Annotated in this window: 56 protein-coding genes and 1 tRNA gene (1 of these 57 running past the window's edge); 17 read left to right on the top strand and 40 right to left on the bottom strand. The window is 67.1% G+C overall.

Going from position 1 to position 57671, the window contains the following annotated elements; translation table 11 throughout:
- Positions 1 to 811, top strand: the 3' portion of a protein-coding gene (locus QZZ29_RS09280; RefSeq protein ID WP_291382766.1) for an oxidoreductase. The gene continues 17 nt to the left of window position 1, outside the view; the window shows 811 of its 828 coding nt (coding positions 18-828); its start codon lies beyond the left edge, outside the window; the stop codon is at positions 809 to 811.
- 17 nt (positions 812 to 828) lie between these two features.
- Here QZZ29_RS09280 and QZZ29_RS09275 read toward each other — a convergent pair whose 3' ends face one another.
- The gene (locus QZZ29_RS09275; RefSeq protein WP_291382765.1) at positions 829 to 1788 is read right to left on the bottom strand and encodes an electron transfer flavoprotein subunit alpha/FixB family protein; all 960 of its coding nucleotides are present in this window, start codon (positions 1786 to 1788) and stop codon (positions 829 to 831) included.
- A complete protein-coding gene (locus QZZ29_RS09270; protein WP_291382764.1) occupies positions 1785 to 2579 on the bottom strand; it encodes an electron transfer flavoprotein subunit beta/FixA family protein in 795 nt (264 codons plus the stop codon). The genes QZZ29_RS09275 and QZZ29_RS09270 overlap by 4 nt, the downstream gene beginning before the upstream one ends.
- Before the next feature lie 64 nt (positions 2580 to 2643).
- Here QZZ29_RS09270 and glgX point away from each other — a divergent pair, with 64 nt between their 5' ends.
- The 5 genes from glgX to glgB all read left to right on the top strand — a co-directional run bounded on the left by glgX (position 2644) and on the right by glgB (position 11436).
- Entirely contained in the window at positions 2644 to 4803 is a 2160-nt protein-coding gene (gene glgX / locus QZZ29_RS09265) for a glycogen debranching protein GlgX (RefSeq protein WP_291382763.1), read from the top strand.
- A gap of 192 nt (positions 4804 to 4995) precedes the next feature.
- Positions 4996 to 6153 carry a galactokinase gene (gene galK, locus QZZ29_RS09260; protein WP_291382762.1) on the top strand — a complete coding sequence of 386 codons (1158 nt, stop codon included), beginning with the start codon at positions 4996 to 4998 and terminating at the stop codon, positions 6151 to 6153.
- A 30-nt stretch (positions 6154 to 6183) separates the two neighbouring features.
- Positions 6184 to 7161: a UDP-glucose 4-epimerase GalE gene (gene galE / locus QZZ29_RS09255; protein WP_291382761.1), complete on the top strand. Its 978-nt coding sequence runs from the start codon at positions 6184 to 6186 to the stop codon at positions 7159 to 7161.
- Positions 7162 to 7251: 90 nt separating this feature from the next.
- The gene (locus tag QZZ29_RS09250) at positions 7252 to 9249 is read left to right on the top strand and encodes an alpha-1,4-glucan--maltose-1-phosphate maltosyltransferase (RefSeq protein WP_291382760.1); all 1998 of its coding nucleotides are present in this window, start codon (positions 7252 to 7254) and stop codon (positions 9247 to 9249) included.
- 18 nt (positions 9250 to 9267) lie between these two features.
- The gene (gene glgB / locus QZZ29_RS09245) at positions 9268 to 11436 is read left to right on the top strand and encodes a 1,4-alpha-glucan branching protein GlgB (RefSeq protein WP_291382759.1); all 2169 of its coding nucleotides are present in this window, start codon (positions 9268 to 9270) and stop codon (positions 11434 to 11436) included.
- 9 nt (positions 11437 to 11445) lie between these two features.
- Here the strand turns inward: glgB and QZZ29_RS09240 are convergent, their stop codons facing one another.
- Genes QZZ29_RS09240 through QZZ29_RS09230 form a run of 3 tightly spaced genes read right to left on the bottom strand, consistent with a single transcriptional unit; the run spans position 11446 to position 14178 of the window.
- Complete coding sequence (locus QZZ29_RS09240; protein WP_291382758.1) at positions 11446 to 12357, bottom strand: tetratricopeptide repeat protein; 912 nt, start codon at positions 12355 to 12357, stop codon at positions 11446 to 11448.
- Between the two features lie 22 nt (positions 12358 to 12379).
- Complete coding sequence (locus tag QZZ29_RS09235; protein ID WP_291382757.1) at positions 12380 to 13348, bottom strand: hypothetical protein; 969 nt, start codon at positions 13346 to 13348, stop codon at positions 12380 to 12382.
- On the bottom strand, positions 13345 to 14178 hold the full coding sequence (locus QZZ29_RS09230) for a hypothetical protein (protein WP_291382756.1): 834 nt from the start codon (positions 14176 to 14178) through the stop codon (positions 13345 to 13347). Before QZZ29_RS09230 ends, QZZ29_RS09235 begins: the two co-directional genes overlap by 4 nt.
- Before the next feature lie 128 nt (positions 14179 to 14306).
- Here QZZ29_RS09230 and QZZ29_RS09225 point away from each other — a divergent pair, with 128 nt between their 5' ends.
- Positions 14307 to 16442, top strand: a complete 2136-nt coding sequence (locus QZZ29_RS09225; protein ID WP_291382755.1) for a hypothetical protein — start codon at positions 14307 to 14309, stop codon at positions 16440 to 16442.
- Between the two features lies 1 nt (position 16443).
- A complete protein-coding gene (locus QZZ29_RS09220) occupies positions 16444 to 16854 on the top strand; it encodes a hypothetical protein (RefSeq protein ID WP_291382754.1) in 411 nt (136 codons plus the stop codon).
- Positions 16855 to 16882: 28 nt separating this feature from the next.
- On the opposite strand, the gene QZZ29_RS09215 is transcribed toward QZZ29_RS09220, so the two are convergent.
- From QZZ29_RS09215 to rpmE, 20 genes are all read right to left on the bottom strand, one after another.
- Entirely contained in the window at positions 16883 to 17635 is a 753-nt protein-coding gene (locus QZZ29_RS09215) for an alpha/beta hydrolase (RefSeq protein WP_291382753.1), read from the bottom strand.
- Positions 17632 to 18357 carry an alpha/beta hydrolase gene (locus QZZ29_RS09210; RefSeq protein WP_291382826.1) on the bottom strand — a complete coding sequence of 242 codons (726 nt, stop codon included), beginning with the start codon at positions 18355 to 18357 and terminating at the stop codon, positions 17632 to 17634. Before QZZ29_RS09210 ends, QZZ29_RS09215 begins: the two co-directional genes overlap by 4 nt.
- Positions 18358 to 18376: 19 nt before the next feature.
- A complete protein-coding gene (locus tag QZZ29_RS09205; RefSeq protein WP_291382752.1) occupies positions 18377 to 18688 on the bottom strand; it encodes a hypothetical protein in 312 nt (103 codons plus the stop codon).
- Between the two features lie 9 nt (positions 18689 to 18697).
- Positions 18698 to 20227, bottom strand: a complete 1530-nt coding sequence (locus tag QZZ29_RS09200; protein ID WP_291382751.1) for a GH1 family beta-glucosidase — start codon at positions 20225 to 20227, stop codon at positions 18698 to 18700.
- A 205-nt stretch (positions 20228 to 20432) separates the two neighbouring features.
- Positions 20433 to 21860: an MFS transporter gene (locus QZZ29_RS09195; protein ID WP_291382750.1), complete on the bottom strand. Its 1428-nt coding sequence runs from the start codon at positions 21858 to 21860 to the stop codon at positions 20433 to 20435.
- Positions 21861 to 21870: 10 nt separating this feature from the next.
- The gene (nucS, locus tag QZZ29_RS09190; RefSeq protein ID WP_291382749.1) at positions 21871 to 22575 is read right to left on the bottom strand and encodes an endonuclease NucS; all 705 of its coding nucleotides are present in this window, start codon (positions 22573 to 22575) and stop codon (positions 21871 to 21873) included.
- An 11-nt stretch (positions 22576 to 22586) separates the two neighbouring features.
- On the bottom strand, positions 22587 to 22844 hold the full coding sequence (locus QZZ29_RS09185; protein WP_291382748.1) for a F0F1 ATP synthase subunit epsilon: 258 nt from the start codon (positions 22842 to 22844) through the stop codon (positions 22587 to 22589).
- A gap of 2 nt (positions 22845 to 22846) precedes the next feature.
- Complete coding sequence (atpD, locus tag QZZ29_RS09180) at positions 22847 to 24376, bottom strand: F0F1 ATP synthase subunit beta (RefSeq protein ID WP_291382747.1); 1530 nt, start codon at positions 24374 to 24376, stop codon at positions 22847 to 22849.
- A 17-nt stretch (positions 24377 to 24393) separates the two neighbouring features.
- Positions 24394 to 25287 (bottom strand): F0F1 ATP synthase subunit gamma, encoded by an 894-nt coding sequence (locus QZZ29_RS09175; RefSeq protein WP_291382746.1) that lies wholly within the window; start codon positions 25285 to 25287, stop codon positions 24394 to 24396.
- 3 nt (positions 25288 to 25290) lie between these two features.
- Positions 25291 to 26943, bottom strand: a complete 1653-nt coding sequence (gene atpA / locus QZZ29_RS09170) for a F0F1 ATP synthase subunit alpha (protein ID WP_291382745.1) — start codon at positions 26941 to 26943, stop codon at positions 25291 to 25293.
- Positions 26944 to 26995: 52 nt separating this feature from the next.
- A complete protein-coding gene (locus QZZ29_RS09165; protein ID WP_291382744.1) occupies positions 26996 to 27808 on the bottom strand; it encodes a F0F1 ATP synthase subunit delta in 813 nt (270 codons plus the stop codon).
- A 2-nt stretch (positions 27809 to 27810) separates the two neighbouring features.
- Positions 27811 to 28362, bottom strand: coding sequence for a F0F1 ATP synthase subunit B (locus tag QZZ29_RS09160; RefSeq protein WP_291382743.1), 552 nt, complete (start codon positions 28360 to 28362; stop codon positions 27811 to 27813).
- Positions 28362 to 28592: an ATP synthase F0 subunit C gene (locus tag QZZ29_RS09155; protein ID WP_291382742.1), complete on the bottom strand. Its 231-nt coding sequence runs from the start codon at positions 28590 to 28592 to the stop codon at positions 28362 to 28364. Before QZZ29_RS09155 ends, QZZ29_RS09160 begins: the two co-directional genes overlap by 1 nt.
- Before the next feature lie 40 nt (positions 28593 to 28632).
- Positions 28633 to 29499 (bottom strand): F0F1 ATP synthase subunit A, encoded by an 867-nt coding sequence (atpB, locus tag QZZ29_RS09150; RefSeq protein WP_291382741.1) that lies wholly within the window; start codon positions 29497 to 29499, stop codon positions 28633 to 28635.
- A 75-nt stretch (positions 29500 to 29574) separates the two neighbouring features.
- Positions 29575 to 30012: a hypothetical protein gene (locus tag QZZ29_RS09145; protein WP_291382740.1), complete on the bottom strand. Its 438-nt coding sequence runs from the start codon at positions 30010 to 30012 to the stop codon at positions 29575 to 29577.
- The gene (locus QZZ29_RS09140; protein WP_291382739.1) at positions 30002 to 31204 is read right to left on the bottom strand and encodes an MraY family glycosyltransferase; all 1203 of its coding nucleotides are present in this window, start codon (positions 31202 to 31204) and stop codon (positions 30002 to 30004) included. The genes QZZ29_RS09145 and QZZ29_RS09140 overlap by 11 nt, the downstream gene beginning before the upstream one ends.
- The gene (locus tag QZZ29_RS09135) at positions 31201 to 31857 is read right to left on the bottom strand and encodes an L-threonylcarbamoyladenylate synthase (protein WP_291382738.1); all 657 of its coding nucleotides are present in this window, start codon (positions 31855 to 31857) and stop codon (positions 31201 to 31203) included. The genes QZZ29_RS09140 and QZZ29_RS09135 overlap by 4 nt, the downstream gene beginning before the upstream one ends.
- A 39-nt stretch (positions 31858 to 31896) precedes the next feature.
- Positions 31897 to 32763, bottom strand: a complete 867-nt coding sequence (gene prmC, locus QZZ29_RS09130) for a peptide chain release factor N(5)-glutamine methyltransferase (protein WP_291382737.1) — start codon at positions 32761 to 32763, stop codon at positions 31897 to 31899.
- Entirely contained in the window at positions 32763 to 33848 is a 1086-nt protein-coding gene (prfA, locus tag QZZ29_RS09125; RefSeq protein ID WP_291382736.1) for a peptide chain release factor 1, read from the bottom strand. The genes prmC and prfA overlap by 1 nt, the downstream gene beginning before the upstream one ends.
- Before the next feature lie 21 nt (positions 33849 to 33869).
- Positions 33870 to 34079 (bottom strand): 50S ribosomal protein L31, encoded by a 210-nt coding sequence (gene rpmE, locus QZZ29_RS09120; protein WP_291382735.1) that lies wholly within the window; start codon positions 34077 to 34079, stop codon positions 33870 to 33872.
- Positions 34080 to 34379: 300 nt separating this feature from the next.
- Between rpmE and QZZ29_RS09115 the strand changes: the two genes are divergently transcribed.
- Positions 34380 to 35312, top strand: coding sequence for a DUF559 domain-containing protein (locus tag QZZ29_RS09115; protein WP_291382734.1), 933 nt, complete (start codon positions 34380 to 34382; stop codon positions 35310 to 35312).
- A 177-nt stretch (positions 35313 to 35489) separates the two neighbouring features.
- Here QZZ29_RS09115 and rho read toward each other — a convergent pair whose 3' ends face one another.
- Positions 35490 to 37334, bottom strand: a complete 1845-nt coding sequence (gene rho / locus QZZ29_RS09110) for a transcription termination factor Rho (RefSeq protein WP_291382733.1) — start codon at positions 37332 to 37334, stop codon at positions 35490 to 35492.
- A gap of 343 nt (positions 37335 to 37677) precedes the next feature.
- Here rho and QZZ29_RS09105 point away from each other — a divergent pair, with 343 nt between their 5' ends.
- Positions 37678 to 38019, top strand: coding sequence for a YggT family protein (locus QZZ29_RS09105; RefSeq protein ID WP_291382732.1), 342 nt, complete (start codon positions 37678 to 37680; stop codon positions 38017 to 38019).
- 84 nt (positions 38020 to 38103) lie between these two features.
- Here QZZ29_RS09105 and QZZ29_RS09100 read toward each other — a convergent pair whose 3' ends face one another.
- From QZZ29_RS09100 to QZZ29_RS09090, 3 genes are read right to left on the bottom strand one after another with little or no spacing between them, the layout of a single operon-like run.
- The gene (locus tag QZZ29_RS09100) at positions 38104 to 40065 is read right to left on the bottom strand and encodes an ABC transporter ATP-binding protein (RefSeq protein ID WP_291382731.1); all 1962 of its coding nucleotides are present in this window, start codon (positions 40063 to 40065) and stop codon (positions 38104 to 38106) included.
- Entirely contained in the window at positions 40062 to 41795 is a 1734-nt protein-coding gene (locus tag QZZ29_RS09095; RefSeq protein ID WP_291382730.1) for an ABC transporter ATP-binding protein, read from the bottom strand. Before QZZ29_RS09095 ends, QZZ29_RS09100 begins: the two co-directional genes overlap by 4 nt.
- A 4-nt stretch (positions 41796 to 41799) precedes the next feature.
- A complete protein-coding gene (locus QZZ29_RS09090) occupies positions 41800 to 42387 on the bottom strand; it encodes a TetR/AcrR family transcriptional regulator (protein ID WP_291382729.1) in 588 nt (195 codons plus the stop codon).
- Between the two features lie 138 nt (positions 42388 to 42525).
- Here QZZ29_RS09090 and QZZ29_RS09085 point away from each other — a divergent pair, with 138 nt between their 5' ends.
- Positions 42526 to 43245 carry a TRIC cation channel family protein gene (locus QZZ29_RS09085; RefSeq protein WP_291382728.1) on the top strand — a complete coding sequence of 240 codons (720 nt, stop codon included), beginning with the start codon at positions 42526 to 42528 and terminating at the stop codon, positions 43243 to 43245.
- A gap of 27 nt (positions 43246 to 43272) precedes the next feature.
- Here the strand turns inward: QZZ29_RS09085 and thrB are convergent, their stop codons facing one another.
- The 4 genes from thrB to QZZ29_RS09065 form a co-directional block, all read right to left on the bottom strand.
- The gene (gene thrB, locus QZZ29_RS09080; RefSeq protein ID WP_291382727.1) at positions 43273 to 44199 is read right to left on the bottom strand and encodes a homoserine kinase; all 927 of its coding nucleotides are present in this window, start codon (positions 44197 to 44199) and stop codon (positions 43273 to 43275) included.
- A 5-nt stretch (positions 44200 to 44204) separates the two neighbouring features.
- Positions 44205 to 45263, bottom strand: coding sequence for a threonine synthase (thrC, locus tag QZZ29_RS09075; RefSeq protein WP_291382726.1), 1059 nt, complete (start codon positions 45261 to 45263; stop codon positions 44205 to 44207).
- 2 nt (positions 45264 to 45265) lie between these two features.
- Positions 45266 to 46561, bottom strand: coding sequence for a homoserine dehydrogenase (locus tag QZZ29_RS09070; protein ID WP_291382725.1), 1296 nt, complete (start codon positions 46559 to 46561; stop codon positions 45266 to 45268).
- Between the two features lie 67 nt (positions 46562 to 46628).
- On the bottom strand, positions 46629 to 47393 hold the full coding sequence (locus tag QZZ29_RS09065) for an MBL fold metallo-hydrolase (protein ID WP_291382724.1): 765 nt from the start codon (positions 47391 to 47393) through the stop codon (positions 46629 to 46631).
- Positions 47394 to 47445: 52 nt separating this feature from the next.
- On the opposite strand from QZZ29_RS09065, the gene QZZ29_RS09060 reads away from it, so the two are divergent.
- On the top strand, positions 47446 to 47994 hold the full coding sequence (locus tag QZZ29_RS09060; protein WP_291382723.1) for a hypothetical protein: 549 nt from the start codon (positions 47446 to 47448) through the stop codon (positions 47992 to 47994).
- Between the two features lie 30 nt (positions 47995 to 48024).
- Here the strand turns inward: QZZ29_RS09060 and QZZ29_RS09055 are convergent, their stop codons facing one another.
- From QZZ29_RS09055 to QZZ29_RS09040, 4 genes are all read right to left on the bottom strand, one after another.
- Positions 48025 to 48234, bottom strand: a complete 210-nt coding sequence (locus QZZ29_RS09055; RefSeq protein ID WP_291382722.1) for a hypothetical protein — start codon at positions 48232 to 48234, stop codon at positions 48025 to 48027.
- Between the two features lie 132 nt (positions 48235 to 48366).
- Complete coding sequence (lysA, locus tag QZZ29_RS09050; protein WP_291382721.1) at positions 48367 to 49698, bottom strand: diaminopimelate decarboxylase; 1332 nt, start codon at positions 49696 to 49698, stop codon at positions 48367 to 48369.
- Between the two features lie 2 nt (positions 49699 to 49700).
- Positions 49701 to 51374, bottom strand: a complete 1674-nt coding sequence (argS, locus tag QZZ29_RS09045; RefSeq protein WP_291382720.1) for an arginine--tRNA ligase — start codon at positions 51372 to 51374, stop codon at positions 49701 to 49703.
- 81 nt (positions 51375 to 51455) lie between these two features.
- The gene (locus QZZ29_RS09040; protein ID WP_291382719.1) at positions 51456 to 51659 is read right to left on the bottom strand and encodes a hypothetical protein; all 204 of its coding nucleotides are present in this window, start codon (positions 51657 to 51659) and stop codon (positions 51456 to 51458) included.
- Positions 51660 to 51835: 176 nt separating this feature from the next.
- Here QZZ29_RS09040 and QZZ29_RS09035 point away from each other — a divergent pair.
- The 5 genes from QZZ29_RS09035 to QZZ29_RS09015 all read left to right on the top strand — a co-directional run bounded on the left by QZZ29_RS09035 (position 51836) and on the right by QZZ29_RS09015 (position 54026).
- Positions 51836 to 51908: transfer RNA gene (locus QZZ29_RS09035), tRNA-Arg, on the top strand.
- Positions 51909 to 51960: 52 nt separating this feature from the next.
- The gene (locus QZZ29_RS09030) at positions 51961 to 52551 is read left to right on the top strand and encodes a thymidine kinase (protein WP_291382718.1); all 591 of its coding nucleotides are present in this window, start codon (positions 51961 to 51963) and stop codon (positions 52549 to 52551) included.
- Positions 52552 to 52591: 40 nt separating this feature from the next.
- Positions 52592 to 53425, top strand: coding sequence for a patatin-like phospholipase family protein (locus tag QZZ29_RS09025; RefSeq protein ID WP_291382717.1), 834 nt, complete (start codon positions 52592 to 52594; stop codon positions 53423 to 53425).
- Positions 53426 to 53561: 136 nt separating this feature from the next.
- Positions 53562 to 53798, top strand: a complete 237-nt coding sequence (locus tag QZZ29_RS09020; protein ID WP_291382716.1) for a hypothetical protein — start codon at positions 53562 to 53564, stop codon at positions 53796 to 53798.
- Between the two features lie 87 nt (positions 53799 to 53885).
- On the top strand, positions 53886 to 54026 hold the full coding sequence (locus QZZ29_RS09015; protein ID WP_291382715.1) for a DUF2807 domain-containing protein: 141 nt from the start codon (positions 53886 to 53888) through the stop codon (positions 54024 to 54026).
- Between the two features lie 9 nt (positions 54027 to 54035).
- Here QZZ29_RS09015 and QZZ29_RS09010 read toward each other — a convergent pair whose 3' ends face one another.
- The 3 genes from QZZ29_RS09010 to QZZ29_RS09000 form a co-directional block, all read right to left on the bottom strand.
- On the bottom strand, positions 54036 to 55130 hold the full coding sequence (locus QZZ29_RS09010) for a M15 family metallopeptidase (protein ID WP_291382714.1): 1095 nt from the start codon (positions 55128 to 55130) through the stop codon (positions 54036 to 54038).
- Positions 55131 to 55309: 179 nt separating this feature from the next.
- Positions 55310 to 56347 carry a hemolysin family protein gene (locus QZZ29_RS09005; RefSeq protein WP_291382713.1) on the bottom strand — a complete coding sequence of 346 codons (1038 nt, stop codon included), beginning with the start codon at positions 56345 to 56347 and terminating at the stop codon, positions 55310 to 55312.
- Positions 56344 to 57671: hemolysin family protein (locus QZZ29_RS09000; RefSeq protein ID WP_366479349.1), on the bottom strand; the 1328-nt coding region annotated here is incomplete at its 5' end. The genes QZZ29_RS09005 and QZZ29_RS09000, both read right to left, overlap by 4 nt.

The following is a 57671-nucleotide window of genomic DNA, read 5'->3' as shown; positions in this document are numbered from 1 at the left end:
CACTGGCTGCTCCACCGGCATCGGCCGGGCGGCGGCAGCGGCCGTTGCATACGCCGGCCACACCGTCGTCGCGACGGCGCGCCGTCCCGAGACGCTCGACGACCTGGTCGCAGTTCATCCCGACACCGTGATCGCGCTGCCTCTTGACGTCACGGACAACGCCTCCGTCGGGCAAGCCGTCGACGCGGCGCTGGAACGTGTGGGCCACATTGACGTGCTGGTCAACAACGCGGGCATCGGCTACTTCTCGACCATCGAGGAGTCAGACCCCGACGACGTGCGCACCATGATGGAGGCCAACTTCTGGGGTGCGGCTCGCGTCACGACCGCGCTCCTGCCCCACCTGCGCGAGCGCCGCGCGGGTCACATCTTCACGGTGTCGTCGATCGCGGGCGTGCGGGGATCCACGGGCCTCGGCTACTACTGCGCCACCAAATTCGCGGTGTCCGGCTTCATGGAGGCCCTCGCCGCCGAGGTGGGCCACCTGGGGATCAAGGTCACGCTGATCGAGCCCGGACCCGTGCGCTCACTGTGGATACCCTCGGGCCAGAAGAAGGAGGACGTCCTTCCCGACTACGCACCGGTGATGGAACCCTTCTGGGATCGCATCCACGGGCTCCCCGGCAAACAGCCCGGCTCTCCCGAGGCCCTCGCGGAGGCGATGCTGAGGCTTGCCGAGGCCCCCGAGCCTCCCCTCCACTTCATCGCTGGCGAGCATGCGCTCGCGGGCGCGCGCACCAAGATCGAGAGCCTGACCGAGGACCTCGACGCCTGGGAAGGTCTGACGCGGTCCGTTGATCGACCGGCATAGCGCGCCGACGCAGGAGACTAGCCCTGACGGCGCGCCTTGAGCGCCTCGATCGCTTGAGGCAACACGTCTCCCAGGTCCCCCACCACACCGAAGTCGGCAATCTCGAAGATGGGCGCATCGGGGTCGATGTTCACCGCGACGATCGTTCCCGAGGCCTGCATCCCGCCGCGGTGGTGCACCGCACCGGAAATTCCGCACGCGACATAGAGCACGGGTGTGACGGTCACGCCGGTCTGGCCGACCATGTGCTCATGGCTGATCCAGCCCTCGTCGATGGCGTCACGCGAGGCGCCCACGGCGCCGCCCAGCACGTCGGCCAATTCGCGCACGAGCGTGTAGTCGCCGCGCGTGCCGCGCCCTCCGGCGACCACGACAGCGGCCTCCGACAACGGGACACCAGCATCGCGCTCCACGGGCGTGACGGACACGACCGTCTCACGCACCTCGGGAAGCATCCCCATCACGGAAATGACCTCGCCTGCTGCGGGCCGGTCCGCTGGTGCCGCCTGCGTGGTGTTGGGCCGCAACGTGACGATGGCACGGTCCGCGTTCACGCGGGTGCGCACGTTCCAGGTGGCTGCGAACACGGTCTGCGTGGTCTCGACACGGCCATCAACGAGCGCGGCGCCTGCTGCATCGACCACCACCCCGGCTCCGGTTGCGATCGCAAGCCGCGTCGCGACCTCCTTGGTGAAGAACGTGGACACCATGAGCACGATCGCGGAATCCGCCGTCGCGGCGGCAAGTACTGCGGCCGCCGTGCCCGAGTGACGCGCACGGTCGCCAATCGCGACGACGCGCACCTCCTCGGCTCCATATTCACGCAGGGCGGTCACCGCGCCGGCCGGGGGCTCCTCCCCCATCCACACGGCAATCGGCCGCCCGATCGATCGCGCGAGCGTCAGCGCCTCGAGCGTCGGCTGGGCAATCTCATTGCCGCGGTGTTCCACAAGCACCGTCACCATGGTGTCGGTCACGCGAGCCCCCTCTCGATCAGGAACCGCGCAAGTTGCACGCCGCCGTCTCCGGTGTCGTTGATCTTCACTCGGTTCTCGCGAGGCGGTTGGGTCGAAGCGTCAAGCACCGTGGTGCGCGACGCCATCGCGCCCACCTGCGCGGGGTCCACGCCGATGTCGGTGAGCGACCACGTGGCCACCGGCTTGGTGCGGGCGGCCATGATGAGCTTGAAATTGGGATAGCGCGGCGTGTTCGCCTCGTCGGTGACCGACACCAGCGCCGGCAGCGGCGCCGTCACGGTCTCGTGGGCGTCGGGCATGTGGCGCTCGATGGTCGCGACGCCATTCGCCACGGCGAGCGACGACGCGAGGGTCAGCTGAGCGACGTCGAGTTCGGCCGCGAGCGCGGTGGGCAGCATGGACGTGAGCGCATCCAGTGCAGCCATGCCCGTGATCACCAGGTCGACCGGGCCGTCCTTCTCGATCTCGCGCACCGCCGCGGCGAGCACCCGGGCGGTGCCGAACACGTCGGAGCCCGCGATCGACTCGTCGCAGACGTGGACCGCGTGGTCGACGCCCAATTGCAACGCCTTGCGCACGGCGGCCACGGCGTCCGGCCCGCCGACGGTGACGGCGTAGACCTCAGCCTCCCCCTCCGGGAGGGCTTCCTTGAGTTGGAGGGCCGCCTCGACCGCGTTCTCATCCAGCTCATTCATGGTGCCGTCGTCCGCGGTGCGGGTGACGGTGCCATCGGTGAACGAGCGGTGGGATTGCAGGTCGGGCACGAACTTCACGGTGACCACAATGCGCATCCGCCAAGACTAACGGTCCTCGGCCCGCAACCCTCCCGTCATCGTGATACTGCACAATGTCTCCATGGCCCTTGTACCTGCGGCGAACGTGTCGCCTGTTCCGCCCTCGCCCGATCGATTCAGGCTGGGAGTCCACCCGGTCGACGGGGGTGTGACGGTCGCGGTGTTCGCCGCGCACGCGTCGGCGGTGGAATTTTGTCTCTTCAAGGACGACGCAGAGACGCGAGTCACGCTCAACGGCCCGGTGCACGGCGTGTGGCACGGATTCGTGGCAGGGATCGAGGTCGGCCAACGATATGGGTTCCGGGCGTCCGGGCCGTGGGCACCCCGGCGCGGTCACCGCTACAACCCCGCCAAGCTGTTGATCGACCCCTACGGCCGTGGTCTCGATGGGCACCTGGCGCCGATGACCGCGCCGGGGGCCAGCGCCCTTCGATCCAATCGCGACGGGACCGACACCGCCCCCTTCACTCCGCGGTCGGTGGTTGTCGCGGACCCTGGGACGGGCTTTGAGCACCCCAAGCCGCGCACGCCATGGCGAGACACCGTGCTGTATGAAGCGCACGTGAAGGGCTTCACCAAGCTGATGCCCGGCATCCCCGAGGAGCTGCGCGGAACGTATGCGGGCCTGGCACACCCGGCGAGCGTCGAACACCTCACGGCGCTTGGCGTCACCGCAGTGGAACTTCTTCCGGTGCAGGCCTTCGCGTCGGAGCCCCACCTCGAAGGACTGGGGCTCAGCAACTACTGGGGCTACTCGACGATGAACTTCTTCTCGCCACACGCGCCGTACGCCACCCAAGCGGCGCGCGCCGCCGGACCCGAGGCCGTCCGGGACGAGTTCCGCGGCATGGTGGACCTGCTCCACGCCGCGGGCATCGAGGTCATTCTGGACGTGGTCTACAACCACACGATGGAGGGCGGCTGGGGCGACCGCGTCGTGAGTTGGCGGGGGCTGGAGAACTTTGTCTACTACCGCCACAGTGCCATGAACCCCCAGCACTACGACGACGTGACGGGCACGGGCAACTCGCTCGACTTCTCGCAGCCCGCCGTGATCAAGATGACGCTCGACTCGTTGCGGTACTGGACCGACGTCATGGGCGTGGACGGCTTCCGCTTTGACCTGGCCGCCACCCTCGGTCGCAACATGAGCGGGTTCTCCACCGATCATCCGTTCCTGGTGGCCCTCACCACGGACCCCTTGCTCGGCTCCACCAAACTCATCGCGGAACCGTGGGACGTGGGCCTGGGCGGCTGGCAGGTGGGCAACTTCCCCATGCCGATGACGGAATGGAACGACCGTTTCCGTGACTATGTGCGCTCGTACTGGCTCACTTTCGGTGCAGGCAAGGAGGGTGGACGGGACCACGCCACGGCGCCGGAACTCGCGACGCGGCTCGCCGGATCGGCCGACCTGTTTGGCCACACCGAGCCCTACGGGATGCGCGGGCCGATGGCGTCGATCAACTTCATCACCGCACACGACGGCTTCACCGCGTACGACCTCACGGCGTACAACGACAAGCACAACGAGGCCAATGGGGAACACAACCGCGACGGCACGGACAACAACCGGTCCTACAACCACGGCGCCGAGGGCCCCACGGACGACGTGGAGGTGTTGGCCGCCAGGCGTCGCTCCCTGCGCAACCTCTTGGGCACGCTGCTGCTGTCTGCGGGAACGCCGATGCTGCTGGGCGGCGACGAGATGGGTCGCACGCAGCACGGGAGCAACAACGCGTACTGCCAAGACAACGAGATCTCGTGGCTCGACTGGGAACGTCAGCCGTGGCAGTTCGACCTGCAGGCCACGGTCGCCCACCTCATCGGGTTGCGCAAGCGGCACCTGGTGTTGCGCCCGGAACGCTTCTACGACGGCGTCGACATTGATCCCCGCGACCAAGACCTGCGGGCAGACTCGGCGTGGTTCACCGTCTCGGGTGAGCACGAGGACGAGGACTGGTGGGATGACCCTGCCACGCGCGTCGTCCAATTCATGCGGTCGCTGTCACAGCCCGATGAAGCCGATGCTTTGATCGTGGTGAACGGTTCCCGCGAGGGTGCCTCCGTCACCATCCCCGACGACGACGGCACCCTGTGGAACCTGGCATGGGACTCCGCCTGGGAGAGCCCGGCAGAGCACACGGAGGACCTCGTCGCCCCCGGCTCGGTCGCCGAAATGCCAGCCCTGACGATGCGCCTGTACATCAGCGCGGTCTAGAGACCCCCGGGCGGGGTGGTCGCCGATGATCGGTGCACGGCGTGCGCGCTGGACCCCTGGTGTATTCTAGAAAGTGAACGCTAACATTGATGGATCATTTCATGGCCAAAGGGGGTCAGTCGCGATGAGCGAGCACGGCACCATCACCACCACGTTGGCGGCGCCAATTTCGGGCGTCAGCGGACGCCGATCATGACGATCCCTGCTGGCCTCGCCGACCGATTTGCGTCCCTCTACGGAGTGCCGCCCGTCGGCGTATGGTCCGCGCCTGGCCGTGCCAACCTCATCGGCGAGCACACGGACTACAACAACGGATACGTCCTTCCGTTCGCCATCGACGACAGGACGTGGTGCGCCGCCGGACCCAACAACGTGGGCCTGCTGCGCGTCGCCAGCACGGCTCAGACCTCCCGCCACAGCGTCGCGATCGCCGACCTAGAGCACGCCGTCTTTGAGGGCTGGTCGGGCTATGCACTGGGCGTGGCGTGGGCCCTGCACACGATGGGTCACGACCTCTCGAGCGCCCCGGGCATCGACCTCCTGATCGACTCCACCGTCCCTCTCGGTGCGGGCCTGTCCTCGTCGGCGGCTCTCGAATCGGCCGTGGCCATGGCTCTCAACGATCTATGGGAACTCCGCCTGACCCCCATGGAGCTTGCCAAGGTGGGGCAACGGGCAGAGAACGGGGCGATCGGCGCTCCCACCGGCGTCATGGATCAGGTCGCTTCGCTCTTCGGCCGGGAGGACCATGCGGTGCTGCTCGACTGCGCGTCGCTGCGCACCACCGCCGTGCCGCTTCGCCTCGGAGCCAGCGGGCTGTCGCTGCTCGTGCTCGACTCCAAGGTCAAACACGCTCACGCCGACGGCGGCTACGCGTCGAGGCGGCAGGCATGCGAACGCGGAGCGCGCGAGCTGGGTGTGCCATTCCTGCGCGATCTGACGGTGGCGCAACTTGATCAGGCGCAATCCCTCCTTGACGATGAGACGTTCCGCCGCGTGCGCCACGTGGTCACCGAGAACGCGCGAGTCCTCACCACCGTGGAAGCCCTCGCAACCTCGGGTCCCGGCGCCATCGGGGACCTGCTGCTCGCCTCTCATGCGTCCATGCGCGACGACTTCGAGATCTCCGTTCCCGAAATTGACACTGCCGTGGAGACGGCCATGGCTGCCGGGGCCGTGGGCGCACGCCTGACCGGAGGCGGCTTCGGCGGCTCGGCGGTCGCGCTCGTGCCCACCGACCGCGTTCGGCGTCTCAGCGACGCCGTGCGCACCGCGTGCAGTGAGCGCGGATTCGCGGTACCGGAGATACGGACGGTGAACCCCTCGCAAGGAGCTCGCCGTGACAAGTAGCCTGGGTCGCATGACCCCAGGAGCCGCATCGTGACCGCCTGGCTTGTCACGGGAGGCGCGGGCTACATCGGCGCCCACGTCGTGTCCGCCCTGCTCGAAGCCGGATTTGAGGCCGTCGCCTACGACAACCTATCCACCGGCAAACGAAGGTTCGTGCCAGGCGGGGCGAGACTCGTCGAGGCAGACATCCTTGACACCGATGCGGTGACCGCCGCGTTGAGGACTCACGGCTGCGTGGGCGTGATTCACTGCGCCGGATACAAGTACGCGGGTGAATCGGTGAAGTACCCCACCCACACGTACCTCCAGAACGTCTCCGGGACGGCCACCCTCCTCGAGGCCATGGCGGCGGCGGGCACCCGCAACCTGGTGTTCTCCTCGTCGGCGGGGGTGTACGGAACGCCGGACACCGAGGTCGTCACGGAGGACACCGAGTGCCGCCCGGAGAGCCCGTACGGCGAAAGCAAGTTGGTGGCCGAGTGGCTCATCCGTGACCAAGTGACCGCGACCGCTTCCTCCGACGCTCCGCTTGCCGCGACGAGCCTGCGCTACTTCAACGTCGTGGGCTCCGGGCCCTCGCAGGTCTACGACGTCTCGCCCCACAACCTCTTCCCCAAGGTCTTTGCCACGCTCATGCGCGGCGAGCCCGCGCGGATCAACGGCGACGACTACGCCACGCCCGACGGCACCTGCGTGCGCGACTACGTGCACGTGGTGGACCTCGCCAACGCCCACGTGGAGGCGGCTCGCGCGTTGGACGAGGGCCGCCCGTTGGAGCCGGTCTACAACCTCGGTTCAGGAGCGGGCACCTCGGTCCGCGAGATCGTGGACGCGATGCGCGACGTGACCGGAATCGCCACCGAACCCCTGGTCGGCCCGCGCCGTCCGGGGGACCCGGCGCGCATCGTCGCGGCCGGCGACCTCGCCGCGCGTGACCTCGCGTGGGAAACGCGCTTCACGATTCACAGCATGGTGAGGACCGCCTGGGAAGCAATGCCCCGCGGTTAGCGACCGATGTGGAGCCCTGTGAGCGCGACTCGCGGCGCCGTCAAGAGTCCCCGTCTTGGATGGGGGCGCCGAGGCGAGTAGGTTCGTGACATGGAGCGAAGCCCAGAGTTGTCTGTCGGCCGGATCCCCATCGTGGACGTCGAGCCGTCCCTCGAACAGGGGCGATGGCCCGCCCGAGCCGTCGTCGGCGAGGCCGTGCCGATCACGGCCACCATCTTCCGTGAGGGTCACGACTCCGAGGGCGCAACCGTGGTCGTCACAGATCCAGAAGGTAAGCGGCACACCCTGCCGATGCCCCAACAGAACTGGGGACTGTCGCTGTACGAAGCGATATTCCTCCCCACCAAGGAGGGCATGCATTCGTTCCGCGTCGAGGCGTGGTCAGACCCCGTCGGCACGTGGATCCATGCCGCCGAGGTGAAGATCCACGCTGGCGTCGACGTGCACCTCATGCTTGACGAGGGCGTTGATGTCCTTACTCGTGCGCGGGACACCGTGCGCAGGGGCGCGGCCGCGCGGGAGTCGCTCACCGAAGCAATCGCCGCCCTGAAGAACGGGGCGTTGGCCCCCGAGAAGCGACTCGCCGAGGCCCTGTCGGACCAGGTCCGACACACTCTCGCCAAGGCTCCACTGCGGGAGTGGGTGACGGCATCGGCGGAGTATCCCCTCCTCATTCAGCGCGAAAAGGCCCTGGTCTCTGCCTGGTACGAGATCTTCCCCAGGTCCGAGGGCGCCAAGCTCAACAAGAAGACGGGCGAGTGGACGTCGGGAACCTTCGCCACCGCGGCCAAGCGACTGCCCGCGATCGCGGACATGGGATTTGACGTCGTCTACCTCACGCCCATCCACCCCATCGGCTCCACCCATCGCAAGGGCCGCAACAACTCGCTCGAGGCCGCGCCCGGCGATCCTGGAAGCCCCTACGCGATCGGCTCGGAGGAGGGCGGTCACGACGCGACTCACCCCGACCTGGGCACGATGCGCTCGTTCAAGAACTTCGTGAAGCGCGCCAGGGAACTCCACCTTGAGGTCGCCCTCGACATCGCCCTCAACGCCTCGCCCAATCACCCGTGGCTGAAGGAACACCCCGAGTGGTTCACGACGCGGCTCGACGGGACGATCGCGTACGCGGAAAACCCTCCCAAGAAGTACCAGGACATCTACCCGTTCAACTTCGAGAACGACCCTGAGGGCGCCTACCGGGCCTGGCGCAACATCTTCCAACTGTGGATCGATGCCGGCGTGACGCTGTTCCGAATCGACAACCCGCACACCAAGCCGCTGACGTTCTGGGAGCGGCTGCTGGCAGACATCGCCGACGCCCATCCGGACGTCATCTTCCTGGCGGAGGCGTTCACGCGCCCGGCCATGATGCACACGCTCGCCAAGATCGGCTTCCACCAGAGCTACACCTACTTCACCTGGCGCCAGACCCCAGAAGAGATGGGCGAGTACCTCAAGGAGCTGGCGGGCGAATCGTCCTTCTACATGCGCCCCAACTTCTGGCCAACCACCCACGACATCCTGACACCCGACATGCAGCGCGGCGGCGCGCCGTACTGGAAGATGCGTGCGGCGCTTGCCGCGACGGGTTCCCCCTCCTACGGGATCTATGCCGGGTACGAGTTCGTGGAGTCGGTCCCCCGGCCCGGCGTCGAGGAGCAGATCGACAACGAGAAGTACGAGTACAAGCCGCGTGATTGGTCGAAGGCCGACGAGTTTGGCATCGTGTCACTGCTGAGAACCCTCAACGAGTTGAGGTCGGACCATGTCTCCCTGCGCAGACTGCGCGGCCTGACGGTTCACCGCACCACCAACCCGAACGTCCTGTGTTTCACCCGCCACGTGCCCGCGAACGAGTCCCCCAAGGGACGTGAAGATACGGTCATCGTGGTGGCCTCTTTCGACCCCCACTCAGTCAACGACGCGATCGTCACCCTCGACATGAGTTCCATCGGCAAGCAAGACGACGATCCCATTCCTGTCGTGGACGCAGTGACCGGAGCCAAGTACACCTGGGGGCGCGAGTTCTTTGTGCGACTCGACCCATCGCAGACGCTGGTGCATGTGGCTACGGTGCGTCTATGACCACACTGGAGGAAACCTGTGGCACGTGACATTGACCCAACGGCGTTGGCAGATATTCTCGCCGGAACCCACCATGAGCCGCACGCGGTTCTCGGTCCACACATCCACGACGGCGGGGTCGTGGTCCGAGTGCTGCGCCCCTTTGCCAGGGAGATCTCGATCGAAACACTCGACGGAACCCTCCCCGCGAGGCACGTCGTGGACGCGCTGTGGCAGGCCGATCTACCGGGCGACGAGATACCGGATTACCGCGTGCACGTCACGTACGACGGCCCGGAGATCGTCTCCGACGACCCCTACCGGTTTCTCCCCACGCTCGGCGAGCTGGACCTTCACCTCATCAGGGAAGGACGCCACGAGCGGCTGTGGGATGCGCTCGGCTCCCATGTGAGGACATACCCGTCCGTACTGGGCGAGGTACACGGCACCTCCTTCAGCGTGTGGGCACCCAATGCCCGGGCGGTTCGCGTCGTCGGCGAGTTCAACCACTGGCAGGGAGTGGGCCACTCCATGCGTTCTCTCGGCTTCTCGGGCGTGTGGGAACTCTTCATCCCAGGGGTGGGAGACGGCACCCACTACAAGTTCGAGATTCTCGGCAAGGACGGCCACTGGAAGCAGCAGGCCGACCCCATGGCTCGGCGCACCGAGGTTCCTCCTCACACCGCGTCAATCGTCACGGCGAGCGACTTCGCGTGGAACGACGAGGCCTGGTTGGACAATCGCGCCAAGCACTCCGCTCATGACTCGCCGATGTCGGTGTACGAGGTCCACCTCGGCTCGTGGAAGCAGGGCCTCAGCTACCGCGACCTCGCCAACGATCTGATTCCATACGTGCGTGGTCTGGGCTTCACCCACCTCGAGTTGATGCCCGTCATGGAGCACCCCTTCGGCGGCTCGTGGGGCTACCAGGTGACGTCGTATTACGCTCCCACGTCCCGCTTTGGCAACCCGGACGACTTGCGCTACTTCATCGACCGCGCCCACCAGGAGGGCCTCGGCGTTCTGTTGGACTGGGTGCCTGGCCACTTCCCCAAGGACGCGTGGGCGCTCGGCCGGTTCGATGGCACTCCCCTGTATGAGCACCCCGACCCGCTGCGCGGCGAGCAACCGGACTGGGGCACCTTCATCTTCGACTTTGGCCGGGCAGAGGTGCGCAACTTCCTCGTCGCCAACGCGCTGTACTGGCTCCAGGAATTCCATGCCGACGGGTTGCGCGTGGACGCCGTCGCCTCCATGCTGTACCTCGACTACTCGCGCGAATCCGGCCAGTGGCGGCCCAACGTGCACGGCGGCAGGGAGAACCTCGACGCCATCGCGTTCCTGCAGGAGGCCAACGCGACGGCCTACAAGACTGTGCCCGGAATCGTGATGGTGGCGGAGGAGTCGACCGCGTGGCCCGGCGTCACCGCCCCCACGTCTGGAGGCGGTCTTGGCTTCGGGCTCAAGTGGAACATGGGCTGGATGAACGACACCCTCCGCTACCTGTCTGAGGAGCCGATCCATCGCTCGTATCACCACCACACCGTGACGTTCTCGCTGATCTACTCCTTCTCCGAGCACTTCATGTTGCCGCTGAGCCATGACGAGGTGGTCCACGGCAAGGGCTCCCTGTACTCCCGCATGCCGGGTGATCACTGGCAGAAGATTGCGGGGTTGCGCTCCCTGCTTGCCTATCAGTGGTCGCACCCTGGCAAGAAGCTCCTGTTCATGGGCGACGAATTTGGCCAGGCCGCCGAGTGGTCCGAGGGCCGCTCGCTCGACTGGTGGCACACCGAAGACCCCCTCCACGATGGCCTCCGGCGGCTCGTCGGCGATCTCAACGCCCTGTACCGCGCGCAGCCGGCGCTGTGGCAACAGGATGACGATGCCTCGGCGTTCCGGTGGATCGATGCCGACGATGCGGCGCACAACGCGATCTCGTTCGTGCGCTATGCCAAGGACGGGCCACCCGTGGTTGTCGCGGTGAACTTTGCGGGCGTGCCGCACGAGAACTACACGCTCGCGTTCCCGCACGCCGGAACGTGGAAAGAGGTCCTCAACACCGATGCGGAAACCTACGGCGGATCAGGAGTGGGCAACCTCGGCCAGGTCGAAGCGGCCCAGCAACCTCACCACGGCTACGAAGCCTCCACGACCGTGCGGCTCCCCCCGCTCGGCGCGGTGTTCTTCACGCCTGCGGCCACGTAGGCACATCCGCTAGTACAGGGCGCTGGCGAGTCTCTGGCGTGCGGCGTTGACGCGCGGGTCCGTGGGACCTACCACGTCAAACAATTCGATCAGACGCGCGCGCACGCCCTCACGCTCGGGCCCGGCGGTGGCGCGTACCACATCGATCAACCGATCAAAGGCGTCGTCGACCATGCCTCCGAGCACGTCCAGATCCGCGACCGCCAGCTGAACGTCCACATCGTCCGGCGCGTCCGCGGCCGCCTGACGCACCACCACGGCGTCCGCGGAGCCGCTACGCGCGATCAGGGAGACCTGGGCCCGTCCCGCGCGCGCTTCCGCGTCCTTGGGGTTCTCCTTGAGGGCCTGGTCATATGCCGCGATCGCGGCGGCGTAGTCCTCCCGCTCGATGGCGTCGAACGCCTCTTGGTGCAATGGGGGTAGCGGCTTCTCCTCAGGCTCGGCCTTCGCGGTGGGAGCGGCGACCTCACCCGAATCGCGCACGTCCATACCCGCCTGGCGGGCGACCTCGGCGACTTGTGCGAACACATCGGTGAGTTGCTGATCGTCAGGCGTGCCCTGGAACAGCGGCACCGGGCGGCCCGCCATCAGCGCAAGCATCGCCGGGACCGCTTGAAGTTGGAACGCCTCCGCCAAGCCAGGCTCTGCGTCCACGTCGACGACCACGAGTCCCACGGAGTCGCCGTAGCGCGCCAAGTGCGCGACGACGCGTTCGCGCAACTCATCGCATTGCGGCGCGGCGGCAGAGCACAACAGGACGTAGATGGGTCGTCGGCTCGACTCCTGCAGGTACTCGCCGGCGTTAGCCTCGGTCATAGCCGCCGGGCCGCCGGCCGAGCCGCCGTGCTGTTGTCCTTGCTGAGGCTTCGCCGCGAGCGCCGCGAGGTCGACGACACCGCTGAACGGGGGTAGCGAGGTCATGGTGTCCTTTCTTGGTGTGAGGTCACGGAGTGATCGATACGAGATGGTGCTCGGCCGCGACCACCCCGGGCAATGGACTCTGGCCCGGAGGGGGTACCGAGAGCACCACGAAGTCCCGGTAGTTGTAGGTAACCTTGTCTGTCGCGTCGCCCTGCAACAACGGAGCATCCCGCGCCGACAGAGTCAGCGTGGCGTCCTTCACGGAGAAGGACGACGCAATGTCGATGGGCGCGAAGATCAACGCGCCGCCGTCCGAGGTGGCCAGCACAAAGGTGGCCGCGAAGACGGGCTGAACCGTGTCAACGTACGCGCCACCAGTACTCGACGCGGCGTCCGCGAGCACCGCCCGGGCGCTGAACAGCTGCTTGGCGTAGGTGTCTTCGGTGAAGTTTGCCGCGAGGTCACTGTCGGCGCCCTGCCGCAGGTACTCGACGTAGTCCTCCAAGGCCTTGCGAGGAGACGGATCAATCCCGTCCTCGCCCAGGGGCAACTCCTCTGCGCCGTCGACCTCGCCGGGCATAGCGGGCAGCACGGCGCCCGGGATCATGTGAGCCCACGCGACGAGGCGGTAGGGCTTGTCGACCGACTCCTGTACCCACAGGTAGACGACGGGCGTGAGGTCGTCGGCAGGCGGCTCAGAGACAGCCGCAAGCATCCGCGGCCATGTTTGGGACCGCGACACATAGACGCCCTGCATGTGTGACGGCAGGTCCGACACCTGCTCGTCCGCGACGTTGCTCGCCACGGTGTACTCGGCGCTCCGCACCAGCGCCGCGTTGCCTGCCACACGCGACGCAAACAACTCGGGGTTTCTGGCCGCATCGGCCGCCGTCAGCTCGGCGAACGTCGCATCGATCACGGCGTCCGCCTGAGTGTCGATCAGCGCGGCTTCGGCCTGCAACGAAGGGGTGACGGTCGCCTGCGGCGGCGTGGATGCGCAACCGGCGAGCAGGAGCGCCGTGGCGGTTGCGGCGACAACAGTGCGCCTCATGATTCGTCTCCCTTCTGCTCAAGGTCAACGTCGGGAAGCGTCGAGCCGGCCAATCGCCGTTCACGACGCGAACCGGCCTTCGGGTCCTCTCCCGTGGCGATGCGCGACCGCTTGGTGGTCCACGCCTCGACGCGCTCCTGGAGAGGGCGGACATCGACGATGGCGGACAGCACGGCGAGCAGGCCCAGCACGGCGAGCGCGATGCCGATCCAGATGAGGGGGCTGATCCACGCGTCGTTGACTTGCCTGTCGGCACTGACCTCGATGGTGCCAAGGTCGGCGCCGTCCGTGGAGTTCACGACGAGGTACTCGCCGGGCGAGATTGCGGCGACCGCGAGCGACACTCGGCCCTCTCCCGTCCAGGTATGCCGCCAGATGTCGCCGGAACCGTAGTCGACGGACTCCTCCCCTGGGACGGCTTCGGCTGGGTCCGGACTGGGTGATGGGGTCGCCGCGGCTGCGGGCGCGGCGTCGGCCGTGCCCCCGGGCGACGGCGTAGCGGCGTCAGCGACAATGCGCGAGGCGGTACGGGTGGTGAATTCTTCCCACGATGCGTAGCCGGTGATATAGGTGGCGGAGTGGTGAACGAGCCATGCCTCGGCGTCGACCGGGCGTGCCGTGTGCGCGTCCACGCCACCATCGGCGGTCACGGCGAGCCTGTGCAACTCTGGCAGCGCCAAGACCTCGGGACCGAGAACCACGACTGGCGTGGCGAGGGTCGCCTCGGTCACCACGGCGTGTGCGGGCCTTGCGGCCTGGGCGATGAGCCCGGAAATCAACATCAGGAGCCCCAGGGCTCCCGCGATGATCGCTGTAGTGCGAAGCGTCACGTCTTTTCCTCCTGGTTCCGGCGTACAGTCTAGGAGACAACGTACAAGTACCCCCAGGTGTGGCTTTGTCTTGCCCCCGGCCCGCGACTAATGTGGTGTGACGCTGGGCCCTGCAACGAGGAGAACCGATGGTCGACGAGACTCTGCCCTTCCCTGTCGCCATGCGCGGCTACGACCGCGATGCAGTCGCGGCGCACGTCAAGCGACTCGAAGAGTCTCTCGCACAGGCGCAGGGCACTGCTCAACAGGCGCGACAGGATGCAGAGCAGGCGCAACGCGCCCTGGAAGACGCTCAGCGCGACCTCACCGAGAAGGAGCAGCCCACCTACAAGGGTCTGGGAGCCCGAGTCGAGCACCTGTTGCGTTCGGCCGAAGAGCAGTCGGCCGATGTGATCAATCGCGCCAACACGCATGCCCAGGACACGATTGCCCGGGCGAATGTCGCGGCGCAGCAGTTGCGCGCCCGTGCGGACAACGAGGTGTCGGAGATCCTCGCACAGAGCCGACGCGAGGCGGACGAGATCAGGGCCGCGTCCGAGAGCGCAGCCCAGGCCGCGCGGGAGGCCGCGGAACGCCAGGCAGCCGAGACCGTCGCCAAGGCCCAGCGTGAGGCAGACCGCATCGCTTCCGTCATTGATACGGAGATCGAGGAGAAGCGGACCGGCTCCGAGCGCGAGGTGCACGCGCTTCGCGCGACCGCCGAACGCGAGGTCACGGAACTCAAGGTGTCGAGCCAACGTGAGGCGGTCGAGATGGTCGACGCCGCGCGGGGAGAGGCCGAATCCCTGGTGAGCGCCGCCCATGCCGAGTCGCAACGGTTGCGCGATGAGGCTGAGCAGATTCTTGCCGCCGCGCGCGAGGAGGTTGATCGCCTCGCCGTCGAGGGCGCCGACAAGGTGGCGGCCGCGGAGTCCGAGGCGCAGACCACGCTGGAACGCGCCAACGACGAGGCCACCACGCTCCAACGCGAGGCCGCGTCGATCCGAGCAGAGGCCGATAAGCATGCCGCCTCGGCGCTTGCCGCGGGTCGCCGCGAGGCCGCGCAGATCATGTCGTCCGTCCAGGCGGACACCGAGAATCTGAAGGCCGAGGCGTCGCAGTACCACGCCGCGACCACGGCCGCGGCCGACGACTACGACGCCGCGAAGCGTGCCGAAGCCGACGACTACGACGCCGCCGTGCGTGCGCAGGCCGACGACTACGACGCCGCGAAGCGTGCCGAGGCCGACAAGTACGACGCCGCCGTGCGTGCGCAGGCCGACGACTACGACGCCGCGAAGCGTGCCGAGGCCGACAAGTACGAACGGGCCACTCGCGAGCAGGCCGAGCGAGTCGCGTCCGAGAAGATCGCGGCGGCGGAACGGAACTTCGCCGCGAAGGTGGGCGAGGCCGACCAATATCACGGGTCGAAGTTGGTCGAGGCCGACCAGTATCACGCCACCACTACGGCCGACGCGGACAAGTACGACGCCGATCTCAGGGCCGCCGCGGAGCACTACGACGTGCAGACGCGCCAGCGCGCCGACAACGACACTGCCGACATTCGCAAGCGTGCGGATTCCGACACCAAGAAGCTGCGGGCCCAGGCCGCGGCGGAGGTCAAGGCCTTGCGTGACGAGGCCGCGGCAGAGGCCGAAGGGCTGCTGAGCGAAGCACGCGCCCAAGCCAAGAGCATGGTCGACGCCGCCGCGACCGAGGCCCAGCAGTTGCGCGCTGAGGGCCACGGCGACGCGGAGTCGGCCAAGGAAGAGGCCCGTCGCATACGCGAGGACCTGCAGATCGAGGTCGCGCAGCGCAGGGAGGCCGCAGAAGCCTCCCTCACCGAGCGCCACAATGCCGCAAAGGCCGAGTCGGAGGCCATGGTCGCGGACGCACGAAAGCGCGCCGACGAGGCCGAGGCCCGGCTTGCGGACGCGCTCGAACGTGCGGAGCAGGCCCGCAGGGACGCGGAGGAGCACGCTCGCACCCTGTTGAGCAACGCACGCCACAATGCGGACGACATCGTCTCGCAGTCGCGGGAGCACGCGGAGACCATCATCTCCGAAGCCGTCACGGACGCGGAGCGGGAGCGCTCGCTTGCGTCCAAGGAGGTGGAGGAGCTCAACCACCAGCGCGAGTCGATCACCACCTATCTCGATGACCTGCGTTCGCTGCTGTCCTCGGATCCCGTGAACAACCTTGCCGCCGCCTCAAAGTTGGTCGACCAGCAAGCCGCGGCCGAGGCGGCAGACGGATCGGAAGACGGCCCCGGCCAAGAGAACTGACATGCACGCCGATCGCGGCCAGGACGCTTTCGCACATGCGGCGCGCCTGGATCGGCAGCGCCAGGCGGAGAGCGCCCGGGCCACGGCGATGGTGAGGGCGTTCGCCAAACAGGCGAAGGACGCGGGAATTGAGCCCGAACGGCTGCGGGCCCGTCCGTACTCGGGCAAGGCCCTTCTCAAGACCGACGTGCTGGGCTGGTACATCAACCGCGCCTGCAGCGTGGGTGTGAGCGTCGACGGCGATTTCTACGTGCTGCATGGGCCCGGAGGACTGGCCGCGTGGCTCAAGGGAGTCCACCTGGAGCCCTCTGACCCGCCACTCGAACTCGGTCGGGGGGCGCGGGACGGCGAGTCCATGCCGATGGACAAGGCACTCGCGATCCGCCTCGAGGCGGGCGACAGCTGGCCGTGACGCGCTAGGGGCGATTGCCCCCGAACCGCTAAGTCCTGGCGATGCCGTCGATGAGCCGCGCGATCGCCTCGGGCCGCTCGACGTGCACCAGATGGCCCGCGCCCTCGACCACGGTCACCTCCACGCCAAGTGCGTCTGCCATCGCGGCGGCCTCTTCGGCAGAGGTCAGGCCGTCATCGTCGCCGCGCACCACAAAGGCGGGCGCGTCACAGTTGGCAAGCACGGCCAACCTGTCCGGCCGCGCCGCCATAGCGCGTTGACCCCACGCGACCCCGTCGCCCAACTGCCGGTCCACATTCCGGATGACTGACGCCAGCACGTCGGCCTGCGCGCGCGCTGCGGCCCCGAGGAGGCCCTCGGCCACCTTTTGGGGGTCTGACACTCGACCGAGCGTCGTGGCCTCCTCAGCGGCCTCCAGGCGCCGCGCACGGGCCTGTTCCGTGTCGGCTCCCGCCCTGGTGCCGATCAGCCCGAGCCCTGCGACCGCATCGGGGTGACGCTCGAGCACCGCCATCGCCACGTATCCGCCCATGGAGCAGCCGACCCAAATCGCGTCTTGTGAGCCGGTCGCCTCGCGCAGGGCCGCGACAGCGGCATCGGCGATGAGGTCGATGGACGGCTCGCTGGGCGACGCTGGCATGTCTCCGATGCCCGGAGAGTCAAACGTGATGATGTCGCCCACGGGCGCATCGAGCGCCGTCAGCAACGGCTCCCACTGGTCGCGGTCTAGCGGAAAGGCGTTGAGGAGGACCAGGGGGGTTCCGGTGGGCAGCAAGCTCATGGTTTCTCTCCCGAGTGGACAACTGCGGAGGCGGGAACTGTCGTCGGAAGGCCAGCGGAGCCTGGCACCACGGCGTCCATCAGCAGGTCGAGGACGATCCGCACGTACTTCTCGCCCACCCACAGGTGCTTCGCGCCCTCCACGGGGATCACGCGGGCTTGGGTGAGCGGGGCGAAGCCAGGAACGGCCCGGTCCGGCGTCAGGAAGTCATCATGTTCGGGCACGAAGACGGTCACGGGCTTGTCCGTGACCGCCCAGCGCTCAAGGTCCTCCCGTGTGGCGCGCCGTAGCGGCGGCGACAGCAACACCGCACCCTCCACATCCAGGTCGGCTCCGTGCATGAGGGCAAGTTCGGTCCCAAAGCTCCAGCCCAGCAGCCAGCGGCGAGGCAGCCCTCTGTCGACCGCGAACTGGACGGCCGCGCGCACGTCGGCCCCCTCGCCCACTCCCTCCTCGAACCGGCCCTGAGAGGTTCCACGCGGCGACGACGTGCCGCGGGTGTTGAACCGGAGCACCGCCACGTCGGCCAGATAGGGCAGTCTCCAGGACGCCTTGCGCAGCACATGCGAGTCCATGAAACCGCCGTGAGTCGGCAGCGGGTGCAGCGTGATGAGGGTGGCGGCGATGCGGCCCGACGCCGGCAACGCCAGTTCGCCCACCAGGGTGAGCCCGTCCTCCGTCACAATCTCGATGTCCTCGCGGTCAGCGGGCAGCACCGTCATGGCGCCGATCTCGGCCGGTTCAGCCACGTGTCCTCCCAAAGGTCTGCCAGCAAGCCCGGTGCCAGTGTCTGCGTTCCTGGCCCGCCGCGTCGGGGCCAAACAGTCCGTCCGCCGCCCACGCCACAACGTGTTCCTGCGTGCCGGGAACGTCGCGCCCGCATGCGGGGCATGTGTAGGTCTTGTCCGACGGGCGCGGAATGGCCACCCAGTAGTCCTCGCCGCGGGGACCGCGTTGGCGCTGAGCGCCGAGGCCCCCGCGCACGCGCTCCACATCGAGCTCAGGGTGGGGCTGTCCGTAAGGGCGCTTGGTGGAGCGGCGCTTGGACGGCATGGTTCGAGTCTACGGAACGTTTGACGGCCGCGGCTCAAGGGGAAAAGGAGCCGGCGCCGCGCCCGAGGGGGGGATGGGCGCGACGCCGGACAGTGAGTAGACGCGAGGTGGCGTCTCCAGCAGAGACTCTAGCGCCTCCAGTGGGGCAAGTGCACGTGTTCTTATGGTCTCGCGGTACCAATACGCGGAATCCTTCCACGTACGCACCTGAGAGTTGTAGTCAACCCTCAAAAGACCGAATCGCTTGGAGTATCCGTGGGCCCACTCGAAGTTGTCCATCAGGCTCCAGGCCATGTATCCACGGACATCCGCGCCCTCTTCGCGCGCCTGCAGGAGCGCGGCCAGATGGTCGTAGAGGTAGGTGTAGCGGTCGATGTCACGGATGCGCCCGTCGTCGCTCACCTCGTCCGGCCAGGAGGAGCCGTTTTCGGTGACCATCATGGGTAACCCCATGTCGCGATGCATCCGCATCAGGTGTGCATGGAAGCCGCTCGGGTCCACGTTCCACCCCATCGTGGTGTGCTGGCCCACCAGGGGCATGAACTCCGCTTCGGCGGCACCGGGCCAGCAGCTGTGGATCGTGGCGTTGTGGCCGTCCTGGCCCGACCGCTCGTGAGGCGCCTCATTGAAGCGGACCATGTGGCTCGAGTAGTAGTTGACGCCCACCAGGTCCAGCGTGCCCTTGATCTGGGCGAGATCACCGTCGTGCACAAACGACCAGTCGGTCAGATCGGACGTCGAGTCCATGACGATCGCGGGGTACTGGCCCACCGTGTACGGGTCCATGAAGATCCGGTTGGCCAGGCCGTCGATCTTGTCGGCGACGGCGACATCGCGCGGATCGGCGGGGTTCCAGGGCCGAGGAAGGTGGGAGTTCAGCACGATGCTCACCTTGGCGTCCGGGTGGACTTCCTTGATCGCCGTGTAGGCGCGGCCGTGCGCGAGGTTCAGGTGGTGCGCGGCGGCGAGCGATGCGGCGGGCTCACTGCGACCGGGGGCATGGGCACCGCACGAGTACCCCAGAAACGCGGTGCACCAGGGCTCATTGAACGTGGTCCAGTACGTGACGCGGTCCTTGAACTCCTCGACCGTGCGTCGGGCGTATTCGACAAAGCGGTCGACGATCGCGCGATCCGGCCAGCCTCCCGCATCCTCGAGCGCCTGGGGCAGGTCCCAGTGGTACAAGGTCACCAGGGGCTCGATGCCGTACTTCTCGAGCTCATCGAGGATGCGGTGGTAGAACGCAAACCCCTCGTCGTTGAACTCGCCGTCACCCGTCGGCCGAATGCGGGGCCACGCCATCGAGAACCGATAGGCCGTCAGGCCGATCTCGGCCATCGCCGTGATGTCTTCCGCGTATCTGTGGAAGTGATCGCATGCCACATCGCCGTGCTCGCCGTTGAAGGTGCGGCCCTCGGTGTGGGCGAATGTGTCCCAGATGCTGGGCAGTCGGCCCCCCTCGGTGGCGCCTCCCTCGACCTGGTATGACGCGGTGGAGGCGCCAAAGAGGAACCCTTGGGGAAACTGATTTTCAGACATGTCAAGGAGTCTAACCGAAACGTTTCGATAGGGTGACCCCAACGTGACAGCGAGCACCGTCAGGCGCCGCCCGATGACTCCTCGTGAAATACACGCCTCGCCCGCGAGATCACCCGCGACCGCACCGGACGGACAGGTGCGGCCAGTGCCGATCGACCACCTCCAACGCGAGGGCGTCGGCAGCGGTCTTCTCCCGGACCGGGGTTCACGGAAACTCGTTCCGATTGAAGTGGGCGATCCTCGCGGCGAACACGTTGATCTGGTCGTCCGGCGCATCGTCGGGGATCTCCGTTAGACAGACGGTGGTCGCGCGTAGGCGCGCGCGGACGGAGGGCTCCCAGATGGCCTCCATCACCCGAATGAACTCAGCGCGATCGCCCTCCGGCGTCATCTCGTACCCCACCACCATCTCGTGCAACACGAGGTCGGCGAGAGCATCCGACAATCCGTCCGTGAGAGCGTCGGCGAACGGGGCGATGGCAGAGTCGAGGTCAGGAGCATAACGGGACTGGCGAACCTCCTCCAGCTCACGGCGCCTGCGAGTGAGCGCGGCGATCTGCTCGGCGAGTTCGGCATCCAGCCGACGGATGCGAATCACCCGCGCCACTTGTTCGGGCGAGTACTCGCGATACTCATTCGCGGATCGCGACGGCTCCGGCAAGATGCCGATGCGGTGGCAGTGGCGAAGGGTCCGGGGCGTGACCCCCGCGAGTTGTGCAACCTCAGCCGAGCGCATGAACGGATTTGTCGACACCCCATGTGCACCCGCCTCCGACTCGTCGCCCCGCTTCCGCAATGACGGCTCCCACGGCGCGAATCCCGTGAGGACAGCCCACAGAGCCACTCCCGCCCACGCTGCCGCGCGCAGCCACCCGACGTGGGCGATCGCTCCGGCACTGAGCACGCCGAGCGGGGCTCCTGCCAGGGAGAAGGCGCTCTGGAGAGACAGGACTCGGCCACGCACGTAGTCGGGTGTGTGGTCGGCCAAGACCGCACCGACCGCCGAGTTCACGGGGCGAGCCGCGAGACCCATGATGGCCACGACCGCGACCACCATCACCGGGACGTCAAGGGGAGCCACGACCGCGAGGCCGCCCAGCACGCCCGCGAGGCCCCCGGCGAACCAGGCGCGCCGGGTGCGAACCGTCGCGAGGCTCGCGTATGCCATCGCCCCGGTCAAAGCACCCACCGCAAACGCGACGAGCACCCATCGCGCGAGAGATTGACGCTCAATCTCGAGTGCGTACGCCAGCAGGATCAGTCCTTGAAGGGCCCCTGTCACCGCGATCGAGCCGGTTCCCAGGACCGTCATCCACACCAGCACCGGGCATCCCACAAGCGCAACCCAGCCCAGCCGCACGCTACCCACCACCCGCCGCATGGAGGAGGTCGCGCCGATCGAGCGCGGCCCGCCGGCGGGTGCCTCGCCCGGCCGCCCTGCAGTGCGGCTCACCAAGAGTCCCACTCCCGCCGCCAGTGCGGAGGCAGCGGCGGTCACCCACAAGACCGCAGTCGGGCCTGCGGTGGCGACCGCCAGCCCCGCAAGCGCCGGGCCTCCCACCGTGGCGAGAGCCGTGGCCGCCTGATTGGCGCCCACCATGCGGTCAACGATGACACCCGCGAGGAGCCCCACCGCGGCAAGACTAGAACAGCCGCGACGACCCGTCGTCCATGCCGCGCATCGCCTCGTAATCGAGGACGAGGCAGCGGATGCCGCGATCCTCGGCGAGCACGCGCGCCTGCGGCTTGATCTCCTGCGCGGCAAAGACTCCCACCACCGGCGACAGCAGCGGGTCGCGATTCAGCAACTCGAGATAGCGCGTCAGCTGCTCGACGCCGTCGATGTCTCCCCTGCGCTTGATCTCGACCGCCACCGCACGGCCCGTCGCATCACGAGCCAGGATGTCTACCGGTCCGATCGCCGTGGGAAACTCGCGGCGCACGAGTGTATGCCCGACTCCCAGGAGCGCCACCTGCTCGGCGAGTAGCTCCTGGAGGTGCGCCTCGACCCCGTCCTTGACAAGACCCGGGTCCGTTCCGAGCTCGTGCTCGGTGTCCGCGAAGATCTCGAACAACTCGATCTCGAGGCGGTCGTCAGTCTTGTCATGCTGAACAATCCACCGCGCCACGGGAGCCCCGTCGCCGCCGTCCACGGCATCGGCGTCGGCCATTTCGACCCGCAGGGTGCATGGCGGGCTCATCCAGTTCAGCGGCTTGTACGAACCTCCGTCAGAGTGCAGCAGCACCGAGCCGTCGGCCTTCACCATGATCGCCCTGGTCGCCGAGGGCAGGTGCGCGTTGAGACGGCCCGAGTAGCGGGCCGAGCAACGTGCGATGACGACGCGCACGGCCCCGTTCGCTAACCCGCGTCGACGGGGTCGGCCATGATCGTGACCATGTCGTGGTCGAACGAGATGAAACCACCGGTGATGTCAAGCAGGCGATCCTCTCCGCCCGCTAGAACCACCTTCACCACGCCCGCGCCGAGCACCGACAGGATCGGCTCATGTCCGGGCAAGAGACCGATCGAGCCCTCGACGGTGGGTGCGGTGACAAACGTTGCCTCCCCCTCCCACAGGACCCGGTTGGGTGCGACGATGTCCACGGTCAGCGCCATGGCTAGCCGATCTCCTTCTGGATGCGCGCCCAGTTCTTCTCGAGGTCCTCGAGTCCGCCGATGTTGAAGAAGGCCTGCTCCGAGATGTGGTCGTACTTGCCCTCGGTGATGCCCTTGAACGCGGCGACGGTCTCGTCGAGCGTGACGGTCGAACCCGCGACGCCGGTGAACTGCGTGGCCATGTAGGTGTTCTGGGACAGGAACTGCTGGATCTTGCGCGCCCGAGCCACGATGATCTTGTCCTCCTCGGACAACTCATCCACGCCGAGGATCGCGATGATGTCCTGCAGCTCCTTGTTGCGCTGCAGGATCGACTTGACCGAGTTCGCCACGTCGTAGTGTTCCTGACCCACATAGCGGGGATCGAGGATGCGAGACGTCGAGGCAAGCGGGTCAACGGCCGGGTAGAGGCCGCGTGACGCAATCTCACGGCTGAGCTCCGTCGTGGCGTCGAGGTGCGCAAACGTCGTGGCGGGCGCCGGGTCGGTGTAGTCGTCGGCGGGCACGTAGATGGCCTGCAGAGAGGTGATCGAGTGGCCGCGCGTCGAGGTAATACGCTCCTGCAACTGGCCCATCTCGTCGGCCAGGTTGGGCTGATAGCCCACCGCCGAGGGCATGCGGCCCAGCAGGGTCGACACCTCCGAACCGGCCTGCGTGAAGCGGAAGATGTTGTCGATGAACAGCAGCACGTCCTGCTTCTGCTCGTCGCGGAAGTACTCCGCCATCGTCAGGGCAGACAGCGCCACGCGCAGGCGGGTGCCCGGCGGCTCGTCCATCTGGCCGAACACCAGGGCGGTCTGCTTGATGACGCCCGACTCGGTCATCTCCTCGATGAGGTCGTTGCCCTCGCGGGTGCGCTCCCCCACTCCGGCAAAGACGGACACGCCATTGTGGTTATTGGCGACGCGGTAGATCATCTCCTGGATGAGCACCGTCTTGCCGACGCCCGCGCCGCCAAACAGGCCGATCTTTCCGCCCATCACGTACGGCGTGAGCAGGTCGATGACCTTGATGCCGGTCTCGAACATCTGAGTCTTGGACTCAAGTTGGTCGAAGGACGGGGGCTTGCGGTGGATGGGCCAGCGCTCGGTGATCTCCACCGTCTCGCCCTCCTTGCCGTTGAGGAGCTCCCCGGTCACGTTCCACACGTGTCCCTTGGTGACATCGCCGACGGGCACCGAGATCGGGGCACCGGTGTCGACCACCTTGGCGCCACGGACCAGGCCGTCGGTGGGCTTGAGCGCGATGGCGCGAATCATGTTGTCCCCGAGATACTGGGCAACCTCGAGAGTCATGTGCAGCACGCCGCCGCCGCCCTCGCCCTGCGCGGACAGGTCGATCTCGGTGGTGAGCGCGTTGTACATGCCCGGCAGAGCGTCGACCGGGAACTCGATGTCCACAACGGGGCCGATGACGCGAGCGACGCGGCCGACGACGCCGCCTTCGGCCGCTGGCGTGCTCGTGGCCGGGTCCTTCTTAGCGGTCGTCTTCTTCGCCGGCGCCTTCGACGCGGTCTTTGCGGTGGGAGTCATGGGTTGCTCTCTTCCGGTCACGAGGCGGCGAGCGCGTCCGCGCCCGACACAATCTCGCTGATTTCCTGGGTGATCTCGGACTGGCGCGCCGAGTTGGCGAGCCTCGTGTATTGACGAACGATGTCTTCCGCGTTGGACACTGCCGTGTTCATGGCGGACTGACGGTTGGCGAGTTCGGAAGCCGCGGCCTGCAACATGAAGTTGTAGATGCGGGACTCGATGTAACGTGGCAGCAGGGCATCCAGCACGTCCTCCGCATTCGGCTCGAAGTCGTACAGCGGTTCCATGTCTTCGTCCGGCTCCGCCACCCCCTCGACAATCTCAAGGGGAAGCATGCGAACCACACGCGGCTGCTGAGAGACCATCGACGTGAAGTGGGTGTACACCACGTGAAGCTCCGACACCCCACCCTCTTCGACCGGGGCTGTGAATGCGCGCAGCAACTCCCTCGCGACCTCATTCGACACGGTGTGAGTGGGACCGTCGGAATCGCCCGTCCACCGCCCCGCAAGCTCGCGATGGCGGAACGTGTAATAGGACACGCCGCGACGGCCCGTCGCGTATTGAACGATCTCCTTGCCGGCCTCCTCGAGGCGCTCCTTCAAGCGCTCCGCCTCGCGGATCGCGTTGGCGGAGTAGGCGCCCGCCATCCCACGGTCGGCGGTGATCACGAGCACGGCGACGCGCTGAGTATCCAGACGCTCGCTGGTGAGCGGGTGCTCGACATCGGAGTGATTGGCGACGGCGGAGATCGCGCGCGTGATGGCGCGCGAATATGGAGCTGCGGCCGCCACCCGTTCGCGTGCCTTTGCGATGCGCGAGGCGGCGATCAACTCCATCGCGCGGAAGATCTTCTTCAGCGACTGGGTCGACTTGATTTTCGCCTTATAGACGCGCTGCTGGCCGGCCACGAGCTACTTCTTCGCCGAGCTCTTGGAACGCCGCGCCGCGACGATCTGCTCCTGCTCAACCTCGGCCTCGCCGCCGCCCGCGATGCTCGCGTCGGTGGTCAGTTCCGCGTTGGCGGACTCGAGGAAGGTCTCGACGAAGCTGTCGACGGACGTGTGCAACTCGGCTTCGTCCTCCTCGGACATCTTCCCGGTACCAGCAATGTGGTCCAAGACCTTGCTGGACTGGCGGAGGTGGTCGATGAGTTCACGTTCGAAGCGCAACACGTCGCTCAAGGCAATCTTGTCGAGCTTGCCCTTGGTACCGGCCCAGATGGACACCACCTGCTCCTCGATCGGGTACGGCGAGTACTGGGGCTGCTTGAGCAATTCCATGAGCCGCGCGCCGCGGGTCAACTGCTGGCGCGAGGCCGCGTCGAGATCGGACGCGAACATCGCGAAGGCCTCAAGCGACCGATACTGCGCCAGGTCGATCTTCAGGGTTCCCGACACGCCCTTCATCGCCTTGACCTGCGCGGAACCGCCGACGCGCGACACCGAGATGCCGACGTCGATGGCGGGGCGCTGGTTGGCGTTGAAGAGGTCGGACTGCAAGAAGATCTGGCCGTCGGTGATCGAAATGACGTTGGTGGGGATGTAGGCGGAAACGTCGTTTGCCTTGGTCTCGATCACGGGCAAGCCCGTCATCGAACCGGCACCCATCTCATCGGACAGCTTCGCGCACCGCTCCAGCAGACGGGAGTGCAGGTAGAAGACGTCGCCCGGGTATGCCTCGCGGCCCGGCGGGCGGCGCAGCAGCAGCGACACGGCTCGGTACGCCTCGGCCTGCTTCGACAGGTCATCGAAGATGATCAGCACGTGCTTGCCGCCGTACATCCAGTGTTGGCCGATGGCCGAGCCGGTGTAGGGCGCGAGGTACTTGAAGCCGGCAGGGTCGGACGCGGGTGAGGCCACGATCGTCGTGTACTGCATGGCGCCAGCGTCTTCGAGTGCGCCGCGCACCGCGGCGATCGTGGAGCCCTTCTGGCCGATCGCCACATAGATGCACCGCACCTGCTTGGCGGGGTCGCCCGAATCCCAGTTGTCCTTCTGGTTGATGATGGTGTCGATCGCAATCGCGGTCTTGCCCGTCTGGCGGTCGCCGATGATCAGCTGGCGCTGTCCGCGGCCGATCGGGATCATCGCGTCGATTGCCTTGAGCCCGGTCTGCAAAGGCTCGTGAACCGACTTGCGCTGCATCACGCCGGGAGCCTGGAGCTCGAGCGCACGGCGACCCTCGGTCTTCAACTCTCCCAGGCCGTCGATCGCGTTGCCGAGCGGGTCAACCACGCGGCCCAGGTAGCCGTCGCCCACCTCGACTGAGAGGACCTCGCCCGTGCGGTGCACGGCCTGGCCCTCCTCGATGCCGGTGAACTCGCCGAGCACCACCACGCCGATGGTGCGCACATCAAGGTTGAGCGCGAGTCCAAGCGAACCGTCCTCAAAGCGCAGTAACTCGTTTGCCATCACCCCGGGAAGACCCTCGACCTGCGCGATGCCGTCGGACGCGAGGACCACAGTGCCGACCTCTTCGGTCTTGGTGCCCTGAGGCTCAAATGAGTTCACGTGAGCGTCGAGCGCGGCCCTGATCTCGTCGGGGCTGATCGTCAACTCGGCCATTTCATACTCTCCTGTCGATGCCGCTGGGAAAGCGGATGTCGTACGTCGGCTGTCAGCCGACAAGTCGTCGTCGTGCGTCGGCCAGGCGGGAGACGATCGTGCCGTCCACCACCTCGGAACCGACCTGGACCTTGATGCCGCCCAACACCTCGGGGTCGACGGCCACGTTCACCTGAATCTCGTGGCCGTACGCCTCCTTGAGGAGCCCGGCCAAGCGGGTGCGTTGCTCGGCGCTGAGCTCGACCGCGGCGGTCACGCGTGCGACGAGCCGCTCACGACGCTGTGCGGCGACCTGCACAAGTTCGCGGACCGCGCTCAGCAGGCGCGTGCTGCGGGGTGCTGCCACCTTCCGCTCAAGAAGAGCGAGGGTGGTGGGGCTCACCTTGGCGCCCATGACATCCCTGAGCAACGCCACCCGGTGTGCGGCCTCCGTGGAACGATCGCCCAGAGCGGTGAGCAGGCTGCGATGCGCCATCAGCTCGCGCTCGACCCGGAAGAGTTCTTCCTCCACCTGCTGCAGCGTGCCCTCAGCCTCGGAGTGCGCCAAGAGAGCAAGCGAACCCGCGTCTTCGATCGACTCGGCGAGGTCTGGCTCTTCCGACCATCGCGCTCTCGCGAAGTCGGCCACCACGGACCTCACGCGCTCGTCGAAGGAGGCAAACAACTGCTGGACCAGCTTCGCCTTGTGGTCGGCGGGCCGCGACGGATCCGTGAGCGCGCGACTGAGCGACCCCGAACGGTCAAGGCCGTCAACCACGGCGAACAGTTCGCTCGCGAGCTTGGTTCCGTCCTTGCCTGCCGCCGAGGCGACCGGGTCAAAGGCGCGGAGCACCACGTCACGAGCGCGCTGGCTGGTTCCCTTCATCGTCAGCTCTTCTCCTTGACCGAACTCTCGAGTTCGTCCAGGAAGCCGTCGATGAGGCGCTGCTGACGTGCGTCGTCGGCGAGGGATTCGCCCACGATGCGCGACGCAAGCTCCGTCGCAAGGGAGCCGATCTCCGCGCGCAACGACACCACCGCTTGCTGGCGCTCGGCGTCAATCTGCTTGCTGGAGGTCTCCGACACGCGCTGGGCGTCAAGAACGGCCTTCTCACGGCCGTCCGCGACAATCTGCGCGGCCTCATTGCGAGCGTCCTCACGAATCTTCGCGGCCTCCGTGCGGGCTTCACGCAACTGCGCCGTGTACTCCTCAAGAGCCGCGGCGGCCTCGGCCTGCGCCTGTTCCGCCTTCGAGATGCCGCCCTGAATCAGCTCTGCACGCTCGTCCAGCACCTTCTGCAAGCGTGGCAGCAGCATGCGCTGGAAGACCACCACGATGGTGACGAAGATGACGAACGACCACAACAGGTCGTAGTTGGTGGGCAGGATCGGGTTGAAGGTGGCTTCACCCTCTTCCGCCGCGACGATCAAGGCACTCATTAGGCGAAGATGAATCCGGTCACCAGGCCGAGGAGTGCGAGCACCTCGACGAAGGCGACACCGAGGAACATCGTGGCGCGCAGCTGGCCGGATGCCTCAGGCTGACGGGCCATGCCCTCGATGGTCTTGCCGATCAGGATGCCAAGGCCGATGCCGGGGCCGATCGCGGCGAGGCCGTAGCCGATCGTCGAGATGTTGCCGGTGAGTTCGGCGAGGATGGTGGTATCCACAGTGTTTCCTTCCGTGTTGTGCGGCAGAAACCGCAACGTATTAGTGCTCGTCCTCGAGCGACAGATTGATGTAGACGGCGGACAAGATGGTGAAGACATAGGCCTGCAAGAGCGCCACGAAGATTTCGAACAGGGTAAACGCAAATCCGGATGCAAGCGAGATGACACTAACGCCCTTGAGCACTCCCGTCGCCTCAAAAAGGAAGTACTGCGTGGCGGCGAACGTGAGCACCAGCAGCAGGTGTCCGGCGATCATGTTGGCCGCGAGTCGCAGTGCGAGCGTTCCCGGCCTCAGGACAAAGACCTGCAACGCCTCGATCGGGGTGAGCAGGAAGTAGATGGGCCACGGCACGCCGGGCGGGAAGAGGTTCGACTTGAGGAAGTGGCCGAAGCCCTGCTGGCGTACACCCTCCGACAGGTACAACACATAGACCCACAGCGCCATGATGATCGGCAAGCCGATCAACGAGGTGCCGGCGATGTTGAGGAAGGGGATCACGCCGGTCGCGTTGAAGAACGCCACCGCAATGAACAGCGTCGTCAGAAACGCGAGGTACTTCTTGGCACGCTCCTCGCCCATGATGAGTTCGACGATCTGGACGCGAACGAAGTCGACGATCCATTCGATCGCACCCTGCCCGCGACCGGGCACCACCCTGGCTCTGCGCGTAGCAAGCCAGAAGATGCCGATCATCACGACGGCAGCGACCACGCGCACGAACGTGATCCGGTTGAACTCGAAGATGGTGCCGCCGAACAGCAATGGCTCCGGGTTCAGATCCGCGATGGAAGGCGCGTGAAAGCCGTCGGATCCAAAGAGCCATTGGAAGAAGTTCCGTGACGGGGCTTCGGCGTCGCCGTTGTCGACTGCCGTCAGCACGGTGGCGGCCAGGTTCAGCACTCGCATCTCTCCCTGGGGTGGGCGGCAGGGCACGTGCACACATGGCGCCCTTGTCTGTGTGGGACTGGTCGCAAGCCTAACCTATGACCGGTCGCCACCAGAACTCGATCCGGCGTATGAGATCCGCGCTCGCCTCACTGCAAACAGGTCTATCGCCAAGGTTGCACCCACACCCACCAAGGTGACGGTGCCAAAGGTCCCGCGGTCGATGCCCTCGATGCGACCTAGGAGCAGCAAGCCGATCACAATCACGAACATCTTCGCCAGCCACGCACCCCCCACGATGCCGGCGAAGACGATGGGGTCACGGCGATGACCCGCGATCATGGCGGCTTGAGTGACCATGCCGGATACGGCCGCAACCGCCACTCCGGCGAGCGCGGACCACACCCCATCCGCGCCTCGCCATGCGGCAGCCACGACGACGCTCGCCACGGCAATCACCGCCAGCACGATACCCGTCGCGACGAGCGCCCAACGGTACGCACGAGACTCCGAACGGTTGCTGTCATTCGCCATGCTTTGCCTCCTTGTGGACGCTTGGCGCCGCGTCCCGACCCTCCTGGGCTAGTTTGCGCGCCGGCGCCGCGGCTGCGCCCGCTCCGCGCCACAGTCGCGCAAAGAAGCGGCGTAGACCGGGCGAGAACGTGATGGCGGCCGCAGCAAGCAACCCGATTGCGAGCATGAGCGCGGAGTAGCGCAGCCGCACCAACACCACCGATGCCGCAGAGAACGAGAACACGAACGTCCACAGCCACAGCACCGCGACAGCCCACCGGTGCGAGTGACCGAACCTCAGGAGCCGGTGGTGCAAGTGGTGGGCGTCGGGCTGGAAGGGCGACTGTCCCTTCCCGATGCGACGCAGGAACGCCAATCCCATGTCGAGCAGCGGGATCGCCACGACGGCGAGCGGTAGCAGCATCGGCAAGAAGGCGGGAATCTGCTGAACGCGTTGACCCACGACAGAAGGGTCAAATTGTCCCGTCACCGTGATTGCAGCGGCCGCGAAGACCAGGCCGAGGACCATCGATCCGGAGTCGCCCATAAAGATGCGGGCCGGGTGCACGTTGTGGGGAAGGAACCCGAGGCATGCGCCGACCATCACCGCGGCGATGAGCGTCGCCAACGAGGAGTAGTCCCCAGGCGAGGCGTCGCGCGCGAGCGCGTAGGTGTACACCATGAAGGCGACGCCTCCGATGGCGACCAGGCCCGCGGCAAGCCCGTCGAGTCCATCCACAAAGTTCACGGCGTTGATGGAGACCACGACCACCACCACGGTCGCGATGAGCGATAGGTAGCTGTCGCCGATGGTGCGGCCGCCGATAGGCAGGGCCACCAACTGAACGCCTCCCCACGCCATGAGCAGGGCCGCAAGGATCTGGCCCGCGAGCTTGGCCATCCAATCCAAGTCCCAGACGTCGTCCACGACGCCAACGGCACACACCAATCCAGCACCGGCCATGACAGCCCACGCGCTGTGGGAGACCTCGAACACTCCCGCCAGAAATGGGATGGTCGACGCGAGCACCAACCCGGCGGCGAGTCCCAAGAAGATGGCGACGCCCCCGAGGCGCGCGGTGGGCACCGAGTGGACATCGCGTTCGCGGACCGCCGTCACGGCTCCCAGGTGAATCGCGAGGTGCCGCATCGCGGGAGTCGCCACGTAGGTGACGAGCGCGGACACGATCAGCAGCGTCAGGTAGACCTTCACTTAGGCACCATCCCCTCGCCGAAAGCCTGCGCGCCCACGATCTCAACGAGCCGATCCCCACTCACTCCGCCTTCGCGGACGATGCGCAGCGCGGGGCCGGTCGCGTCCACAATGGTCGACGCCACCCCCAAGGGACTGTCGCCGCCATCAAGATAGACGGACACGGCGTCACCCAACTGGCGCTCGGCGTCGTCCGCCGTGGTGGCTGCGGAGTTGCCGGTCCGGTTGGCGCTGGTGACCGCCAGAGGACCGGTGCGGGCCAGGAGCGCGAGCGCTGCCGCGTGATCCGGAACCCTCAGCGCGACCGTGCCGCGCGTCTCGCCCAGGTCCCACGCAAGGCTCGGCTGGGCCGACACGATCACCGTGAGCGGGCCCGGCCAGAGAGCCTCCATGAGCGCGCGCGCGGGCGCGGGCACGTCGCGCGCAAGACCGTCGACGGTCTGCGCCGAGGGGATGAGAACGGGAGGCGGCATCTGCCGATCGCGGCCCTTGGCGGCGAGTACGCGGGCGACGGCCTCGGGCTGGAAGGCATCACATCCCACTCCATACACCGTGTCGGTGGGCAGGACCACCACCTCGCCGCGTGACAACGCGTGGACGGCCGCATCGAGCGACGGGCCCCACGTGGCGGGGTCGAAACAGGGCAGAATCACGACCCTAGTGTGGCATGACGGGGAAGGTCAGGCGCCGTGTCAGCGCCGTCGCGCCACGAGCATTCGATCGCGACCCGTGAGGTCTTGGCGCGTCTCGATCTGCCTGAACTCGCCTGTCGCTGCCGCGGCGTCGCACGCCTGGGCGCCCTGCACGTCGGCATGCTCCATGACGAGCAGTCCGCCGCACCTCAGCAGGCGCGCCGCCGCCGCGATCACGGCGCGGGGCACGTCGAGTCCATCCTCCCCGCCGCCGAAGAGCGCAAGCACGGGATCATAGTCGCGCACCTCGGGGTCTCGCGGAATGGCACCCGGCGGGATGTAGGGCGGGTTCGACACGACCACGTCGACGCGCCCGTCGAGATCCGCAAACAGCGACGGGTCGGCGACGTCGCCTAACTCCACCCGGGACTCCGGTTTTCCGGCGGCCGCCAGGTTGGCGCGCGTCACGCGCGCGGCGTCCGCGGAAACGTCCACGGCTACCACAGTGGCCGTGGGCACTTCGTCGCCTACCGACGCCGCGATGGCGCCCGAGCCGGAGCAGAGGTCGACGATGAGGGGGACACGGCCATCGGCGGCGAGTCGCGTCGCCTCGTCGATTGCCACCCCCGCCACCACCTCCGTCTCCGGTCGCGGCACAAACACCGCCGGGTCGACCGCGAGCGTCACATGGCGAAACCCCGTGTACCCGAGGATGTGCTGCAAGGGCTCGCGGGCCGCGCGGCGCGACACCGCCAGCGCAAAGTCGCTGTCAAAACTGTCGGGAAGGCGGAGCGGCTCGAGCGCCGGGTACCGCGGCTCGCCCAGCACGTGTGCGGCAAGCTCGCGCGCGTCGTGCTCTGGAGAGGGGACGCCGGCTGCCGCGAGTGTGCGGGCAGCATCGCGTACCCGTTCGCTCAGTCGCGCCACTAGTCCCCGTGCGCGTCGAGCCGCGCGGCCTCGTCGGCGTCGATCGCGGACTGAATCACGGGGCCCAGGTCGCCAGCGAGCACGTGGTCGAGGTTGTAGGCCTTGTAACCGGTGCGGTGGTCCGCAATGCGGTTCTCGGGATAGTTGTAGGTGCGAATGCGCTCGGAACGGTCCACGGTGCGCACTTGAGACTTCCGGATGTCGTGCGCCTCGGCGTCCGCCGCCTCCTTCTGCGCGGCCAAGAGGCGGGCGCGCAGGATGCGGAGTGCGGACTCCTTGTTCTGGAGCTGGCTCTTCTCGTTCTGGCAGCTCACCACGATGCCGGTGGGCTCGTGGGTGAGGCGCACGGCCGAGTCGGTGGTGTTGACGGATTGCCCGCCAGGGCCGGATGAACGGAACACGTCGACGCGCACGTCGTTCATGTCGATCTCGACCTCTTCGACGGCGTCGGGCTCGGGATAGACCAACACCCCCGCCGCGGAGGTGTGGATGCGCCCCTGTGATTCGGTGGCAGGCACCCGCTGGACACGGTGCACGCCTCCCTCATATTTGAGTTGGGCCCACACGCCGTCCTGCGGCTCAGGGTTTCCCTTGGACTTCAGCGCGACGGAAATGTCCTTGAACCCGCCCATGTCCGTCTCGGTCGCCTCGAGGACTTCGGCCTTCCAGCCCTTGGTCTCCGCGAACTTCAGGTACATCTTGAGCAGGTCGCCGGCGAACAGCGCCGATTCCTCGCCGCCTTCGCCAGACTTGATCTCGAGGATGACGTCGCGGCCGTCGTCAGGGTCGCGAGGGATGAGAATGCGGCGCAGCTTCTCCGTGGCGTCCTCGACGGCCGCCTCCAGGGCGGGGACCTCGTCGGCAAACTCGGGATCGGCCTCGGCCATGCTTCTGGCGGCGGCCAGGTCGTCCTGCGCCGCCTCCCAAACGTGGTGCGCCGCGACAACGCGTCCTAATTCGGCGAAGCGCCGCCCGAGGGTGCGCGCCCTGCCCCCATCGGCATGAACCGCGGGGTCAGAGAGCTGACGTTCAATGTCCTCGTACTCGTCCAGCAGCGGCTGGACGGCTGCGAATGCTTCGGCCACGTTGTCGCGACGTCCGCTCGCTTAGTCCTTGGTCCCGTAGCGCTTCTGGAAGCGGGCGACGCGGCCTCCGGTGTCCATGATCTTCTGCTTGCCCGTGTAGAACGGGTGGCAGGCCGAGCAGACCTCGACGTTGATCTTGCCGGAGGTGACGGTGCTGCGGGTCTCGAATTCGTTGCCGCAGGTGCACGTGACAGTGGTGGCCACGTACTCGGGGTGGATGTCCTTCTTCATGATCTCCCTTAGGTGTGCTGCCGGGTCCGTACACATACCTTGCAACGGTGAACCGGCCAGCCAGCGTTCTATTCTGCCAGAGTGGAACGCCCTCCGGCTACACGCTGTTCCCGCCACTGCTCGTCCGCACCCTGCCCCGCGCGTCGTCCGCACCGCCCCGCCCCGCCCCGATCGCGCTGGCAGGGGTTGAGTGCCACATATGGGAACTTAAGCGCACTGAACTCCTGCTGGGGACCAAAACTATCCACAGATACGACTGCACCGGCACCTTCGCCTCGGCACCTCTGGTCGGCTACGCCCATGAGCAAACTCGCCACGCGCCGTGACGCGACCGTCTCGCTCGCCGCGTACGTTCATGACAACCCTCACGCCTTCAGCCGCGCTCAACTGATCGCTCGGTGGAGCCGCCACCAACTCGACTCATCGCTTCGCAGCGGCGCCCTGGTGCGGCTCTTGCCGGATGTGTACGCCGCGGCCACCCATGCGAGTCATCCCGTGGTGACAGGCGAGGCCATCAACCTCTGGGCCCAGCGCGGGCTGGTGACGGGAGCGCTCGCGCTCCACCTGTGCTCGGCCGACCTACCTCCGCCCGCCATCGCTCACGTCGTAGTGCCCAACGGCGATCGCATGAATGCACCCAGGTGGGTCAAGGTCCATCAGACCGGACCGCTGCAACAAAGCTGCGCTCCCCGCGGCGTCGCGTGCACCACGCCGGAGCGCGCGTTGCTTGACGCATGGAGGTATGCGGCACCGCGTGACCGTCGCAATCTCTTGTACGAGGCGCTGTGGGCGCGGGTCTGCAGCTGGCGCCAGGTGCGGCGCGAGGCAGCGCGAGCGCCGCGGGTCGCGGGAAGGAGGGATCTGGAGCGCGTGTTGGGCTGGTTCGCTGTCGGCGCCACGTCACCGCTCGAGGTGCGCGCACGACACGAGACGTTCACCGACCGGCGGTTCCACGACTTCGAGTGGCAGGTCGAGTTACGCCTGGGGAGGCGCCGAGCGACTGCGGACATGCTGCACCGCCGCGCCATGTTGGTCGTGGAATTCGACGGCGACCGCTACCACTCGAGCCCGAAGGACCGGAGCGACGACCGCAATCGCGACGTCGACCTCGCGGCGGCGGGCTACCTCACGGTGCGGTTTGGGTGGGACGACATCGTGCGACGCCCCGAGTGGTGTCGCGAGCGAGTGGCGACCATCGTGGAGGCGCGACTCCAACCTGCTAGCAGGAGGTGAGTGCCCAAATCGGGCCACTTTCAGGCACGCAACTCCTGCCAGAGTGCATGGACGGAGACGGCCCGCGCGGAGCCGCGGGCCTGCCCTTCACCAGCACGCGCAGGTGCCCGATGCCTGAGTTGGCATCGGGCCCTCGTCACGAGAGCAGAAACTAGTCCCCTGTCGCGCGAGCGGAAACTAGTCCTTGTCGGTTTCCTTGTTGGGCGAGGTCTTCGCGACCTGCATCAGGAACTCCGCGTTGGTCTTGTTTTCCTTGAGCTTGCCGATGAGCAGCTCGATAGCCTGCTGCTGTTCGAGTCCGGTCAGGACGCGACGCAGCTGCCAGCTGACTTTGAGCTCTTCGGGACTGATCAGGATTTCTTCGCGTCGCGTTCCGGACGAGTTGACGTCCACAGCGGGGAAGATGCGACGGTCGGCCAGCTGACGCGAGAGCTTGAGCTCCATGTTGCCGGTGCCCTTGAACTCCTCGAAGATGACCTCGTCCATCTTGGAACCGGTCTCCACAAGAGCAGTCGCGAGGATGGTGAGCGAGCCGCCGTGTTCGATGTTGCGCGCGGCGCCGAAGAAGCGCTTGGGAGGGTACAGCGCCGACGAGTCAACGCCTCCGGACAGGATGCGTCCCGATGCGGGGGCGGCCAGGTTGTAGGCGCGGCCCAGGCGGGTGATCGAGTCGAGAAGCACCACCACGTCCTGGCCCATCTCGACCAAACGCTTGGCGCGCTCGATCGCGAGTTCGGCGATCGTGGTGTGGTCCTCGGCCGGACGGTCGAAGGTCGACGCGATGACCTCTCCCTTGACCGTGCGCTGCATGTCCGTCACCTCTTCAGGTCGCTCGTCCACGAGCACCACCATGAGGTGGACCTCGGGGTTGTTGACCGCGATCGCGTTCGCGATCGACTGCAGCACCAGAGTCTTACCGGCCTTGGGGGGCGAGACGATCAGTCCACGCTGGCCCTTACCAATCGGTGAGACCAGGTCGATCACGCGATTCGTGAGGTTGCGAGAATCCGTCTCGAGGTGGAGGCGCGTCTGCGGATACAGAGGAGTCAGGTCGCCGAAACTGGGACGAGTCTTAGCCTCTTCCGGCGTCATGCCGTTGACCGCGTCGATGCGCGCCAACGCGTTGAACTTCTGACGCTGGCCACGCTCCCCCGCACGCGGAAGTCGGGCCGCGCCGGTGACGGCGTCACCCTTGCGCATGCCGTACGTGCGCACCTGGTTCATGGAGACGTAGACATCGGTCTTGCCGGGCAGGTAGCCGGTGGTGCGGATGAATCCGTAGTTATCGAGCACATCCAGGATTCCGCCAACCGGGGTCAATTCCTCGTCGTCCCTCACATCGTCCTCGTCGTAGGACTCGGCGGGACCGGTGCTCATCCCCTGCTGGCTATCGCGGCCACGTCCGCGGCTGCGGCCGCGTCCCCGGCGTCTGCGGCCCGAACGATCGTCGTCGTCCTGGTTCGAGTTGTTCTGCGAGGTGTCGTTACCGCCCCGGTTGCGGTCATTGCCGCCACCCTGGTTGCCATCGTTGCCACCCTGGTTGCGGTCATTGCCGCCCCGGTTACGGTCGCTGCTTCCACGCTGGTTGCGGTTGCCACCTTGGTTGCGGTCATTGCCGCCGCCCTGGCGGTCGTTACCGTCGTGGCTCGACTCGCCGGTGGCCGCGATGGCGACTGCCTCCTTGGCTCGGCGCGCGCGCTCTGCGGCGGACTCGGCGGACTCGCCCCCGCCACCGGCGTCGCGCTTGTCCGCGGTGTGAGTCTCGCCCCTGTCGTAGCTTGAGTTCTCCCCCGGCTTATCAGCGTGCTTGTCCGAGTCGTTGTCCGCAGTGTCGGCCGGACTCAAATCTTTTTCTGTGCGGGAGGGGGCTACCCCACCGTTGTTGATAGCGGCGACAAGGTCGCTCTTCTTCATCTTTGCCACGCCAGCCACGCCGAGTTCGGAGGCAAGAGCCTGCAGCTGCGGAAGCTTCATGGCGGTGAGGGCCGCATTGGTGTTGCCGGCCACGCTTGTGTCAGTCACTAGATTCCTTTCCTCGCACGAGCCACGGTGGCTCCAGAGGTGCGAGTTGCCCACGTGCGCGCCATGGTGCGGGAACGTCGTCGTACACGACGCGCTATACGTGGAATGTCGCTCGCCGGGGCACTTGGGTCCGTCCGGGGAGCACTCAGAGCGTAGCACCGGCGTTGGCACCTGTGCAAAGACACCGGCTACGCGCGCATCTTGACATGAGTCACCAGGGACACCTCCAGCGAAGTTGACAGCGGCCCGTCCCGTTGCGCACCGTGGAAACGCAGATAGTGCACCACTACCATCCGCGGTTCGGGAGCGGACGTCCGCCGCGGTCGATGTCAAGGGAGTTCACATGACCATTCGCCCAGCCATCGTGAGGATCGTCGACATCCTGTTTTCGATCGTCGGGATCTTCCTGTTGCTACGCTTCGCCCTGAAGTTGTTTGGCGCCAACGCGGGTGTCGGCTTCGTGTCCTGGCTCTACGAGATGACCGCGGTACTTCTGGAGCCCTTCCGCGGCATCTTTCCCACGACGACCTTCGAGAATCAGTACGTGCTGGAATTCTCCACACTCTTCGCGATCCTGGCGTACGGCCTCGCGTACGCCCTCATTGTCGCGTTGCTCGACGCGTTGACCCCCACGCCCAGGCGCACGGACACGAACCCGACCTCGCGAGACACGACGCCGTCCTAGGACTTCGATGGGCGCAGCGCTTCGCCAACCGCGAGGCCGCGGGCGCCAAAGCCTCGCCGTGAGGCCACACCGCCTGGGGTGCGCTTAGGCGGTGTCCTCGCCCGCATGCGGGGGCAGCGACGGATCGGGAACAACAGCGGCGTCCAACGCGACCGGCGCGGCAGGAACGTGCACCGGCTCGATGGGCGTGTCCACCTCGTCGAGCGGGGCCGCGAACTGCGCCTCATAGAGTCGCGCATAGGCGCCGTGAGCGGCCAGCAGCTCCGCGTGCGTGCCCTGCTCCACAATCGCGCCGGCCTCCATCACCAGGATCACGTCGGCGTCACGAATGGTGGACAGCCGGTGGGCGATCACAAAGCTGGTGCGATCCTTGCGCAGCTGCTCCATGGCGTGCTGGACCAGGAGCTCGGTGCGCGTGTCCACCGAGCTGGTCGCCTCGTCCAGGATGAGCACGCTGGGGCGGGCAACGAATGCCCTCGCGATCGTGATGAGCTGCCGCTCTCCCGCTGACAGGGCGCCCGAGTCATCGTCGACGACCGTGTCGTAGCCGTCGGGCAGGGAGTGGACGAACCTGTCGACGTACGCCATGCGGGCCGCGTCGAGAATCTCCTCCTCCGTCGCTGAGGGACGGCCGTAGGCGATGTTGTCCCGGATGGTTCCGCCGAACAGCCACGCATCCTGGAGCACCATGCCGGTGCGCGAGCGCAGGTCGTCGCGCGTCATGTGCGCCGTGTCGACGCCGTCGAGCAGGATGCGTCCGCCGTCCAACTCGTAGAAGCGCATGACCAGGTTCACGAGCGTCGTCTTGCCGGCCCCCGTGGGGCCCACGATCGCGACCGTCTTGCCCGGCTCGACCGTCAACGACAGGTGGTCGATGAGCGGCTCGTCCTCCTTGTAGCGGAAGTTGACGTCCTCGAACTCGAGCCGACCATGGAAGTCGTCCGGGGTGACGGGCTCGGCCGCGCCGGGCGTCTGATCGTCTGCGTCAAGGAGTTCGAAGACCCGCTCGGCGCTCGCCACGCCGGACTGCAGCAGGTTGGCCATGGAACCCAACTGGCTGAGCGGCTGCTGGAACTGTCGCGAGTACTGGATGAACGCCTGGACGTCGCCCAGGGGCAGGTTGCCGCTGGCGACCTTGAGCCCTCCGACCACGGCAATGCCGACATACACCAGGTTTCCCACGAACATGGCTGACGGCATGATGATGCCGGAGATGAACTGCGCGCCGAAGCTCGCCTCGTAGAGTTCCTCGTTCTTCTGGGCGAACGTAGCCTCGACCTCACGTTGGCGGCCGAATACCTTGACGAGCGCGTGACCCGTGTAACCCTCCTCGATCTGCGCGTTGAGCGTTCCAGTGTGCTTCCACTGGTCGATGAACTTGGGCTGCGAGCGCTTCGCCACCATGGTGACGATGCCGATCGTCAGCGGAATCGAGACGATCGCGACGAGCGCCAACTGCCAGTCGATGATGACCATCATGATGAGCACGCCCAGCACGGTCAATACTGAGTTGAACAACTGACTCAGCGTCTGCTGGAGGGTCTGCGACACGTTGTCGATGTCGTTGGTGACGCGGCTCAAGAGATCGCCGCGCTGGTGGCGGTCAAAGTAGTTCAGGGGCAGCCGGTTGATCTTGGTCTCCACCCTTTCGCGCAAGCGGTAGACCGTGCGCTGCGTGACCCCGTTCAGGATGTATCCCTGCAGATAACTCAGCAGCGACGAGGCGACATAGATCACGGCCACACCCACCAGGATGCGATGCAGCTTGTCGAAATCGATACCCTCGCCGGTCAGGAACCCCGTGAAGATGGTGGTGGTCGCCTCTCCCAGAATCTTGGGCCCGATCACCGACAGGGTCACGGCGACCGCGCCAATCACGAGCACGGCGATCACGATGCCCGCCTCAGGCCTCAGGAGCTTGGTGAGCCGACGAATCGACCCGCGGAAGTCTTGCGCCTTCTCCACCGGCATTCCGGCCATACCGCCGCTAGGGCCGTGTGCCGGTCGGCCCGGCGGGCGCGTTACGGGCTTCTCTTCGGCGCTCATGCCACCTCCTCCGCGCGCAACTGGGTGGACACGATCTCTTGATAGGTCTCCGACGTCTCCAGCAGTTCGGCGTGCGTGCCGCGGTCGATGATCCGGCCGTCTTCCATGACCAGAATCTGGTCGGCTTCCATGATGGACGAGACGCGTTGCGCGACCACGATCACGGTGGCGTCTGCGACGGCTGTGCGCAGTGCCGCCCTCAGCCGCGCGTCCGTGGCGGTGTCGAGCGCGGAGAACGAGTCATCGAAGAGCAGGATCTGTGGCGAGCGCACGAGCGCTCTCGCGATGGAGAGGCGTTGCCTTTGCCCACCGGACACGGTGGTGCCTCCCTGAGAAACCGCCGTGTCCAGCTGGGCCGGCATCGCCTCCACAAAGCCGCGCGCCTGCGACACCGTGAGCGCCTCCCACAGCTCTTCCTCGGTCGCGTCGGGCTTGCCGTAGCGCAGCGTCGAGGCGACGGTGCCCGCAAAGAGGTAAGGCTTCTGCGGCACCAGTCCGATCGACGACCACAGCGCGTCCATGTCAAGCTCACGGACGTCGACGCCCCCCACCAGGACCTGGCCCACCGTCGCGTCATACAGCCGGGGAATCAGGTTCAGCAGCGTCGTCTTGCCCGCGCCCGTCGATCCGATGATCGCGGTCATGGTTCCCGGCTTCGCCGTGAACGAGATCTCTGACAGAACCGGCTGTTCGGCGCCGGGGTACCAGAACCCCACGCCGCGCATCTGAACGGTGCCGGGCGTGGGCATACCCATGATCGGCTGGGCGGGCGGACGCACGGTGGACTCGGTCTCCAAAACCTCGCCGATGCGGTCCGCGGCCACTGCGGCGCGCGGCACCATCACAAAGAGGAACGTCGCCATCATCACCGACATCAGGATCTGGATCAGATACGTGAGGAACGCCGTCAGCGCGCCCACGCCGGTCTGACCCGACTCGACCCGGCTGGCCCCGAGCCAGAGCACCGCCACGGAGCCGAGGTTCATGACGACCATCACAAACGGGAACATCACGGCCATCAGGCGACCGGCGAGCAAGGCGGACTCGGTGACATCGGCGTTGGCCTTGGCGAACCGCGCCGTCTCCTCCGGCTCCCGCACGAATGCCCTCACGACGCGCACGCCGGTGAGCTGTTCCCGAAGCACCTTGTTGACCTGGTCGATGCGCCTTTGCATGCGGCGGAAGTGCGGGACCATGCGTGAGATCACCGCGCCGATGCCCGCGAGCAACACGGGAATCGCGACCACCATGATCCATGACAGCCCCACGTCCTGCTGAAGCGCCATGATGACTCCGCCGATCGCCATGAACGGCGCGCTGACCAGGAGCGTGGCGCTCATCAGCACGAGCATCTGGACCTGCTGCACATCGTTCGTGGAGCGGGTGATCAGCGACGGCGCACCAAAGTGCTGCACCTCGTTCTCCGAGAAGGTGCCGACGCGCCCAAAGACCCTGGCACGCACGTCCCGGCCGACGCGCATCGCAAGCTTTGCGCCAAAGTACACGCCCGCGATCGCGCAGCCAGCCTGGACAAATGCCAATCCGAGCATGATCGAGCCGACGCGCCAGATGTAGGCGGTGTCACCCGTTGCCACACCGTTGTCGATGACGTCTGCGTTGAGGCCGGGCAGGTACAGGTTGGCGATCGACTGGGAGAGCTGGAACACCAGCACGCCCCATAGCAGGCTCTTGTAGGGCGCCACCGATGTCACGAGGAGTTTCCACAGCATGGGGCTAGCGACCTTCCTTGACGATGCCTTGCAGAATGAAGTCGACGAGTTGCTCGGTGTCCAGGTCGCGGTCCGCGGTGAACATCGGCATGGACGAGCCGAACGCCAGCAGCCTGATGAAGAACACCGCCAGGCCCTGGTCGATCCTGAATCGATCGGCATCGGGCGCGAACAGCGCGGCGAAGATGGCGCGGGCACGCTCGTCGGCACGTGGGTCTCGCGTGTGCTCGTGTGGGGGCTTGCGATGACCGAGCGCGGATACTACTCCCACCACACCGGAGAACCGTTCCCGGAAGATGTCGACGACGGCCCTCACCTTGGTCTCAAGCTCGAGCGCGGGATCGATCTTCTCGAGGGCACAGAACGTGGGCTCGGGGTCCATGAAACGCGCGACGGCCTGCTGGATGAGTTCATCCTTGTCGGCGAAGGCGCGAAAGATGGTGCCCTCAGCGATGCCGGCGGCATCGGCGATGTCCTTGGTGGTGATGTCTGCGCCGTGGCTCGGCAGCAGCGGCACCACGGCGTCGAGTATCGACTCTCGTCGGTCCGCGACCGACATGCGGGGCGCCCGGCTCGGTATGGGTGAACTCACTCGCGCATCGTAAATGAGTGAGCACTCACTCCGCAACTCGAATCCCGGCGGGCGCGTCCCCACGGCGCCCCAACGCGCAGCGGACGCGAGCGCCCCGCGGCGGACGAGAGCGCCCCGGAGCGGGCCTACCCTGGAAACGTGCCGCCTCCCGACGTTCTCGAACTTCCCCTCGCCATCAACCTGCTCGCGGTCTTCTTTGGCGCGCTCGGCGGAACCCTGCGGGCGGGCGAGGACGAACATACCGACCTCGTCGGGGTGTTCACGCTCGCCGCCGCCATGGGATTCGGAGGAGCGCTGGTGCGCGACCTCTTGCTGGGCAACCTGCCCCCCGCCGCGTTTCGAGACCCCTGGTACCTCATCATCGCAGCGGGCGCGGCCGGACTCGGCATGCTGTTCCTCTATTACCTCCGCAAGCTTGGGCCGGCGCTGTGGCCGATCGACACCATCGTCATCGGGCTCTTCGCGTGTGTGGGCACGAACGCGGCGCTCATCGCCAAACTAGACCTGTTGCCCGCCATCATCGTCGGCACCCTTGCCTCGGTGGGCGGCCTCATCCTGACGGACCTGCTGCAGGGCAGGCCCTCGTCGATCATGTACGTGGGACCACCGAATGCGATTGCCGGCATGGCCGGAGCGGTTTGCTACGCGCTGCTGTACAACGGAACGCGGCCCGTGATCTCGATCGGGGTCGCCGTGATCGCCACGGTCCTGGTGCGCCTCGCGGGTCCCCTGTTCCACCTGACGGTGCCACAGCCGCGCAAGCGCGCGTACGAGCTGAAGCTCAAGCGGCGCGAGAGCAGCCGCACCATGGCGCGCCTTCGCAGGTCTGGCAAGTCGGTCGCCGACACCGTCGAATAGGCACGGCGTGACGCGTCGGAAGGTTTTCTAGCCGCTCGTGACGTTGACGCCGGCAACAGGCCCGATGGTGTGCACGCACCGCCAGTGGTCGCCGCCGACGCCGTCGGCCCAGTCGAGGAGCCCGGTTTCGAGCCCGGCGTCGCCAAGATTCTCGCCCAAGACCAGCACGGACGGTCCGGCTCCGGAGACCACAGCCGCCAGCCCCTGCCCGCGCAGGCGCTTGACCATGGCATGCGCTGCGGGCATGATCGCGGCCCGATAGTCCTGATGCAGACGGTCCTCGGTCGCGGCGAGAAGTCGCTCGGGAGCGCCCGCCAAGGCGGCCACGAGCAGCGCCGCGCGGCCCGCATTGAAGGCGGCGTCCGCGTGAGGCACAGAACCCGGCAGGACCGCGCGGGCCTGCTTGGTCGGCAGGATCGACCGCGGAATCAGCACGGCCGTCTCGATGCCCAATGCCACCGTGACAGGGACGGCGTGCGCGCCGTCCGCGTCCTGCCACGCTGCGGTCGCACCCCCGTAGATCGCAGGCGCCGCGTTGTCAGGGTGGCCCTCGAACTGGGTGGCGAGGCGAAGCATTCGCTCGGGCCCGAGCAGGTCGGGCTCCGCGATGAGGCCCCGCACTGCGGCGATGCCGGCCACCACGGCCGCGGCCGAGGACCCCAACCCCTTGCCGTGCGGAATCGCGTTGCGGGCGACGATGCGCAGGCCCGTGTGGGAGGCGCCCACGGCGTCGGCGGCGGCCCGGATCGCGCGCACCATCAGGTGGTTCTCATCGCGGGGAAGGCTGTCGGCGCCCTCGCCCTCGATCTCGATCTCAATGGCGCGGGAGCCGAGCGCCCACACCTCGACCTCGTCGGTCACTCCCAGCGCCATGCCGAGCGCGTCGAAGCCCGGGCCGAGGTTGCCCGCGGTTGCGGGGACGCTGACTCGGACGTGGTCGGCGATGTACCGCATGTCCCTTACAGCCCAAGCGCCGCGGCCGCGGCTTCGACGTCCACGGGAATGACCTGCGGTTCCACCGTGCGATCGCCGAGCGCGGTCGCGGTGTCCTTGAGTCCGTTGCCGGTGACCGTGCAGGTGATGGTCGCTCCGCGGGGCACCTCGCCCGCGGCCGCGGCGGCCAACAATCCCGCGATGGGGGCCGCGGAGGCCGGCTCCACGAACACTCCCACCTCGGCCGCCAAGCGCGCCTGGGCGGACAGGATCTGCTCGTCCGTGACCGCGCGGATCCAGCCCCCGGACTCGTCTCGGGCGGCAATGGCCAGGTCCCACGACGCTGGCTTGCCGATGCGGATGGCCGTCGCGACCGTCTCCGGGTCCTTGATCGAGTGACCCACCACGAACGGCGCCGCGCCGGCGGCCTGTACGCCCCACATCTTGGGCCTGCGCGAGGCCCGGCCGGCGTCGGCGTATTCCTTGAAGCCCATCCAGTACGCCGAGATGTTGCCCGCGTTGCCCACCGGCAGCATGTGAATGTCGGGGGCCTCACCCAGCTGATCCACGATCTCGAAGGCCGCGGTCTTCTGACCCTGGAGGCGATATGGGTTGACCGAGTTGACCAGCGCGATCGGGTACTTCTCCGACAGGGCACGGACGATGTCCAGGCACTCGTCGAAGTTGCCGTCCACCTGGACCAGGTCCGCGCCGTGCACGATCGCCTGCGCCATCTTGCCCGCCGCAATCTTGCCCTGTGGAATCATGACGACGCAGCGGAGCCCCGCGTGGGCGGCGTAGGCGGCGGCCGACGCGGACGTGTTGCCGGTGGAAGCGCACACCACCGTGTGGCTGCCGTCCTTCACCACTTGGGTGATCGCCGACGTCATGCCGCGGTCCTTGAACGACCCGGTGGGGTTCATGCCCTCGTACTTGACGAGCACCTCGGCGCCCACCTCGGAGGAGATCTTCGCGGCGTAGATGAGCGGCGTGCCGCCCTCGCCGAGCGACACGATGCGGTCGCCCTCGTCAAAGGGCATCTGATCCAGGTACTCGCTGATGATCCCGCGCCACAGGTGAGCCACAACTACTCTCCTTCAATCCGGAGGACGGAACGAATCTCGGTCACGGCGTCCGAGGCGCGCAGTGCGTCGAGCACCTTCGCAACGTCGGCCTCGGGGGCGCGATGCGTCGAGATCACGATGGTAGCCAGGCCGGTGTCGGCGCTCGCCGCCTTCTGTCGAACCGCCTCGATCGACACGCCACGCTGCGCGAGGGTGCTGGCGATGCCGGCGAGCACGCCCGGCTCGTCGTGCACGATCATGCGCAGCTGGAAACGCGAGTTCGAGGCCTCGATGGGAAGCACGGGAAGGTCGGCGTAGTGGGACTCGCGCGGCCCGCGTCCCCCCTGGGCGATGTGCCTCGCCGCCGAGACGATGTCGCCCAACACGGCCGACGCCGTGGGAGTGCCGCCCGCGCCCTGGCCGTAGAACATGAGTTCGCCCGCGGCCTCGGCCTCGACGAAGACGGCGTTGAAGGCGCCGTGGACTCCCGCGAGCGGGTGCTCCAGCGGCACGAGTGCGGGATGCACTTTGGCGGTGACGCCCTGCGCGGTGCGCTCCACGATCGCGAGCAGCTTGATGACGTGACCCGCCTCGGCGGCCGCCGCCACGTCGTCCGCGGTGATCGCGGTGATGCCCTCGCAGTACACGTCGTCCAGGTGAACCCGCTGATGGAACGCGAGCGAGGCGAGGATGGCGGCCTTGGCGGCGGCATCGTGCCCCTCGACGTCGGCAGTGGGGTCGGCCTCCGCATAGCCGAGGTCTTGCGCCTGCTTGACCGCGACGTCGTAATCGAGCGCGTTGGTGGTCATCTGGTCGAGCACGTAGTTGGTGGTGCCGTTGACGATGCCCAGGATGCGCTTCACATGGTCGCCCGCGAGGGACTCGCGCACGGGGCGAATGATCGGGATGGCACCGGCCACCGCAGCCTCGAAGTAGAGGTCGACGTTGGCCGCGTCGGCGGCCTCGAACAGCTCGGGGCCGTGGGCCGCCAGCAGCGCCTTGTTGGCCGTGACCACGGCGGCGCCCGCTCCGATCGACTCCAGCATGAAACTGCGCGCGGGCTCGATGCCGCCTATGAGTTCGACCACCAGGTCCGCGTCATCAATCAGGGCGTGCGCATCGGACGTCAGCAGGGCGGGGTCGATCACGGCGTCGCGCGGCGCGGAGGTGTCGCGCACGTAGATGCCGGCGATCTCGATGGGAGCGCCGACACGTTGCTCCAGATCGCCCCGGTTCTCCGTCAGCAGCCGCACCACTTGGGTACCGACCGTTCCGGGACCGAACAGGGCGATCTTTACGGGCTTCGCTGGCTCAGACACGCGCCCAGCCTAGCCGAGGCGCGCCCCGCAACCGGGCGCCACAGGGTGCTGTCCGGGCCGACGCTGATCAGGCTCGGCCGCCCACCTCGGTGTCGATGCCGCGCGGCAGGTCCACCACGCGGTTGCCCAGGCCCCGGCGCGCAAGCCCAGCCACCGCAACGACGCGCTGCTCGGTGAAGTGAGCCCAACCGTCCACGTGGATGGGAACGATCGTGGCGTCGGGCCAGAACGCCGCCACGCGCGCGGCTCGGGACGCGTCGAGCGTGAGCGGCGCCGTGCCGCGGTTGGCCACCTTGGCGGACCCCATGCACAGCAACGCGATCGTGACGTCTGGGTGATCGGCGGCGATGCGACCGGCGACCGCCACGGATGAGTTGTCGCCGGAAAAGTACACCGTGGGCCACCCCTGGGCCCGTAGCACGAAGCCGATGACGGGACCCGTGTGCGGGGCGACGTGGCGCGGCCCATGTTGGGCCGCCGCGGCCGTTACGGTGATGTCGTGCCTGCCCGTCACGACGCGCGTGTCGCCGGGACGCATCCCCACCAGGCCGGGAACTCGCTCCGACCCCCTCATGGTGGTCAGCGCGAGGGAGGCGCCACGTGCCACTTCCTTGCCAGCATCGTCGAGATTGTCGGGGTGGTGGTCGTGCGACACCAACGCGAGGTCAACGGGACCCACCTGCTCGGCGGTGAGGGCCGGCCCTTCGGTCTTGCTGAGACCGCTGTGCGGGCCGGGCGGGTCGAAGGTCGGGTCGGTGAGCACGGTGAGGCCCGCGTAGTGCAGCGCGACCGTGGGGCCGCCGATCAGTGTGAGTTTCACGGGTGCGTTCATGCGTCGATCCTGACACAACGAGCACCGCGTTTTGGGGCCTTAGGCTGGAGACGTGGCTGACCGCGCGAGAGTCCTCATGGTGTGCACCGGGAACATCTGTCGCTCCCCCGCGATGCACTACCTTGCGGCGCGCGAGTGGGCCGATGCGGCCGAGGTGACCTCAGCCGGAATCTCCGCAGAGACCGGAATGGACGCCACCCCTCAGATGCGACGCGCAGCCGCCGCGTACGGCCTGACGTTGCCAAGGCATCGGCCGACTCAACTCACGGCGCGGATGGTCGCCCGCGCGGATCTCGTGCTGGTCGCCACGGAAAGCCACGCCCGCTGGATACAGCGGGAAGTGGGCGAACTGCCCGGTCACGTGTTCGGCCTCAAGCAGGCAGCAGAGTTGGCGGCGCAGGCAGAAACTCCGCACGGCGCGGATCCCCGCGAGCGCCTGCGTGGCGCCATCGCGGCACTCGCCGCAATACAGGAGAGAGATCCCGCTCCGCTGCGTAGCCTCGACGACCCCTGGTCGCGCGACCAAGCCACCTATGACCGGGTCATGGCAGAAATCGTCGAGGCGTTGTCCGCTCTCACCGCGTGGGCAGACCTGAACTAGCGTAGCGGCGCCGGCATGGTGCGCTCCCGACTAGTGATCCTCTCGGGTGTCGGCATCGATGTCGGGGTTGTCCTCGGAGAATGCCGCGGCGTCTGACATCGCCTGCTCTTCAGGCTCGTCGGGTCCGTCGAATTCACTCCGGCCGCGCCGCTCGCGCTCGCGCTCCACCTCGTCGGCGATGTTGAGAAGGGTCTCGGTGCCCTCGTGGACTTCTTGGTTTTCCCTATCGGACTCGCTCATGGGTATCACTCCCGTTCATGTGTCCAACTCGGCGGCATTGACCACCTACATACGGGAACGGAAGGCCGTGCGTCAGTGTTCCAAGATCGGCCCGCAAGACCGTCTATCAGGGACGATGCAGCGAGGGAGTCGCTACAGCGGGACGTCCCAATCGAGCAGATCCGCCATGGTGTCGCGGCGAATCAGCACGCGGGACCGACCGTCGCGCACCGCGACCACCGCGGGTCGTAGCACCGAGTTGTAGTTGCTCGCCATGACGCGGCCATAGGCGCCCGTCGCCGGCACGGCGAGCAGGTCGCCGCGCGCAATGTCGGACGGCAGGTCCACATCGCGCACCACGATGTCGCCGCTCTCGCAATGCTTGCCGACCACGCGGGACAGCACGGGCGGCGCACCGGAGTGTCGATTGGCCAGGGCCGCCGTGTACTCGGCGCCATAGGTGATGGTGCGCATGTTGTCGCTCATGCCGCCGTCGACCGCGACGTACTGCCGCGAGCCGCCACCGTCCAGTGCGACGTCCTTGGTGACGCCCACGGTGTAGAGGGTCATGCCGGCGGGTCCGGCGATCGCCCGGCCGGGCTCGATCGAGATGTGCGGCCAACCAGCCCCCGCCGCCTCGACGCCCTGGGCCACGACGTCGGCGATTGCACGTGAGGCCCTCTCCACGTCCATCGACTCGGACTCGGGCGTGTAGGCGATCGCGTAGCCGCCGCCGAGGTCCACCTCGGGCATCTCGTAGCCGGTCTCGACGGCGAAGTCGGCACGGAGGCGCAGCATCCGTTCGGCCGAATCCTTGAAGGCATCTACCGACAGGATCTGGCTGCCGATGTGCGTGTGAATTCCGCGCAGTTCGAGGCGCGGCGACACGTGCACCGCGCGTAGCGCGTCGAGCGCCGCACCGGTCGCGAGTGACAGGCCAAACTTCTGGTCCTCGTGGCTGGTGGCGATGTGCTCGTGTCCACCCGCGTGCACCCCGGTGGTCACGCGCACCAGCACGGGCGCCACGACGCCCGCCGCAGCCGCCAGCGCGCCCAGCACCTCGATCTCGGTCATCGAATCCACGACGATGCGCCCCACACCCACCTCGAGCGCGCGGATCAGTTCGGCATCGGACTTGTTGTTGCCGTGCAGCGTGATCCGCCCCCCTGGCACGCCTCCGCGCAGGGCGAGCGCAAGCTCGCCCCCGCTGGCAACGTCCACCCCCAGGCCCTCGTCGAGAACCCAAGAAGCGATCTGCGAGCTCAGCAACGCCTTCGACGCGTAGAACACGTCGCACTGGGCGCCGTGGCGAGCGAACGCGGCCGCGAAGTGTTCGCGAAAGCCACGCGCGCGGGCTCGGAAGTCGGCCTCATCCACCACGTACAGCGGGGTGCCGTGCTCGGCGGCAAGCGCGCGCGCGTCGCAGCCGCCCACGGCGAGCGCGCCGTCGTCGGCGCGCGCCACGCTCTGAGACCACACGGCCACAACTACATCCTTTCGGGGGCGCCGACTCCCAGCAGCCCGAGTCCGTTGCGCAGCACCTGCCCGGTGGCGTCGTTGAGCCACAGGCGCGTGCGGTGCAGGTCCGTGATCTGCTCATCCCCCTGCGGGGTGACGCGGGTGCGGTCGTACCACTGGTTGAAGGCGGAGGCGAGGCGCTCGAGGTAGCGCGCCACGCGGTGCTGCTCCCGGAAGTCGACGGCCTGGGCGACGACGCGCGGAAACTCGCCCAACACTCCCAGTAGTGCGGCCTCGGACTCGTGCGTCAGCAAGGCGGCATCAAAGCCTTCGTCCCTGCTCATTCCGTACTCCGCGGCGTTGCGCGCCACCCCGGCGCTGCGCGCGTGGGCGTACTGCACGTAGAACACGGGGTTGGCGTTCGTTGCCGACGCGAGCACGTCGAGATCGATATCGAGCGTCGCATCCGCGCTGGAACGGGTCAAGGCATACCGGGCCGCATCGACGCCGACGACGTCCACGAGATCCTCCATCGTGACCACGGTTCCGGCGCGCTTGGACATGCGCAGGGGGGCGCCGTCCTTCACCAGGTTCACCATCTGGCCGATGATGACCTCGACCGAATCCGGGTTGTAGCCCAGCGCGGCCGCGCCCGCCTTGAGACGGGCGATGTAGCCGTGGTGGTCCGCGCCCAGCAGGTAGATGCACAGTTGCGCGCCGCGCTCGTGCTTGTCCCGGATGTACGCGATGTCTCCCGCGATGTAGGCCGGGTGGCCGTCGGACTTGATGACCACGCGGTCCTTCTCGTCACCGAAGTCGGTGGAACGTAGCCACCAGGCGCCTTCCGACTCATACAGCGACCCCGACTCCTTGAGCTGGTCGAGTGCGCGCTCGACCTTGCCGGACTTGTGTAGCGAGTCCTCGTGGAAGTAGATGTCAAAGTCCACGCCAAAGTCGTGCAGCGACTCCTTGATCTGGTCGAACATGAGGTGCACGCCGCGCACCCGGAAGAACTCGAGCGCCTGGTCATGGGGAAGCTCAAGCGGATTCCGTTCACCGGCCTCCATCGCGTCCTGAAGCACCTGGTCGGCGATCTCCAAGATGTATGCGCCGCCGTAGCCGTCCTCGGGGGAATCCTCGCCCTTGATGGCCGCGAGCAGGGACGCCGCAAAGCGGTCGATCTGCACACCGTGGTCGTTGAAGTAGTACTCGCGCGTCACCGTCGCGCCGTGGAATTCCAGCAAGCGGCTGAGCGAGTCCCCTACCGCGGCCCAGCGCGTGCCACCCAGGTGAATGGGGCCGGTGGGGTTGGCGGAGACGAATTCGACGTTGACGTGCACACCCGCGAAGGACTCGCCACGGCCGAAGTCCTTGCCAGCGTGGACGATCGACCTCGCCAGTTCGCCGGCCGCACCCGCCGCGAGCCGAATGTTGAGGAACCCGGGGCCCGCGACGTCGGCCGCATCGATGCCCTCCACGGTCAGCAACCGCGCAGCCACGATCTCGGCGAAGGCGCGCGGGTTCGTGCCGGCCTTCTTGGCCAACTGCATCGCGACGTTGGTGGCCCAGTCCCCGTGCTCCCTCACCTTGGGTCGCTCGACGCGCACCTCGACCACGTCCTCGTTGGTGAGGGCAATCTCGCCGGCGGCGATGCCCTCCTCGATGCAGACGGCGATGGTCGCGGAGAGTTCTTCTGGAGTCACACGTTGAGTCTATCGGCGCGTAGGTCCATGGCCGATGCGTCGGCGATCGGTTGCCCGTGCGGGCCTCGGCCGAGGGTCGTGCTACGAGGCGGAGGTGACCGCCTCGACCTCGCACTGCACGGGGTACGACTCGCGGCAGGCGCCGGTCCACGCGTTGATCCTGTCGCCAGCAACCAGGTCGCCAAGCACCACGGCGGTCTCGCCATCGATAGCGGCGGCCCAGAAGGGGATGTCGAACGTCGTGCCCGCGTAGTGCTCGTAGCCCGGGTCGGGCGCGAACTGCACCTGAACCGAGTCCTCGCCGAACGTGACCCCGGCGACGGAGCCCGCCGCCTCGGGAGCGGGGTGTCATACATACCCAACGCCCCGCGTGCGAGAACCGTTGTGGCCTCCCCTCCAAACCCGCCAATCCTGAGCGGGCCCGCTGGTACCCTTCATGGTGCGGGGCTGAGCCCCGCGATGCCCCCGTAGCTCAGCGGATAGAGCGCCGGTTTCCGGTACCGTAGGTCGCAGGTTCGACTCCTGTCGGGGGCACCCTCGGACTTCTCAGCGGTGCATGCCCCGCGACCGGCCCGGAAGGAACACGATGGCGAAGCTGTACTTCCGCTACGGGGCGATGAATTCGAGCAAGTCGGCCCTGCTGCTGACGGCCGCGTACAACTACGAGGAGCGCGACCAGCACCCCGTGCTCGTCAAGCCCGGCGTGGACACCAAGGCGGGACGCGCCGTCTCCTCACGCGTGGGCATCGAGAGAGCCGTGGACGTTCTCCTGCAGAACGACACCTCGCTGATCGCCGCGCTGGAGGAGCATCGTCCCCTGGGGCAGACGGACGCGGTCTTTGTCGACGAAGCCCAGTTCCTCACGCCCTCCCAGGTAGATGAGGCGTTCGTGGTCGCCGTCACCCACGGCGTGCCAGTGCTCTGCTATGGCTTGCGCGGCGACTTCATGACCCACTCCTTCCCCGGTTCCCTGCGGCTGCTCGAGATCGCCCACAGCATCGAGGAACTCAAGACGATTTGCCGATGCGGTGCCAAGGCGGTCTTCAACGCGCGCCGCATCGATGGTCACTTTGTCAGCCACGGCGCCCAGGTGGCGATCGACGGTCAGCAGGCCAGCTACGAGTCGCTGTGCGGGCGGTGCTATATCGACAAGGTGGGACCCGTCCAGCACGCCTGATCCGCGAGCGCCGGTACCTTGGCGTTCCTACGATAGAGACATGGGCAAGAGTCCGGACCTTCGCTACGAGCCGCTGCTCGGTCTCGCCTTGGGAGGCGGCGGCGCGCTCGGCGCCGCGCATGTCGGCGTGCTTCAGATCCTCGCCAGCAGAGGCATCCACCCGAATGTCGTGGTGGGTACGTCTGCGGGCGCGGTCATCGGGGCCGCCTACGCGGCGGGCTTCGACCTCGACGAGCTCGAACAGATCGTGGTGGGGTCATCGTGGGGCGACTTTGGCACATTCTCCTTCACGCCAGGGCTGGGCATCCTCGACACCGGCGGCCTGCGCAAGACCATCGACCGCCTCGCCGGCCCAGACCTCATGATCGAGAACTTGCCCCTACGCTTCGGCGCAGTCGCGACCGACCTGGTGACGCGCGAGGTAGTCCTCCTCGACAGCGGGTCCGTCGCCGACGCCATTTGCGCCTCCGTCTCGGTCCCGGGTCTTTTTCGACCGGCCAGGATTCACGGTCACCTGTTGGTCGACGGGGGTGTCGTTCAGAACCTGCCGCTTGAGGCGACCTTCGAGTTGGGGGCACGCCACGTGATCGGCGTGCGGCTCGCTCCTGAGTGGGACGCCCTTCCGTCCGTGCGCACGAGCCCCCGCGTCCACGAGTTCGAGATCCGCGACGATGTCACCATGATCCGCCCCCGCATCGGCACGCGCTCTCAATGGGTCACGGCGGACCTGCCCGCGCTCGTGCAGTTGGGCCGCGACGCAGCGATCGAGGCTCTGGAGGACTACCCGGAGCTGGGCGTGAGGGCAGCGGTGGCGGAGATTCCCCGCCGCATCGCCGAGTTCTTCCGCCCCCAAGGACGCGCGGCCGAAGGATAGGCAAACCCTCACCTGCCAGGGGTTTCCCCGTCAGGGTGTTCCCCGATACCCGGCCGTCAACATTCACCCCACAGGGCGATGACCGGGCATCGCTGCCGGTCGTAGCGTGGTGCGCAGCAACCACCAGGAGAGACACATGAGACTGCGAAACACGATCGGCGCCGCTGCGCTCACGGCTGCCGCCTTGGCCATCAGCGCGGGCAGCATCAACGGCGACGGCCCGGTCCTCTTGCGCAACGACCTGAGCGGCGAAACGACGTCCGAGCTCCGCGATGTCGACGGATTCACCGAGATCACTATGGCCGGGAGCGGAGATCTTCTGGCCACCGAGGGAGACTCCTTCGAGATGGAAGTCACCGCCGACTCGGCTTGACAGGCACACGTCACCACGGAGGTCGACGGCAACACGCTGCGGATCGACCAGGACTACTCGATCATCGGAGCGTCGCCGTCCGTCTCCGTGTCCGGCGCGGGTTCCGTGAGCGTGCGGTTGCGGCAATCACTCCACGCGGAGGTGTCAGGCGCCGGCAACGTCATCTACTACGGCGACCCGACGGTCACGAAGGACGTCTCGGGCGTGGGCTCGATCTCGCAGGGCTAGCGGCCGCTGCTACGGGGCGGGAGCTGGCGCCTTGGCCGGAGCAGGGGTAGGGCTGGGGACGGGAGATGGCGCAGGGGTCACGACTGGAGCCGGAGCGGGAGCGACCGGCTCCGTGGTCTGAGCGGGGGCGGTCGATGTGCTCGCGCTGGTGTTTCCACCGTCGGCCCCGCCGCCGCCTGACCAGTAGGTGTCGTTGTAGCTGATGATGGCGGAGACGCCCGGCTTGTACTCCCAGTGCCACGGCTCAAACTTCCGGTACTTCGCCCACGCGGGGTTCTCGAAACTGAAGGCGGACGCGTTGGCGTCGAGCCACGCCTTGGGTGGGCCGGAGTCGTCACCGCTGCACAGGTCGATCGCGAGTCCCCAACCGTGCATCGACGTGCCGGGAGATGCGGCCATGTAACCGCGCAAGGCACGAATTCGCACCTGGTCCGCGTAGGAGCGATAGCCCTGCTGGATGCACAGGTCACGCCCGAATTTGGCCTTGAACTGCGCATTCAACTCGGCGAGCGCCAGGGCCGCATCGGCGCGAAGGTAGTTGTCCGCACCCCACAGTTTGCAGAGTTGATCGGTGCTCAACTGGCCGTTCTCTCCGGTGAAAGCGGACGGCATCTTGCAGTCGGGGAGCCGGTTGGAGGTGCTGTACTTCTCGCTCGCGACCGCGAGCGCCTGAGTTTGATCGGCGATCGACGGCAACGCGATGACGGTGGGTACCAGCGAGGGACCCTCACCGAGCAGCGCATGGCCGGTGGTGGGGGTCTGACCCAGCACCACGCCGGGAACGGTCTCGACGCCCGAGTGGTACTCGACCACGTTTCCCATGATCGGGTACACGACCATGGCGAGCCCGAAGCCAGCAAGCACTCCACCGCGCGCCAACACCTTGCGTCGCCGGTGCGTGGTGCGGATGCGAATCTCGTGGGTCTCAGTGAGTCGACGAATGCGTCGCGAAAATTGGGTAGACCCGCGCGAAGACGGCGCCTTGGCGATGGGGCGGTAGGCCTGCGTCGGCATCGCCTCCGTGGCAACGTCATTCATGTGACCCGGAGTCTCTGGCGGCGACACCGGCGAACCGGAATCGAGGTCGCCCATGTGACCAGGCATTGAATCTCCTGTGGTCACAGATATCCTCCGGCGCGTGGTCTCTCATCGGCGCCTTTTCCACCCCAAGAAAGACGGCACCCGAGGAGTGTAACCGTTTCGTGACCTTTCTGGCCAGGCCGAAGGGACCACTGAGAGACTTCTTGAGCAATCTCTGAGACTTCGATGTGACGCCGGGCGCGCTAGGTGGACTGTGAGCGGGAGATCATGTCACGCACTTCGCCCACCAACTCTTCGATGATGTCTTCTAAGAAGACGACGCCTTCTGGGCTGTCGCCGTCGTCGACAAGAGCGACGTGTGCCCCAGAGGATCTCATGAGGGCCATCACGGCCTCCACCTGGGCATCCGGTCGCACAGACGCGATGTCGCGCACGCGCCAGTCGGCCAGCGGCTCCTCACGCTCACCCGGACGCACCTGCAGCGCATCCTTGATGTGGAAGTATCCGACCACCTGCGCGTCGGCGTCACGGACCGGGAAGCGCGAGAAGCTTGTCGACACCGCGAGCTGCTCCAGATCCTCCGCCGAGGCACCCCTCGTGACGCACACGACGTCGTCGAGAGGGATCATCACGTCCCTAGCCGTGTGGTCGGAGAACTCGATGGCTCCCTTGAGCAGACCCTCCGCGTCGGTGAGCGTGCCCTCTTCGCTTGAGCGCGAGACAATCAGATGCACCTCGTCGGCCGTGAACGCGGACGTCACCTCGTCGCGGGGTTCGATGCGGAACATGCGCAGCAGGGCGTTGGCGACCGCGTTGAGGCTGGCGATGAGCGGCCGTGAGAAGCGCGCAATCCACACCAGGGGCGGCCCAAACACCAGCGCCGCACGGTCCGGGCTGGAGACGGCGGCGTTCTTCGGAATCATCTCGCCAACCACCACATGGAGCCCCACAATGATGAACAGTGCGATGGCTATCGCCACCGCGTGGGCGGCGGTCTGGCTCATGACGCCGTGCAGCAGGCCCTCAATCCCATGAGCAATCGCCGGCTCGGCGACCACGCCCAGGGATACCGAGCAGATGGTGATGCCAAATTGGGCGGTCGCGAGCATCAGCGACACATTCTCCATGGCCCACAGCACGGTGGCGGCGGCGCGCGACCCCTGCTGCGCGCGCGGCTCGATCGAGCTGCGCCGCGCGGAGATGATGGCGAACTCCGCGCCCACAAAGAACGCGTTGGCCAGCAGGAGGCCGACGACGGCGAACCCCAGTCCCACACTCATGAGTCCTCCGTGCCAGGAATCACGAGTGCCCTTACCCGGTCGATCCGCCTGCCGTCCATGCGTTCCACGGTGATGAGCACGTTGCCGACCTCGACATAGTCCCCCACCCCTGGCAGGCGCCCAAGGGTCGCCATCACCAGTCCGCCGACGGTCTCATAGACGTGGGAGGTCGGCATAGTGATACCGGTGAGTTCCCCCACCTCGTCGGGTCTCAGCACGGCCGGCAGCACCCAGGCGCCGCCTGCCGCCCGGAACACTTGAGAACGACGCGAGTCGTGTTCGTCGGCCACGTCTCCCACGAGCTCCTCGACCACGTCTTCGAGCGTCACGAATCCGGCCGTGCCTCCGTACTCGTCGATCACGAGGGCGCATTGCAGCCCCAAGTCCTTGAGCTCGCCGAGCAGCGGACGCAGCGCCATCGTCTCCGGCACTCGCGGTGCCTCCACCATCAGGTCGCTCACCACGGTGCTGTCCCGTTCGTGCGCGGGGACCGCGATCGCTTGGCGCACATGCACCAGGCCCGCCACATCGTCCAGGCCGTCTCGAATCACGGGAAAGCGGGAGTGGCCGGTCCCGCGGGCCAGCGCCAGGACATCGGCCGCCGTGGCGGTGAGGGGCACGGTGTGCAGCCGCGTCCGGTCCGTCATGACGTCGTCCGCGGCGAGGTCATCCAAGTCGAGAGTGTTGGTCAGCAGCAGTGCTGTGGAGGGCGCGAGGGTGCCGACCTCCGCCGAGCGCCTCACGAGAGCGGCAAGCTCCTGGCGCGAACGCCCGCCGGCGAGCTCCTCTTGAGGTTCCATTCCGAGCGCCCTCACCACCGTGTTCGCGGCGCCGTTGAGCGTGACGATGAGTGGTCGCAACACCAGCGTGAAGGCGAGCATGAAGGGGGCGACGGCGGTGGCGGTGGGTAGCGGGCGCGCGATTGCGGCGTTCTTTGGCACCAGCTCGCCCACGATCATGGAAAACAGGTTGACGACGATGAGTGCCACCACCGCCGCGACGGTGGCCGATGCGGCACGCACCCACGGCGTGGCCGCCATCGGCACTTCGAGAAGCTGGGCGAGCGCGGGTTGGGCGGTATAGCCAAGGAGCACCGTGGTCAAGGTGATGCCCACTTGCGCACCCGAGAGTTGGGTGGAGAGCGAACGTAGCGCGCGCCGGACGCGACGCGCGCCCTGAGCGTCGCCGTCGATCTGTGAGGGATCGAGGGCAACAAAGGAGAATTCGGCCGCCACAAACAGGGCCGTCCCGATGGTGAGGCCCACGCCGAGCGCCACCATTAGCCACGCTGTCACGAGTAGGTGCGCCTTTCGCCCTCCATAGT

Source organism: Demequina sp., from assembly GCF_016278765.1.
In the GTDB taxonomy this organism is placed as follows: Bacteria; Actinomycetota; Actinomycetes; order Actinomycetales; family Demequinaceae; genus Demequina.
Note: the sequence above shows the minus strand (reverse complement) of the source record. Positions and strands in the feature narration are given on the sequence as shown.

Bases quoted from the DNA above. Each gene is read 5' to 3' on its own strand.
- QZZ29_RS09055 (WP_291382722.1), bottom strand. From the start codon at position 48,234: ATGAGCGAGTCCGATAGGGAAAACCAAGAAGTCCACGAGGGCACCGAG.
- QZZ29_RS09065 (WP_291382724.1), bottom strand. From the start codon at position 47,393: ATGAACGCACCCGTGAAACTCACACTGATCGGCGGCCCCACGGTCGCG.
- QZZ29_RS09240 (WP_291382758.1), bottom strand. From the start codon at position 12,357: ATGACCTCGCTACCCCCGTTCAGCGGTGTCGTCGACCTCGCGGCGCTC.
- QZZ29_RS09100 (WP_291382731.1), bottom strand. From the start codon at position 40,065: ATGAGCGCCGAAGAGAAGCCCGTAACGCGCCCGCCGGGCCGACCGGCA.
- QZZ29_RS09270 (WP_291382764.1), bottom strand. From the start codon at position 2,579: ATGCGCATTGTGGTCACCGTGAAGTTCGTGCCCGACCTGCAATCCCAC.
- QZZ29_RS09010 (WP_291382714.1), bottom strand. From the start codon at position 55,130: ATGCCTGGTCACATGGGCGACCTCGATTCCGGTTCGCCGGTGTCGCCG.
- QZZ29_RS09025 (WP_291382717.1), top strand. From the start codon at position 52,592: ATGGGCAAGAGTCCGGACCTTCGCTACGAGCCGCTGCTCGGTCTCGCC.
- QZZ29_RS09105 (WP_291382732.1), top strand. From the start codon at position 37,678: ATGACCATTCGCCCAGCCATCGTGAGGATCGTCGACATCCTGTTTTCG.
- QZZ29_RS09145 (WP_291382740.1), bottom strand. From the start codon at position 30,012: ATGGCGAATGACAGCAACCGTTCGGAGTCTCGTGCGTACCGTTGGGCG.
- QZZ29_RS09200 (WP_291382751.1), bottom strand. From the start codon at position 20,227: ATGTCTGAAAATCAGTTTCCCCAAGGGTTCCTCTTTGGCGCCTCCACC.
- QZZ29_RS09095 (WP_291382730.1), bottom strand. From the start codon at position 41,795: ATGCTGTGGAAACTCCTCGTGACATCGGTGGCGCCCTACAAGAGCCTG.
- QZZ29_RS09225 (WP_291382755.1), top strand. From the start codon at position 14,307: ATGGTCGACGAGACTCTGCCCTTCCCTGTCGCCATGCGCGGCTACGAC.
- QZZ29_RS09160 (WP_291382743.1), bottom strand. From the start codon at position 28,362: ATGAGTGCCTTGATCGTCGCGGCGGAAGAGGGTGAAGCCACCTTCAAC.
- QZZ29_RS09210 (WP_291382826.1), bottom strand. From the start codon at position 18,357: ATGACGGTGCTGCCCGCTGACCGCGAGGACATCGAGATTGTGACGGAG.
- QZZ29_RS09115 (WP_291382734.1), top strand. From the start codon at position 34,380: ATGAGCAAACTCGCCACGCGCCGTGACGCGACCGTCTCGCTCGCCGCG.
- QZZ29_RS09205 (WP_291382752.1), bottom strand. From the start codon at position 18,688: ATGCCGTCCAAGCGCCGCTCCACCAAGCGCCCTTACGGACAGCCCCAC.
- glgX (WP_291382763.1), top strand. From the start codon at position 2,644: ATGGCCCTTGTACCTGCGGCGAACGTGTCGCCTGTTCCGCCCTCGCCC.
- atpB (WP_291382741.1), bottom strand. From the start codon at position 29,499: ATGCGAGTGCTGAACCTGGCCGCCACCGTGCTGACGGCAGTCGACAAC.
- atpD (WP_291382747.1), bottom strand. From the start codon at position 24,376: ATGACTCCCACCGCAAAGACCGCGTCGAAGGCGCCGGCGAAGAAGACG.
- QZZ29_RS09020 (WP_291382716.1), top strand. From the start codon at position 53,562: ATGAGACTGCGAAACACGATCGGCGCCGCTGCGCTCACGGCTGCCGCC.
- galK (WP_291382762.1), top strand. From the start codon at position 4,996: ATGACGATCCCTGCTGGCCTCGCCGACCGATTTGCGTCCCTCTACGGA.
- QZZ29_RS09030 (WP_291382718.1), top strand. From the start codon at position 51,961: ATGGCGAAGCTGTACTTCCGCTACGGGGCGATGAATTCGAGCAAGTCG.
- rpmE (WP_291382735.1), bottom strand. From the start codon at position 34,079: ATGAAGAAGGACATCCACCCCGAGTACGTGGCCACCACTGTCACGTGC.
- QZZ29_RS09250 (WP_291382760.1), top strand. From the start codon at position 7,252: ATGGAGCGAAGCCCAGAGTTGTCTGTCGGCCGGATCCCCATCGTGGAC.
- QZZ29_RS09235 (WP_291382757.1), bottom strand. From the start codon at position 13,348: ATGAGGCGCACTGTTGTCGCCGCAACCGCCACGGCGCTCCTGCTCGCC.
- QZZ29_RS09215 (WP_291382753.1), bottom strand. From the start codon at position 17,635: ATGAGCTTGCTGCCCACCGGAACCCCCCTGGTCCTCCTCAACGCCTTT.
- QZZ29_RS09185 (WP_291382748.1), bottom strand. From the start codon at position 22,844: ATGGCGCTGACCGTGGACATCGTCGCACCCAACCGGGTCCTGTGGGAG.
- QZZ29_RS09165 (WP_291382744.1), bottom strand. From the start codon at position 27,808: ATGAAGGGAACCAGCCAGCGCGCTCGTGACGTGGTGCTCCGCGCCTTT.
- thrB (WP_291382727.1), bottom strand. From the start codon at position 44,199: ATGCGGTACATCGCCGACCACGTCCGAGTCAGCGTCCCCGCAACCGCG.
- QZZ29_RS09220 (WP_291382754.1), top strand. From the start codon at position 16,444: ATGCACGCCGATCGCGGCCAGGACGCTTTCGCACATGCGGCGCGCCTG.
- atpA (WP_291382745.1), bottom strand. From the start codon at position 26,943: ATGGCCGAGTTGACGATCAGCCCCGACGAGATCAGGGCCGCGCTCGAC.
- QZZ29_RS09005 (WP_291382713.1), bottom strand. From the start codon at position 56,347: ATGAGTGTGGGACTGGGGTTCGCCGTCGTCGGCCTCCTGCTGGCCAAC.